The organism is Variovorax sp. GW821-FHT09B01 (assembly GCF_059418345.1).
This window is the reverse complement of the sequence record NZ_JBWKPQ010000017.1, coordinates 1-57,040: the sequence shown is the minus strand read 5'-3', so window position 1 is coordinate 57,040 and position 57,040 is coordinate 1. Positions and strand designations below refer to the sequence as shown.

Annotated in this window: 48 protein-coding genes (1 of these 48 cut by a window edge); 36 read left to right on the top strand and 12 right to left on the bottom strand. The window is 71.2% G+C overall.

Annotated elements, in window-relative coordinates; all coding sequences use genetic code 11:
* The 3 genes from ppc to AC07RV_RS32780 all read left to right on the top strand — a co-directional run.
* Positions 1-2,724: the 3' portion of a phosphoenolpyruvate carboxylase gene (ppc, locus tag AC07RV_RS32790; RefSeq protein WP_296780053.1), read on the top strand. 123 nt of this gene lie to the left of the window's left edge; the window shows 2,724 of its 2,847 coding nt (coding positions 124-2,847); its start codon lies beyond the left edge, outside the window; it ends in the stop codon at positions 2,722-2,724.
* Between the two features lie 10 nt (positions 2,725-2,734).
* Positions 2,735-3,139, top strand: coding sequence for a GFA family protein (locus AC07RV_RS32785; RefSeq protein WP_296780050.1), 405 nt, complete (start codon positions 2,735-2,737; stop codon positions 3,137-3,139).
* Positions 3,140-3,350: 211 nt separating this feature from the next.
* Positions 3,351-4,574: an MFS transporter gene (locus AC07RV_RS32780; protein ID WP_296780047.1), complete on the top strand. Its 1,224-nt coding sequence runs from the start codon at positions 3,351-3,353 to the stop codon at positions 4,572-4,574.
* A 15-nt stretch (positions 4,575-4,589) separates the two neighbouring features.
* Here the strand turns inward: AC07RV_RS32780 and AC07RV_RS32775 are convergent, their stop codons facing one another.
* On the bottom strand, positions 4,590-5,555 hold the full coding sequence (locus AC07RV_RS32775; RefSeq protein ID WP_296780044.1) for a LysR family transcriptional regulator: 966 nt from the start codon (positions 5,553-5,555) through the stop codon (positions 4,590-4,592).
* A gap of 48 nt (positions 5,556-5,603) precedes the next feature.
* On the opposite strand from AC07RV_RS32775, the gene AC07RV_RS32770 reads away from it, so the two are divergent.
* A complete protein-coding gene (locus AC07RV_RS32770; protein ID WP_296780041.1) occupies positions 5,604-6,134 on the top strand; it encodes a GNAT family N-acetyltransferase in 531 nt (176 codons plus the stop codon).
* Entirely contained in the window at positions 6,134-7,378 is a 1,245-nt protein-coding gene (locus AC07RV_RS32765; protein ID WP_296780039.1) for an MFS transporter, read from the top strand. Before AC07RV_RS32770 ends, AC07RV_RS32765 begins: the two co-directional genes overlap by 1 nt.
* A gap of 6 nt (positions 7,379-7,384) precedes the next feature.
* Here the strand turns inward: AC07RV_RS32765 and AC07RV_RS32760 are convergent, their stop codons facing one another.
* The 3 genes from AC07RV_RS32760 to AC07RV_RS32750 are packed head-to-tail and all read right to left on the bottom strand — an operon-like array spanning position 7,385 to position 10,066.
* Complete coding sequence (locus tag AC07RV_RS32760) at positions 7,385-7,777, bottom strand: tautomerase (protein ID WP_296780036.1); 393 nt, start codon at positions 7,775-7,777, stop codon at positions 7,385-7,387.
* A 1-nt stretch (position 7,778) separates the two neighbouring features.
* Complete coding sequence (locus tag AC07RV_RS32755) at positions 7,779-9,116, bottom strand: amidase (protein WP_296780033.1); 1,338 nt, start codon at positions 9,114-9,116, stop codon at positions 7,779-7,781.
* Positions 9,113-10,066: a nitrilase family protein gene (locus tag AC07RV_RS32750; RefSeq protein WP_296780031.1), complete on the bottom strand. Its 954-nt coding sequence runs from the start codon at positions 10,064-10,066 to the stop codon at positions 9,113-9,115. Before AC07RV_RS32750 ends, AC07RV_RS32755 begins: the two co-directional genes overlap by 4 nt.
* A 210-nt stretch (positions 10,067-10,276) precedes the next feature.
* Between AC07RV_RS32750 and AC07RV_RS32745 the strand changes: the two genes are divergently transcribed.
* Positions 10,277-10,768: a winged helix-turn-helix transcriptional regulator gene (locus AC07RV_RS32745; protein ID WP_296780028.1), complete on the top strand. Its 492-nt coding sequence runs from the start codon at positions 10,277-10,279 to the stop codon at positions 10,766-10,768.
* A 6-nt stretch (positions 10,769-10,774) separates the two neighbouring features.
* Here the strand turns inward: AC07RV_RS32745 and AC07RV_RS32740 are convergent, their stop codons facing one another.
* The 3 genes from AC07RV_RS32740 to AC07RV_RS32730 are packed head-to-tail and all read right to left on the bottom strand — an operon-like array spanning position 10,775 to position 13,882.
* The gene (locus AC07RV_RS32740) at positions 10,775-12,052 is read right to left on the bottom strand and encodes an AI-2E family transporter (protein ID WP_296780025.1); all 1,278 of its coding nucleotides are present in this window, start codon (positions 12,050-12,052) and stop codon (positions 10,775-10,777) included.
* Complete coding sequence (locus AC07RV_RS32735; protein ID WP_057592325.1) at positions 12,049-12,789, bottom strand: LytR/AlgR family response regulator transcription factor; 741 nt, start codon at positions 12,787-12,789, stop codon at positions 12,049-12,051. Before AC07RV_RS32735 ends, AC07RV_RS32740 begins: the two co-directional genes overlap by 4 nt.
* A gap of 28 nt (positions 12,790-12,817) precedes the next feature.
* Complete coding sequence (locus tag AC07RV_RS32730) at positions 12,818-13,882, bottom strand: sensor histidine kinase (RefSeq protein WP_296780023.1); 1,065 nt, start codon at positions 13,880-13,882, stop codon at positions 12,818-12,820.
* A 50-nt stretch (positions 13,883-13,932) separates the two neighbouring features.
* Between AC07RV_RS32730 and argH the strand changes: the two genes are divergently transcribed.
* The 5 genes from argH (at position 13,933) to AC07RV_RS32705 (ending at position 22,982) form a co-directional block, all read left to right on the top strand.
* Positions 13,933-15,330: an argininosuccinate lyase gene (argH, locus tag AC07RV_RS32725; RefSeq protein WP_296780020.1), complete on the top strand. Its 1,398-nt coding sequence runs from the start codon at positions 13,933-13,935 to the stop codon at positions 15,328-15,330.
* Positions 15,331-15,372: 42 nt separating this feature from the next.
* Positions 15,373-16,866, top strand: a complete 1,494-nt coding sequence (locus AC07RV_RS32720) for a rhomboid family protein (protein ID WP_296780017.1) — start codon at positions 15,373-15,375, stop codon at positions 16,864-16,866.
* 240 nt (positions 16,867-17,106) lie between these two features.
* On the top strand, positions 17,107-18,342 hold the full coding sequence (locus AC07RV_RS32715) for an efflux RND transporter periplasmic adaptor subunit (protein WP_296780014.1): 1,236 nt from the start codon (positions 17,107-17,109) through the stop codon (positions 18,340-18,342).
* A gap of 9 nt (positions 18,343-18,351) precedes the next feature.
* A complete protein-coding gene (locus tag AC07RV_RS32710) occupies positions 18,352-21,525 on the top strand; it encodes an efflux RND transporter permease subunit (RefSeq protein ID WP_296780011.1) in 3,174 nt (1,057 codons plus the stop codon).
* A complete protein-coding gene (locus AC07RV_RS32705; protein ID WP_296780009.1) occupies positions 21,525-22,982 on the top strand; it encodes an efflux transporter outer membrane subunit in 1,458 nt (485 codons plus the stop codon). The genes AC07RV_RS32710 and AC07RV_RS32705 overlap by 1 nt, the downstream gene beginning before the upstream one ends.
* Before the next feature lie 6 nt (positions 22,983-22,988).
* On the opposite strand, the gene AC07RV_RS32700 is transcribed toward AC07RV_RS32705, so the two are convergent.
* From AC07RV_RS32700 to AC07RV_RS32690, 3 genes are all read right to left on the bottom strand, one after another.
* Positions 22,989-24,326, bottom strand: coding sequence for a hypothetical protein (locus tag AC07RV_RS32700; RefSeq protein WP_093348581.1), 1,338 nt, complete (start codon positions 24,324-24,326; stop codon positions 22,989-22,991).
* Positions 24,327-24,336: 10 nt separating this feature from the next.
* Entirely contained in the window at positions 24,337-24,876 is a 540-nt protein-coding gene (locus AC07RV_RS32695; protein ID WP_296780004.1) for a hypothetical protein, read from the bottom strand.
* 158 nt (positions 24,877-25,034) lie between these two features.
* On the bottom strand, positions 25,035-25,592 hold the full coding sequence (locus AC07RV_RS32690) for a DUF3455 domain-containing protein (protein WP_296780001.1): 558 nt from the start codon (positions 25,590-25,592) through the stop codon (positions 25,035-25,037).
* A gap of 198 nt (positions 25,593-25,790) precedes the next feature.
* Between AC07RV_RS32690 and AC07RV_RS32685 the strand changes: the two genes are divergently transcribed.
* The 9 genes from AC07RV_RS32685 to AC07RV_RS32645 all read left to right on the top strand — a co-directional run bounded on the left by AC07RV_RS32685 (position 25,791) and on the right by AC07RV_RS32645 (position 34,842).
* A complete protein-coding gene (locus AC07RV_RS32685; protein WP_256222759.1) occupies positions 25,791-26,366 on the top strand; it encodes an RNA polymerase sigma factor in 576 nt (191 codons plus the stop codon).
* A 22-nt stretch (positions 26,367-26,388) separates the two neighbouring features.
* On the top strand, positions 26,389-27,147 hold the full coding sequence (locus AC07RV_RS32680; RefSeq protein ID WP_093348571.1) for an anti-sigma factor: 759 nt from the start codon (positions 26,389-26,391) through the stop codon (positions 27,145-27,147).
* A gap of 88 nt (positions 27,148-27,235) precedes the next feature.
* Positions 27,236-27,976 (top strand): SGNH/GDSL hydrolase family protein, encoded by a 741-nt coding sequence (locus AC07RV_RS32675; protein ID WP_492715096.1) that lies wholly within the window; start codon positions 27,236-27,238, stop codon positions 27,974-27,976.
* Between the two features lie 208 nt (positions 27,977-28,184).
* Positions 28,185-30,227, top strand: coding sequence for a type VI secretion system Vgr family protein (locus tag AC07RV_RS32670; protein WP_296779992.1), 2,043 nt, complete (start codon positions 28,185-28,187; stop codon positions 30,225-30,227).
* Between the two features lie 2 nt (positions 30,228-30,229).
* Positions 30,230-31,879: a DUF4150 domain-containing protein gene (locus AC07RV_RS32665; RefSeq protein ID WP_296779989.1), complete on the top strand. Its 1,650-nt coding sequence runs from the start codon at positions 30,230-30,232 to the stop codon at positions 31,877-31,879.
* A gap of 25 nt (positions 31,880-31,904) precedes the next feature.
* Positions 31,905-32,897 carry a beta propeller repeat protein gene (locus tag AC07RV_RS32660; protein WP_296779985.1) on the top strand — a complete coding sequence of 331 codons (993 nt, stop codon included), beginning with the start codon at positions 31,905-31,907 and terminating at the stop codon, positions 32,895-32,897.
* A gap of 6 nt (positions 32,898-32,903) precedes the next feature.
* Positions 32,904-33,437, top strand: a complete 534-nt coding sequence (locus AC07RV_RS32655; protein ID WP_493196360.1) for a hypothetical protein — start codon at positions 32,904-32,906, stop codon at positions 33,435-33,437.
* The gene (locus AC07RV_RS32650; RefSeq protein ID WP_208514203.1) at positions 33,434-33,730 is read left to right on the top strand and encodes a sulfurtransferase TusA family protein; all 297 of its coding nucleotides are present in this window, start codon (positions 33,434-33,436) and stop codon (positions 33,728-33,730) included. Before AC07RV_RS32655 ends, AC07RV_RS32650 begins: the two co-directional genes overlap by 4 nt.
* Before the next feature lie 2 nt (positions 33,731-33,732).
* Positions 33,733-34,842 (top strand): DUF2169 family type VI secretion system accessory protein, encoded by a 1,110-nt coding sequence (locus AC07RV_RS32645; protein ID WP_296779977.1) that lies wholly within the window; start codon positions 33,733-33,735, stop codon positions 34,840-34,842.
* Here AC07RV_RS32645 and opgC read toward each other — a convergent pair.
* The gene (opgC, locus tag AC07RV_RS32640; protein WP_296779974.1) at positions 34,839-35,981 is read right to left on the bottom strand and encodes an OpgC domain-containing protein; all 1,143 of its coding nucleotides are present in this window, start codon (positions 35,979-35,981) and stop codon (positions 34,839-34,841) included. The two genes, AC07RV_RS32645 and opgC, sit on opposite strands and share 4 nt — an antisense overlap.
* Before the next feature lie 184 nt (positions 35,982-36,165).
* On the opposite strand from opgC, the gene AC07RV_RS32635 reads away from it, so the two are divergent.
* The 5 genes from AC07RV_RS32635 to AC07RV_RS32615 all read left to right on the top strand — a co-directional run bounded on the left by AC07RV_RS32635 (position 36,166) and on the right by AC07RV_RS32615 (position 44,405).
* Positions 36,166-42,183: an alpha-2-macroglobulin family protein gene (locus tag AC07RV_RS32635; protein ID WP_296779972.1), complete on the top strand. Its 6,018-nt coding sequence runs from the start codon at positions 36,166-36,168 to the stop codon at positions 42,181-42,183.
* A gap of 104 nt (positions 42,184-42,287) precedes the next feature.
* Complete coding sequence (locus AC07RV_RS32630; protein WP_057596396.1) at positions 42,288-43,049, top strand: putative DNA-mimic protein; 762 nt, start codon at positions 42,288-42,290, stop codon at positions 43,047-43,049.
* Between the two features lie 70 nt (positions 43,050-43,119).
* Positions 43,120-43,467, top strand: a complete 348-nt coding sequence (locus tag AC07RV_RS32625; RefSeq protein ID WP_093348550.1) for an NIPSNAP family protein — start codon at positions 43,120-43,122, stop codon at positions 43,465-43,467.
* A gap of 130 nt (positions 43,468-43,597) precedes the next feature.
* Positions 43,598-43,969, top strand: a complete 372-nt coding sequence (locus AC07RV_RS32620; protein ID WP_444814270.1) for a nuclear transport factor 2 family protein — start codon at positions 43,598-43,600, stop codon at positions 43,967-43,969.
* A gap of 4 nt (positions 43,970-43,973) precedes the next feature.
* Positions 43,974-44,405: a GNAT family N-acetyltransferase gene (locus tag AC07RV_RS32615; RefSeq protein ID WP_296779968.1), complete on the top strand. Its 432-nt coding sequence runs from the start codon at positions 43,974-43,976 to the stop codon at positions 44,403-44,405.
* A gap of 6 nt (positions 44,406-44,411) precedes the next feature.
* On the opposite strand, the gene AC07RV_RS32610 is transcribed toward AC07RV_RS32615, so the two are convergent.
* A complete protein-coding gene (locus tag AC07RV_RS32610; protein WP_261217758.1) occupies positions 44,412-45,440 on the bottom strand; it encodes a LacI family DNA-binding transcriptional regulator in 1,029 nt (342 codons plus the stop codon).
* Between the two features lie 69 nt (positions 45,441-45,509).
* On the opposite strand from AC07RV_RS32610, the gene AC07RV_RS32605 reads away from it, so the two are divergent.
* The 11 genes from AC07RV_RS32605 to AC07RV_RS32555 all read left to right on the top strand — a co-directional run bounded on the left by AC07RV_RS32605 (position 45,510) and on the right by AC07RV_RS32555 (position 56,898).
* Positions 45,510-46,331, top strand: coding sequence for an SDR family NAD(P)-dependent oxidoreductase (locus AC07RV_RS32605; protein ID WP_296779965.1), 822 nt, complete (start codon positions 45,510-45,512; stop codon positions 46,329-46,331).
* 38 nt (positions 46,332-46,369) lie between these two features.
* Entirely contained in the window at positions 46,370-47,347 is a 978-nt protein-coding gene (locus tag AC07RV_RS32600; protein ID WP_256222758.1) for a tripartite tricarboxylate transporter substrate binding protein, read from the top strand.
* 4 nt (positions 47,348-47,351) lie between these two features.
* Positions 47,352-48,908, top strand: a complete 1,557-nt coding sequence (locus AC07RV_RS32595; protein WP_296779960.1) for a class I adenylate-forming enzyme family protein — start codon at positions 47,352-47,354, stop codon at positions 48,906-48,908.
* Positions 48,905-49,642 carry an SDR family oxidoreductase gene (locus AC07RV_RS32590; protein ID WP_296779958.1) on the top strand — a complete coding sequence of 246 codons (738 nt, stop codon included), beginning with the start codon at positions 48,905-48,907 and terminating at the stop codon, positions 49,640-49,642. Before AC07RV_RS32595 ends, AC07RV_RS32590 begins: the two co-directional genes overlap by 4 nt.
* A 10-nt stretch (positions 49,643-49,652) precedes the next feature.
* On the top strand, positions 49,653-50,438 hold the full coding sequence (locus AC07RV_RS32585; RefSeq protein ID WP_296779955.1) for a citryl-CoA lyase: 786 nt from the start codon (positions 49,653-49,655) through the stop codon (positions 50,436-50,438).
* Positions 50,439-50,530: 92 nt separating this feature from the next.
* The gene (locus AC07RV_RS32580; RefSeq protein ID WP_296779952.1) at positions 50,531-51,634 is read left to right on the top strand and encodes a serine hydrolase domain-containing protein; all 1,104 of its coding nucleotides are present in this window, start codon (positions 50,531-50,533) and stop codon (positions 51,632-51,634) included.
* 65 nt (positions 51,635-51,699) lie between these two features.
* Positions 51,700-52,617 carry a LysR family transcriptional regulator gene (locus tag AC07RV_RS32575; RefSeq protein ID WP_296779949.1) on the top strand — a complete coding sequence of 306 codons (918 nt, stop codon included), beginning with the start codon at positions 51,700-51,702 and terminating at the stop codon, positions 52,615-52,617.
* Between the two features lie 144 nt (positions 52,618-52,761).
* Entirely contained in the window at positions 52,762-53,445 is a 684-nt protein-coding gene (locus AC07RV_RS32570; RefSeq protein WP_296779946.1) for a DUF4286 family protein, read from the top strand.
* A 42-nt stretch (positions 53,446-53,487) separates the two neighbouring features.
* Positions 53,488-54,804 carry an MFS transporter gene (locus tag AC07RV_RS32565; RefSeq protein ID WP_296779944.1) on the top strand — a complete coding sequence of 439 codons (1,317 nt, stop codon included), beginning with the start codon at positions 53,488-53,490 and terminating at the stop codon, positions 54,802-54,804.
* Positions 54,805-54,808: 4 nt separating this feature from the next.
* A complete protein-coding gene (locus AC07RV_RS32560) occupies positions 54,809-55,531 on the top strand; it encodes a DUF2848 domain-containing protein (RefSeq protein ID WP_296779941.1) in 723 nt (240 codons plus the stop codon).
* A 17-nt stretch (positions 55,532-55,548) separates the two neighbouring features.
* Positions 55,549-56,898 (top strand): amidase, encoded by a 1,350-nt coding sequence (locus tag AC07RV_RS32555; protein ID WP_296779938.1) that lies wholly within the window; start codon positions 55,549-55,551, stop codon positions 56,896-56,898.
* The last annotated feature ends 142 nt before the right edge of the window (positions 56,899-57,040 follow it).

The window sequence follows — 57,040 nt, the reverse complement described above, 5'->3', positions numbered from 1 at the left end:
AAGGAGAGCTATGAACTGGTGGAGAAGATCCGCACGCTGTCGGTGGCCTTCCGCCGCGATGCCGACCAGACCGCCGACCGCGCGCTCAAGAACCTGCTCAAGAGTCTGACCGCGGCCGAGACGGTGCGCGTGATCCGCGCCTTCAGCTACTTCAGCCACCTGGCCAACCTGGCCGAAGACCGCCACCTGATCCGCCGCCGCACCGAGGCCGAGCGCGCCGGCGAGAGCGCCGACGGCGACCTGCAGACCGCGCTGGCGCGCATCCGCAAGGCCGGCGTGAAGCCCGACGAGATCGTGGCCACGCTGGCCCACAGCTACCTGTCGCCGGTGCTCACCGCGCACCCGACCGAGGTGCAGCGCAAGAGCATCCTCGACGCCGAGCGCGCCATCGCGCAGCTGCTGACCACGCGCGACGAGATCCGCCTGCGCCAGCAGGCCTATGCCGGCGGCACCGACGCGCTGTCGCCGCTCGAATTCGCCGACAACGAGGCGCAGATCCGCATCCGTGTCACGCAGCTGTGGCAGACGCGCCTGCTGCGCTTCTCCAAGCTCACGGTGGCCGACGAGATCGAGAATGCGCTGAGCTACTACGAGGCCACCTTCCTGCGCGAGATCCCGCGCGTCTATGCCGACCTCGAGAAGGCGCTGGCGCAGGGCGGCCAGACGCCCTCGGTCGCGACCTTCCTGCGCATGGGCCAGTGGATCGGCGGCGACCGCGACGGCAACCCCAACGTGACGGCCGAGACCCTCGAGTACGCGCTGCGCCGGCAGGCCGAACTGGCGCTGCGCCACTACCTCACCGAGGTGCACTACCTGGGCGGCGAGCTCTCGCTGTCGGCCACCCTGATCGACGTGTCGGTCGAGATGCAGGCGCTGGCCGAGCGTTCGCCCGACACCAGCGAGCACCGCAAGGACGAGCCCTACCGCCGCGCGCTGACCGGCGTGTACTCGCGCCTCGCGGCCACGCTGCGCGAGCTCACGGGCGGCGAGGCTGCGCGCCACGCGGTGGCGCCGCAGAACCCCTACGCCTCGGCCGAGGAGTTCCTGGCCGACCTGCGCACCATCGACGACTCGCTCGGCGAGAAGCACAGCAGCCTGCTGGCCGCGCCGCGCCTCAAGCCGCTGATCCGTGCGGTCGAGGTGTTCGGCTTCCATCTCGCCACGGTCGACCTGCGCCAGAGCTCCGACAAGCACGAGGCCGTGATCGCCGAGCTGCTGGCCACCGCGCGCATCGAACCCGCCTATGCCTCGCTGGCCGAGGAAGCCAAGCAGACGCTGCTGCTCAAGCTGCTCGACGACGCACGCCCGCTGCGCGTGCCCGATGCCGACTACTCGCCGCTCGCCCGCAGCGAGCTCGCGATCTTCGCGGCCGCGCGCGTGGCCCGCGCGCGCTACGGCAACGCGGCGATCCGCCACTACATCATCAGCCACACCGAGACCGTGAGCGACCTGCTCGAGGCGCTGCTGCTGCAGAAGGAAGTGGGCCTGCTGCGCGGCGCGATGGACAAGGACGCGACCTGCGACCTGATCGTGGTGCCGCTGTTCGAGACCATCGAGGACCTGCGCAATGCCGCGCCGATCGTGCGCGCCTTCTATGCGCTGCCGAACATCCAGGCGCTGATCGAGCGCTCGGGCGCCGAGCAGGACGTGATGCTCGGCTACAGCGACAGCAACAAGGACGGCGGCATCTTCACCAGCAACTGGGAGCTCTACCGCGCCGGCATCGCGCTGGTGGCGCTGTTCGACGAGCTCAACAAGAAGAAGCCCAACCCCATCCGCCTGCGCATGTTCCATGGCCGCGGCGGCACGGTGGGACGCGGCGGCGGCCCGAGCTACCAGGCGATCCTCGCGCAGCCGCCCGGCACGGTGCGCGGCCAGATCCGCCTGACCGAGCAGGGCGAGGTCATCGGCTCGAAGTACGCCAACCGCGAGATCGGCCGGCGCAACCTCGAGACCCTGGTGGCCGCCACGCTCGAGGCCACGCTGCTGCCGCAGGGCAAGTCGGCGCCCGCCACCTTCCTGTCGGCGGCCGGCGAGCTCTCGAGCGCGAGCATGGCCGCCTACCGCAAGCTGGTCTACGAGACCCCCGGCTTCGGCGAGTACTTCTTCAGCGCCACGCCGATCCGCGAGATCGCCGAGCTCAACATCGGCTCGCGCCCCGCCTCGCGCAACCCCAGCCACAAGATCGACGACCTGCGCGCCGTGCCCTGGAGCTTCAGCTGGGGCCAGTGCCGCCTCACCATCCCGGGCTGGTTCGGCTTCGGCGCGGGCGTGGAGCAGTTCCTCGCGGCCGCCGGCAATGCCGCGGGCCGCAAGGAACGCCAGGCGCTGCTGCAGCGCATGTACGCGCAGTGGCCCTTCTTCCGCACGCTGCTGTCGAACATGGACATGGTGCTCGCCAAGAGCGACCTCGCGCTGGCCTCGCGCTATGCCGAACTGGTGAGCGACCGCAAGCTGCGCCAGAAGGTGTTCTCGATGATCGATGCCGAATGGCACCGCACCTCCGATGCGCTCACGCTGATCACCGGCGCCAAGCAGCGGCTCGAGGGCAATGCCGAGATGCAGCGCTCGGTGCGCCACCGCTTCCCCTACATCGACCCGCTGCACCACCTGCAGGTCGAGCTGATGCGGCGCTACCGCGCGGGCGACGGCGGCGAGCGGCTGCAGCGCGGCATCCACATCTCGATCAACGGCGTGGCCGCGGGCCTGCGCAACACCGGCTGAGGCGGCGCGCATGCAAGGCTCCTGTCTCTGCGGCGCCGTGGCCTACGAGGCCGCGAAGCTCGCGGGCCCGATCGGCCACTGCCACTGCCGGACCTGCCGCAAGGCGCATGCGGCCGCCTTCGCGAGCACGGCGCGCGTGGACCGCGCCGACTTCCGCTGGCTGCGCGGCCAGGACGACGCGCTCGCGGCCTTCGAGTCGACGCCCGGCAAGCTGCGCCATTTCTGCCGCCGCTGCGGCAGCCATCTCGTGGCCGAGTGGGTGGCCCAGCCGCAGGTGATCCTGCGCGTGGGCTCGCTCGACGACGATCCCGGCGTGCGGCCCAGCCAGCACATCTGGCGCTCGCACGACGTGCCGTGGATGGCCTGCGGCGAGGACATTCCCTCGTTCGCCGAGGCCGCGCCGCCCAAGCCCTGAGCGCGCCCTTGCCGTCGATGGACGGCAAGGTGCCGCTCGCGGGCGCCTGCGTGCGGCCGAAAGCACGCAAACCCCTCGATTGTTCGCCCTGGGGAAACTGACAACTGCCGCGCGCCCCCTTTGTCGCGGGCGCCCCGGCGACCACACTGCGAAGCCCTTTGCAACAAGCATCGACCGCCGTGCCGGCCGATGCCCACCGGACTTCCTTCCCATGATGAACGCTCCCAGCGGCGCCCCCTGCATCGACGCGCTGCCGCCCGATTCCGCGAAGACCTCGCGCTCGACCTGGCTCGCGGTCGGCTCGCTCTCGGTCGGTTCCTTCGCCATGGTCTCGACCGAGTTCATGCCGATCGGCCTGCTCACCGACATCGCCAGCACCCTCAACGTCTCGAACGGCACCGCGGGCCTGATGATCACCATGCCCGGCATCCTCGCGGCCTTCGCGGGGCCGGGCCTGATCGTGGCCTCGGGCCGGCTCGACCGCCGCACCCTGCTGATCGGGCTCACCGTGGCGCTGATCGCCTCGAACCTGCTCGCGGCCTTCGCGCCCAACTTCGCCACCATGCTGATCGCGCGGCTGATCCTCGGCCTGTGCGTGGGCGGCTTCTGGACCTTCGCGCCGCCGGCCGCCACGCAACTGGTGCCGCCGGCCCAGCAGGCGCGCGCGATGTCGCTGGTGCTGGCCGGCGTGTCGGCTGCCACCGTGCTCGGCGTGCCGGCCGGTGCCTTCCTCGGCACCACCTTCGGCTGGCGCGCCTCCTTCGCCGCCACCGGCGCGCTGGCCGGGGCCGTGCTGCTGGTGCAGCTGTGGCTGCTGCCGCCGCTGCCCTCGGCACGCGCCATCGGCGCGCGCGACCTGCTGATCCCGCTGACGCGCCGCATGGCGCAGGTCGGGCTGCTCGCGGTGCTGTTCTTCATCGCCGGCCACTTCGCCGCCTACACCTACCTCAAGCCGCTGCTGCAGCAGGTCTTCGGCCTCGACCCCAACGGCGTGACCACGCTGCTGCTGGTCTACGGCGCCGTGGGCTTCTTCGGTACCTTCCTCGGCGGCAGCATGGTGGCGCGCAGCGTGCGCGGCACCACCCTGCTGGCCGCGCTGCTGCTGGCCACGGCGCTGATCCTGTCGACGCTGCTCGGCACCGGCCTCGTGGCCGGCGCGGTGGTGGTCGTGATCTGGGGCGTGGCCTTCGGCCTGATCCCGGTGGCGCTCACGGGCTGGATGCTCGAGGCCGTGCCCGATGCGCCCGAGGCCGGCCAGGCGCTGCTGGTCAGCGGCTTCCAGGTGGCGATCGCCTCGGGCGCGCTGCTCGGCGGCCGCGTGGTCGACGGCTGGGGCATCTCGAGCACCATGGTGATGAGCGGCGGGCTGGTGCTGGTCGCGGCGCTGATCGTGGTCACGCTGGGCCGCGCGCGCAGCGCCGCCGTGGCGGCCTGAGCGGCAGCTTCTCCCTCAATGGCCGGGACGCCCGCGTGGCGTGCCCGGCCTTTTGCTTTCGGCCCCGGCCCGCGCGATCGCATCGAGCACCACGCGCAACCCCTTGCCCACCGGCTTGTCGCGCCGCAGCACGATCGCGAGGGTGCGCGACATGGGCGGCACCAGCCGGCTGATCTTCAACTCGGGATGGGCACCGCGCCCGCGCATCGCCATCCCGGGCACGATGGCGTAGCCCAGCCCCGCGGCCACCATCTCCTTCATCGCCTCGACGCTGCCGAGCTCCATCACCGGCTGCGGCTGCAGCCCGTCGACCGCGAACCAGCGGTCGACCAGCCGGCGCGTGTTGGCCGCGGGCTCGAACAGCACCAGCGGCAGCGATGCCAGGTCGGCCGGCCCCACGCGCGCCTTCAGCGGCGCGAGGTCGGCGCGGCCGATTGCCACGAACTCGTCGTCGAGCACCGGCGTCACCTCGAGCGAACGCCCGGTGGCCGGCAAGGTGACGAGCGCGAGGTCGATGCTGTTCTCCTCCACCTTGCGCACGCAGTCGTCGGTGTTGCCGGTGCTCACCACCACGCTGAGCGCCGGGTACTGCTCGCGCAGCGCGCGCAGCAGCGGCGGCAGCAGGTGCAGGCAGGCGGTGGCGCCGGTGCCCAGCCGCACGCGGCCCGCGACCGCGCTCGCATGGTCGGCCAGCGCCTCGATCGCGTTCTCGACCGCCGCATCGATGTGCTGCGCATGCCGCAGCAGCTCGCTGCCGGCCGCGGTGGCACGCGCGCGCCGGCCCACGCGCTCCACCAGCCGCACCGCGAGGCGACGCTCGAGCTGGCGCACCTGCAGGCTCACCGCGGGCTGGGTCAGGCCCAGGCGCTCGGCCGCGGCCGAGAAGCTGCCGGTCTCGACCACCAGGCCGAAGGCGCGCAGCTGGTCGAGGTTGAGCGAGCGCTGCAGCGGCTTGTCCAAAGTTTTTCTCATGGCTTGCATAGGTGATCGAAGCTTCATTTATCGAAAGCCGCGCGTCAAGATCGCGCCATGCCTTCTTCCGACCCTTCTCCCTCTTCCGCCCCGCTCGAGATCGCCGACGCCGAGCCCCAGCACCTGGACCAGATCCAGGCCATCTACAGCCACTACGTGCTGCACGACCTCTGTTCCTTCGAGGAGCAGGTGCCGACCGTGGCGCAGATGCTCTCGCGCCGCCTCGAGGTGCTGCGCCTGGGCCTGCCCTACCTGGTCGCGCTGCGCGGGGGCCGCGTGGTCGGCTATGCCTATGCCGGCGCCTACCGCGCGCGCTCCGCCTACCGCCACACGGTCGAGGACTCGATCTACGTCGCGCAGGGCGAGCACGGCCGCGGCATCGGCAAGGCGCTGCTCGCGGCGCTGATCGAACGCTGCGCCGCACGGGGCCTGCGCCAGATGGTCGCTGTGGTCGGCCACAGCGGCAACGCGGGCTCGACGCGGCTGCACGAGAGCCTGGGTTTCGAACAGGTCGGCGTGCTGCGCGACGTGGGCTTCAAGTTCGGCCGCTGGGTCGACACCGTGCTGATGCAGCGCGCGCTGGCCTGATGGCGGCACAGCCATCCCTGCCCGCGCCGGGCTGGCTCGCGATGCTCTGCGCGAGCCGGCTGCTGCAGGCCATGATCGTCACGGCCTATGCCGGCGTGCTTCCCTTCACCATGGTCGACTGGCAGATGAGCGCCGCGCAGGCCGGCTCGATCCAGAGCGCCTGGCACGTGGGCTACATGAGCTCGCTGTTCGCCGTGGGCCTGCTCGCGGACCGCTTCGGCGCGCACCGCGTGTTCCTGCTCGGCAGCACGGTCAGCGCGATCGCGGCGCTGGGCTTCGCGCTGTTCGCGAGCGGCCATCGCTCGGCGCTGCTGCTGTACGGGCTCGCGGGACTGTGCGCCGGTGCCTCGTACACGCCGGGGCTGCAACTGCTCGCGCGCAATGCCGAACCCGCCGTGCGCGGCCGCGCGATGGGGCTGTTCCTCGGCGCCTCGTCGCTCGGCTATGCGCTCTCGCTCGCGGTGGTGGCCGCGCTCGCGAGCCTCGCGCACTGGCGCCACGGCCTGATCGCGGCGGCGCTGTGCACCGCGGTGGGCGCGCTGCTCACCGTGCCGGCACTGCGCCGCATGCAACTGCCCACGGCACCGCCACAGGCCGCGCGCGAAAGCACGCTGCGCGCGCTGGCCGAGACGGTGCGCGACAAGCCCGCGATGGCCGGCAACTGGGCCTATGCCTTCCATTGCTGGGAGCTGATGGCACTGTGGGCCTGGCTGCCCGCCTACCTGGTGGCCGCGTCGGGCGATGTGCCGGCGGCCTGGAAGGGCGCGGGCATCGCGCTCGCGGCGCTGGCGCACCTGGTCAGCGTGTTCGGCAGCATCGCGGGCGGCGCCGCTTCCGACCGCTGGGGCCGCGCACGCGTGATGATGGTCGCCACCCTCGCGAGCCTGTGCATGTCCTTCGCCTTCGGCTGGATGTGGAGCTGGCCGCTGTGGCTGCTGGCGGCGGCCGCCGCGCTCTACAACCTGTTCGCCATCGCCGATTCCTCGGTCTACTCGACCGCGCTGGCCGACGTGGTGGCACCGCATCGCCTGGGCGTGGCCTATTCGGTGCGTTCGGTGATGGGCTTCGGCGCGGGCGCGATCAGCCCCTGGGTGTTCGGCCTCGCGCTCGACTGGGGCCAGGCACGCTTCGGCGTGGGCAGCACCCACAGCTGGGTCGCCGCATGGACCACGGTCGGGCTCGGCGCACTGCTCGGGCCGCTGATGATCGCGCGCTTCGCGCGGCTGGCCAGGCCACCGCGCTGAGCGCCCTCAGTCGCCCTCGCCCTGCGCCCACTCCGGGCTGTAGCCGCCCAGTGTCGGGTGGTACATCTCGTCGCCCGCATGCTGGGTGAACTCGACGTTGAGCCGGTCCTCGCGCAGCCCCAGGATCTCCGCGCAGTCGCGGCACAGCGCCTTCGCGACCGCGAGCCGCAGCTCGGCCGAACGGCCGCGCCGGATGTCGCACATCAGCACCGACACTTCCACCGGCTCGCCATCGACCATGCGCCACACGCCGCCCTCGCCCGCCTCGCGCACCGCGACGCTGATGCGCCGGATGTCCACGCTCATCATCGCGGCATAGGTCTCGCAGAGGCGCTGCGCGAGCCGCCGCTTGTCCGTGGCCGCATGGCGGCCGTTCACGTCGAGTTGCAGATAGGGCATGTCAGGCGACTCCCTCGAGGGTGGCGGCGAGGCGGAACAGCGCGGCCTCCCTGCCGGCCGCGGCCACCAGTTGCAGCGCGATCGGCAGGCCGTCGACGCGGCCCACGGGCACGCTGATCGCGGGCAGCCCGACCAGGTTCCACGGGCTCGTGAGCGACAGCAGCGCGGCGCGCACCTCGACGGCCGCGCCATCGATGCGGGGCGTTCTCTCGCCGATGGTGGGCGCCAGCATCGGCACGGTCGGCAGCGCCAGCACCTCGTGCCGCCGCAGCAGGTCGGCCACGGTGCGCGCCATGGCCTCGCGCTGCGCGAGCGCGCGCACATAGCGCCAGGCCGGGATCGCCTCGCCGCGGCGCAGGCGCTGCAGCACCTCGGCATCGATGGCCTCGGCGTCGCGCGCCACGTCCTCCGCATGCACCGCGAAGGCCTCGCTGGCCTGCAGCGTGGAGAAGATCTCGAACAGTTCGTGCGCCTGCGGCAACTGCGCGGGCAGGTCCACCTCGTCGACCGGCAGGCCGGCGGCACCGAGGCGTTCGCGCACGGCGCGCGCGATGCGTGGATCGGTGCGCGCGAGCAGCGAAGGAACGATCCAGCCGATGCGCGCCGCGGGCGCCACGGCCGCATCGAGCGGCGCCAGGCAGCCATAGGCCAACGCCACGTCCTCGGCGTTGCGCGCGAACAGCCCCACGTGGTCGAGCGACGCGGCCAGCGGCCGCACGCCCTCGCACGAGACTGCGCCCCAGGCCGGCTTGAAGCCCGCCACGCCGCACAGCGCCGCCGGCACGCGCACCGACCCCGCGGTGTCGGTGCCGAGCGCCAGCGGCACCATGCCCGCGGCCACCGCGACCGCGCTGCCGCCGCTGCTGCCGCCCGACATGCGCGCGGGCGCATGCGGATTGCGCGCCGCGCCATGCACCGAGCGGTCGCCGGTGGCGCCGTAGGCGAACTCGTGCAGCGTGGTCTTGCCGACCGGCACCGCGCCGGCCGCGCGCAACTGCCGCACGCAGGCCGCGTCGTCGCGTGCCACGTGCTCGAGGTACAGCGCCGAGCCCTGCGTGGTGGGCTGGCCCGCGATGTCGATCAGGTCCTTGATCGCCACCGGCATGCCGTGCAGCGGACCGCGGTCGATGCCTTGCCGCAACTCGTCGTCGGCACGCAGCGCGGCGGCGCGCGCGCCCTGCGCATCCACGCGCAAGAAGGCATTGAGCCGCGGGTTCCGAGACTCGATCGCGGCCAGCGAGGCCTCGATCAACTGCGCCGAGGTGCGGCGGCCCGCGCGCAGGTCGTTCGCGAGCGCGGCGATCGTCTGCCGTGCGAAGAAGCCGAAGGTCTCGCTCATCGCGGCAGCGCCCGTGCACCGACGTAGCCGAGCAGCGGATCGTAGAGGTCGGTGCGACGGTCGCGGTGCAGGTCGTTGAGCGGCGTCCAGATCGGTGCCGAGCGCGCCGCGCCGATGTCGACGTCGGCATGGAGGATGGTGTCCTCGTCGGGCCCCGCGATGCGGCCGATCGGCCAGCCGTTGGTGCCCGCGATCAGCGAGTTGCCCATGAAGCCCGCGCCGCGCTCGGTGCCGATGCGGTCGGCCGTCGCGATGAAGATCCCGTTGGCATGGGCCGCCGTCATCGTGAGGTAGGCCGCCATGCAGGTGCCGCTGGCGTCGTACAGCGGCGGCGGCGTCCAGACCCAGTTGGTGGGCGCGCAGACGATGTCGGCGCCCAGCTGCGCGAGGATGCGCGGCACCTCGGGGAACCAGATGTCCCAGCACACCAGCAGGCCGATGCGGCCGATCTTCGTCTCGAACACCGGATAGCCCTCGTCGCCGGGCGTGAACCACAGCTTCTCGTTGTTCCACAGGTGGGTCTTGCGGTAGCGACCGATGTAGCCCTCGGGCCCGACCAGCACCGCGGTGTCGAACAGCTGCAGCCCGTCCTGCTCGACCAGGCAGCCGACGATGTAGATGCCGTGCTTGGCCGCATACGACACCCAGCCCTGCACCGCGGCCCCGCCGGGCACGGGCTCGGCATGGGCATAGGCCTCGGCGCGGCCGCTGAAGCAGTAGCCGGTGGTCGCGAGCTCGGGCAGCACCACGAGCTGCGCGCCGTTGGCGACCGCGGCATCGAGCCGCTGGTAGATCGCCGCGCTGTTGCGCGCGAGGTTCTCCACGCCCACCTGCGGATCGAACTGGACCACGGCCACGCGCACGGGGCTGGCGCGCAGGCCGGGAACGGCATCGGCGCCGCGGACGATCTCGGCGGCGGGGAACGGGTGCGTATCGGATGAAGCGGTCATGGAGGGCTTTCTGCGCGATGGCAAAGGGAGGGATCGAATCGGCTATCTGGTTTTTATTTGAAACCTTATTGATCGTAGGCAGATCGGTTTTTATTTGCAACCTGATGGACCAAACAGCCCCGCCGCGCCGCAAGGTCTTGCGGCAGCGCCCATACGAGCAGCGCCGAAATGGTTTAATCCTGCAACCACATCCACCCGCAACGCATCGCCATGGCCCGCCGCAAAAGCCTCAAGGAAGACGCCTGTCCCATGGCGCGCACGCTCGACATCCTCGGCGACCGCTGGTCGCTGCTGATCGTGCGCGACGCCTTCGACGGCATGAAGCGCTTCGGCGAGTTCCAGCAGAGCCTGGGCGTGGCGAAGAACATCCTCGCGGACCGCCTGAAGAACCTGGTGAACGAGGGCGTGCTGAGCCAGGCGCCGGCCTCCGACGGCTCGCTCTACCAGGAGTACCTGCTGACGCCCAGGGGCGAGGGGCTTTTCCCGGTCGTGGTGGGGCTGCGCCACTGGGGCGAGCAGCACCTCTATGCCAAGGGCGAGCTGCACTCGGTGCTGGTCGAGCGCGAGAGCGGCAAGCCGGTGAAGCGCATCGATCTGCGCACGCACGACGGCAAGCCGCTGGCGCCGGCGGCGACCTTCGTGAAGAAGCTGCCCGAGAAGCCGGCGCCGGGCGGCCGGCCGGCCTTCAAGTCGGCGGGCTGAGCCGCCCTACTCGCCCAGCAATTCGCCGATCGGCTGCAGGTCCTCGACCCGGTCGCAGATGGCCTTGATCACCATGGTGATGGGGATGCCGAGCAGCAGCCCCCAGACGCCCCAGAGCCAGCCCCAGAAGATCACGCCGACGAACACCGCGACCGGGTTCATGCGGCTGGTGCGGCTGGTGAGCCAGGGCATCAGCAGGTTGCCGACCAGGGTGTGGATCAGCAGCGAGGTGCCGGCCACCAGGATGCCCATCTCGAGGGTATTGAACTGCAGGAAGGCCACCAGGCCCGCGGCCGAGAGCACGATCACCGAGCCGATGTAGGGAATGAGGTTGGTGACCCCGGCCACGATGCCCCAGACGGCCGCGTTCTGCAGCCCGAGGGCCCAGAAGGCCAGGCCGGTGGCCACGCCCACGAGCACGCTGGTGAAGATCTGCACCAGCAGGTAGCGCTCGATGTTGCGCGTGATGTCGTCGAGCACGTGCACGGTGATCTTCTTCTTCTCGAGGCTGGAGCCCGAGATCTTGATCAGCTTGCGCCGGAAGGTGGAGCCCGAACACAGCGCGAAATAGGTGAGGAAGGCCACCAGCGTGAGCTGCCCGGCCGCGCCGAGCAGGCCGACGGTGCCGGTCCACAGGTAGTCGCGCACGTTGAACGGCGGCCGCTCGATCACCACGCGCGCGACGCCGCGGCGTGCCAGTGCGCGCGAGTTCTCCTCGGCCGCGCGTTCGAGCTGCGAGGCGGCCTGCTGCACGCTGTCGAGCGTGCCGCCGGTGCTCTTGTCGGTGCGCGTGGCCTGGCGCAGCTTCTGCGCCGCGGCCGGCAGCGAATCGAGCAGGGACGAGGCGCTGCCCGAGAGCGAATAGCCGGTCCAGCCGATGGCGCCGCACAGGCCGAGCAGGATGACGGCGGCACCGATCCAGCGCGGCAGCCACCAGCGCTCGAGCCGGTCGACCAGCGGCGACAGCGCATAGCTCAGCAGCAGGCTCAGCATCAGCGGGATGAACACCGACTGGGCCCACTGCAGCGCAAACACGCTGGCCAGCACCGCGAGCACCACCAGCGAGAAGCTGCGCACGTCGACCGGCACGCGCAGCACCGGCAGGTCGCGCTCGGCGTCGGCCTCGGACTTCGGCGCGGGCGGCGGCTCCGGGCGCAGCGCGGGCGCGGGCACGGCGGCGGCCGTCACCGGTTCCTCGGGCACCGGGGCCAGCTCGGGCGCGGGCACCTCCTCCTGCGCGGGCGGCGGCCGCGGTGCGTCGTCCTCGCGCGCCTTGTCGTTCATCGTGCGTCCTTGATGACCTCGCGCACCGCCGCCAGCTGCCGGCGCGACACCGCGACCAGCTCGGGCACGGTCGACAGGCGCAGCGCCCAGCCCTCGGCGTCCTCGCCGTCGTCGTAGCGCTCGAGCGCGCGGATCGCGCTGCGCGCCACCAGCGCATTGCGGTGCACGCGCAGGAAGCGCTGGGGATAGCGCTCCTCGAAATCGTTGAGCGAGCCGTCGAGGATGTGGCTGCGCGCGGCCGTGCGCACCGTGAGGTACTTGTACTCGGACTTCAGGTAGACGATCTCCGCCAGCGGCACGCGCTCGGCGCGGCCGCGGTCCTGGATCAGCACGCTCTCCTGCGCCACCTTGTCGCTGGCGCGCTCCTTGAGGTAGCGCTCGGCCTTCTGCAGCGCCTGCTGCAGCCGCTCGGCGCGCACGGGCTTGGTGAGGTAGTCGACCGCGTCGAGCTCGAAGGCGGTGACCGCATGCGCCGCATGGGCGGTCACGAACACCACGGCCGGCGCGTCGGCACGCTCGCGCAGCGCGCGCGCCACCTCGATGCCGTCGATGCCGGGCATGTGCACGTCGAGCAGCACCACGTCGAGCTTCATCGAGGCCAGCTGCGCCTGCGCCTCGGCGCCCTGCGCGGCCTCGGCCACCACTTCGGCCGCGGGCGCGCTGCAGTCGCGCAGCAGGGTGCGCAGCCGCGAGCGGGCCAGCGCTTCATCGTCGACGATCAATGTCCTCAGGCTCATTCATGTCCCCCCACGCAATGGCATGCGTTCATGATTCGGCGGGTATCGCGATGCGCACCCGGTAGCTCTTCTGATCCATGCCGGCGCTGAACTGCATGCGCATGTCGTGCAGCAGCCGCAGCCGGTCCCTCACGTTCGCCAGCGCGATGCCGTGGCCGCGCGGCAGCGGTTCGTCGGCCCAGCGCAGCGGCGGCAGGCTGTTGACGACCTCGATCACCACCATCGAGCCGCGCCGCTCGGTGCGGATGCGCAGCTTGGCACCGTCCGGGCTCGGCTCCACGCCGTGCTTGATCGCATTCTCGACCAAGGGCTGCAGCAAGAGCGGCGGCAGCCGCGCATCGCTGGCCGCGGCATCGAGGTCCCAGCGGATGCGCAGCCGCTCGCCGAAGCGCACCTGCTCGATCGCGAGGTAGCGCTCGGCCAGCGCGATCTCGTCGGCCAGGGTGCCCGATTCGCCGGGATCGGCCAGCGCCTGGCGGAACAGCTCGCTCAGGTCCTCCAGCATGGTCTCGGCCTTGGCGGGCTCCTCGCGCACCAGCGCGATGGCGCTGTTGAGCGTGTTGAACAGGAAGTGCGGCCGGATCCGCGACTGCAGCTCCTCGAGCCGCGCGGTGGTGGCGGCCGGCGTCTGGCCGCGTGCGCGCAGCACCATCGCCGCCATCACCATGCCGGCGAAGAAGGCACCGGCCAGGGCACTCGCGAACCAGGGCGCGCTGACCAGCACGCCCGTGAGCCGCAGCAGCCCGCAGCCATAGAGCGCCGAGATGGCGCCCAGCAGCGCGCCCACCGCGTACTGCCACGGCACCGGCAGCCGCTGCAGCGGCTTCTTGAGCCCGCAGGCCGCGACCAGCCACAGCAGGGTGGCCGGCAAGGCGCCGCCCGTGACGGTGGCGGCCTGCACCAGCCACTCGCCGGGCGAGCCCGAGACGAACATCGCGGCCACGCCCACCACCGCCTCGACGAAGACCACGGTGCGCAGCACCACGCCGATCTGGCAGGCGTCGAACAGCACGGCCTGCGCGCGCGCGGGCGGGCGGGCGCGGTCGGAGGACGCGGCGGGTAGGGTGGCCGATAAAATCGCCGGCTTGCGCATTCGCAGATACATTGGGTAACCAGCCCATTATTGCCTCCCGAACGGCTCCCATGACCCAAAACCAACTCGACAAGAAATCCGAAGCCTGGTCCGCCCTGTTCTCGGAACCCATGAGCGACCTCGTGAAGCGCTACACCGCCAGCGTCTTCTTCGACAAGCGCCTGTGGCAGGCCGACATCGAAGGCTCGCTCGCCCATGCCGGCATGCTGGCCGCGCAGGGGATCATCAGCATGCAGGACCACGCCGAGATCGAGCGTGGGATGGCGCAGATCCGCGCCGAGATCGAATCCGGCGCCTTCGAGTGGAAGCTCGACCTCGAAGACGTGCACCTGAACATCGAGGCCCGCCTGACCCAGCTCGTGGGCGACGCCGGCAAGCGGCTGCACACCGGCCGCAGCCGCAACGACCAGGTCGCGACCGACGTGCGCCTGTGGCTGCGCGGCGAGATCGACCTGATCGCCGAGCTGCTGGTCACCTTGCAGAAGTCGCTGGTCGACATCGCCGAGAAGAACGTCGAGGTGATCCTGCCGGGCTTCACCCACCTGCAGGTGGCGCAGCCCGTGAGCTTCGGCCACCACATGCTGGCCTACGTCGAGATGTTCAGCCGCGACGCCGAGCGCCTGGCCGACGTGCGCCGCCGCGTCAACCGCCTGCCGCTGGGCGCCGCCGCGCTGGCCGGCACCAGCTACCCGCTCGACCGCGAGCTGGTCGCCAAGACGCTGAACATGGAAGGCGTGTGCCAGAACAGCCTGGACGCCGTGAGCGACCGCGACTTCGCGATCGAGTTCAGCGCCGCCGCCAGCCTGTGCATGGTGCACATCAGCCGCATGAGCGAGGAGCTGATCCTCTGGATGAGCCAGAACTTCGCCTTCATCCAGATCGCCGACCGCTTCACCACGGGCTCGTCGATCATGCCGCAGAAGAAGAACCCCGACGTGCCCGAGCTGGCGCGCGGCAAGACCGGCCGCGTGGTCGGCCACCTGATGGCGCTGATCACGCTGATGAAGGGCCAGCCGCTGGCCTACAACAAGGACAACCAGGAAGACAAGGAGCCGCTGTTCGACACCGTCGACACGCTCAAGGACACGCTGCGCATCTTCGCCGAGATGATCGGCGGCATCACGGTCAAGCCCGAGGCGATGGAACTGGCCGCGCTGCGCGGCTACGCCACCGCCACCGACCTGGCCGACTACCTGGTGAAGAAGGGCCTGCCGTTCCGCGACGCGCACGAGATCGTGGCCCACGCGGTCAAGGCCGCGACCTCGCACAAGGTCGATCTGGCCGAACTGCCGCTGGCGGTGCTGCAGCAGTTCAACCCGAAGATCGAGAAGGACGTGTACGACGTGCTGAGCCTGCGCGGCTCGCTCAACGCACGCAACATCCTCGGCGGCACGGCGCCCGCGCAGGTCAAGGCGCAGATCGCGCGCCACCGCGCCCGCCTCGGCTGATCGCGCCGGCCCTCGGCAGCGCAGCGACCCGCAGGGCCCGCCATGTTCTACGCCATCCCGCTCGAGAACCGCCCGAGCTGGCGCAACCCGCCGTGGATGACGGTGCTGCTGATCCTCGTGAACATGCTGGTGTTCTGGGGCCCGCAGCGCAGCGAGGAGAACGCGCAGGAACGCGCCGCGCGCTACTACGCGAAGAGCGCGCTGCCGGCGCTCGAGCTGCCGGCCTTCGTCGACTGGCTGGAGCGCACGCAGTCGCCGCGCGCCGAGGCCGCGCGGCAGTTGCTCAAGCTCAAGCGCACCGACGAGCTGCTCGAGGGCCTGCAGCACGAGCGCGTGTTCCTGCGCCAGCTGCGCGCCGACGAGGTGATCACGCCCGCGCATCCGCGCTTCGACGAATGGAAGCGCGAGCGCCAGCAGTTCGATGCCCAGTGGCCCGCGCCCTTCACCGAGCGCTGGGCGCAGGACTACGCGAAGGACGCCGAGTTCAAGCCCTGGACCTGGATCACGGCCGCCTTCCTGCACGGCAGCACCGGCCACCTGCTGGGCAACATGCTGTTCCTGTTCCTGTTCGGCTTCTCGGTCGAACTGGCACTCGGGCGCACCACCTTCCTGAGCTTCTACCTCCTGGGCGCCGTCGGCGCCTCGGCGCTGGCCGACTGGGCCTATGCGGGCAAGGGCAGCTACGGCCTCGGCGCCTCGGGCGCGGTGTCGGCGCTGATGGGCATGTATGCCGTGATGTACCGGCTGCGGCGCATCCGCTTCTTCTACCAGCTGTTCTTCTACTTCAACTACGTCACGGCACCGGCCCTGCTGCTGCTGCCGGCCTGGATCGCCAACGAGCTGCTGCAGCACCTGGTGGGCGGCCAGGGCATCGCCTACATGGCGCACCTGGGCGGGCTGTTGAGCGGTGCGGTGCTGATGACGCTCGCGCTGGCACTCGGGCGCGTGAAGACGCCCGAGACGCTGGCGGCCGAGCGCGCGAGCGCGCGCGACCACGATGGCGGCGATGGCGAATTCCAGCGCCGCGTCGCCAACGCGCGGCGGCTGGGCGCGGCGATGAAGTTCGAGTCGGCCAGCAGCGAGTGGCGCGCCGCCGCGGCGCTGCGCCCGAACGACGCCGACACCCTGCGCGCCTGGTTCAACACCGCGCGGCTGCAACCGGCCGGCGACGACTTCCATGCCGCGGCGCGGCGCATCTTCCGCCTGAGCGCCACCGACCCCGACACGCTGGCGCTGCAGCACGCGAGCTTCACCACCTACCTCGACCAGGCGAAGCCCGGCGTGCGCCTCAAGCCCGACGACATGGCACGGCTGGCGCGCCGCTTCGTGCGCATCCGCCAGTTCGAGGACGCGCGCCGGCTCTGCACCATCCTCTTGAAGACCGCGCCCGACCATCCCGAGCTGGCCGACACGCTGTCGGTGTGCGCCAACGGGCTGCTGCACGCGGGCGAGCGCGACAAGGCGGTGGGCCTGCTGCCGCACCTGCTGCGGCTCGCGCCCGACGATATGGTCACGCGCGCGCTGCAGCGCGCCTGAGCCGTTCCGCGGTTTCCGGCCGCCGGTCGGAGACCCACACAGTTCGCAAGGACTTGCTCGGCAAACGCTAGCGATACTTAACTTTGCATTCCAGCCAAGCGGCTGTCACACGACTTTGTCATGGTTGGCATCGCACTTGCAGGGCTTTCTCTCTGTAAAGCTCGCTCCGGGTCTCCTCCTGCATTGAACTCGGGAGCGCCCGTTCGCTCCATTTGGGGCCCTCGTCACTTCCCCCTGCCCATGCCCGCTCACACACGCCGTCCCTTCCCGCTGCTCATGACCGCCCTCGCGCTGGCCGCCGCCATCACGCTCGCCGGCTGCTCGCGCAACGAGGCCGCCACGCCCAAGGCAGGGGCCGCCGCGCCGGAACGGGAAGTCGGCACCGTCACGCTCAAGCACGAGACGCTGGCGCTGAGCACCGAACTGCCGGGCCGCACCGCGGCCCCGGTCATCGCCGAGATCCGGCCGCAGGTCGGCGGCATCCTCAAGGAACGGCTGTTCACCGAAGGCTCGCAGGTCAAGGCCGGCCAGGTGCTCTACCAGCTCGACCCGGCCTCGCTGCAGGCGGCCCATGCCAGCGCGCAGGCCAGCGTGCGCAAGGCCGAGTCGGCGCTCGCCACCTCGCGCACCGTGGCGCGCCGCAATGCCGAGCTGGTGAAGATCGATGCCATCAGCCGCCAGGTCTTTGACGAGACGCAGGCCGCCGAGCAGCAGGCCGAGGCCGACCTCGGCGTGGCGCGCGCGGCCGAGCAGACCGCGCGCATCCAGCTCGGCTACACCCGCATCACCTCGCCGATCAGCGGCTGGGCCGAGCTCTCGAGCGTCACGCCGGGCGCGCTGGTCACGGCCAACCAGGCCACCGCGATGACCACGGTGCAGCAGCTCGACCCGATCCACGTGCACGTCACGCAGTCGAGCAGCGAGCTGCTGCGGCTCAAGCGCGAGCTCGCCAGCGGCCGGCTGCAGCGCGCCAGCGATGCCGAGGCGCGCATCCAGCTGGTGCTCGAGGACGGCAGCAAGTACCCGCACCCCGGGCGCCTCACCTTCAGCGGCGTCACCGTCGATGCCGGCACCGGCAGCGTGACCCTGCGCGCGGTGGTGCCCAACCCCGACCGGCTGCTGATGCCGGGCATGTACGTGCGCGCCGTGCTGCAGGAGGGCGTGAACGCCGCCGCGCTGCTGGTGCCGCAGCAGGCCGTGACGCGCGCGCCCGACGGCAGCGCCTCGGCGCTGGTGATCGATGCCGAGAACAAGGTCGCGAAGCGCCCGATCCAGGTCGGCCGCGCGATCGGCACGCGCTGGCAGGTGCTCGACGGCCTCGCCCCGGGCGACCGCGTGATGACCGAGGGCTCGCAGCGCGTGAAGGTCGGCGACAAGGTCAAGGTGGTCGACCTCGGCGCGCGCGCCGCGGCCGGCCCGGTGGCCGCCGTCGCGCCCGACGCGGCCGATGCCGCCACCGATCCCGTGGCGCGCTGAGGTCGGGCCATGGCGCAGTTCTTCATCGACCGACCCATCTTCGCGTGGGTGCTCTCCATCGTCGTCATGCTCGCGGGCCTGATGGCGATCCGCACGCTGCCGCTCGAGCAGTACCCCGACATCGCGCCGCCGCGCGTGTCGATCAACGCCACCTACACCGGCGCCTCGGCCAAGACGGTCGAGGACTCGGTCACGCAGGTGATCGAGCAGCAGCTCAAGGGGCTGGACAACCTGCTCTACATGCAGTCGACCAGCAACTCCTCGGGCGTGGCCCGGCTGTCGCTGACCTTCAACCCCGGCACCAGCATCGACGTGGCGCAGATGCAGGTGCAGAACAAGCTGCAGCAGGCCATGTCGCGGCTGCCGCAGCAGGTGCAGAGCCGCGGCGTCACCGTCACCAAGGGCGGCAACGACTTCCTGATGATCGTCTCGATGTTCTCGGCCGACGGCAGCGCCTCGGCCGTGGACGTGGGCGACTACATCAGCAGCAACCTGGTCGACGTGATCAGCCGCATCGACGGCGTGGGCGAGGTCCAGACCCTGGGCACCGGCTACGCCATGCGGCTGTGGCTCGATCCCGACAAGCTGCGCAAGTACGCGCTGATGCCCTCGGACGTGAACGCCGCCATCACGGCGCAGAACGCGCAGGTGTCGGCCGGCCAGCTCGGCGCGCTGCCGGCGGCCGCGCAGCAGCAGCTCAACGCCACCATCACCGCGCGCAGCAAGCTGCAGACCGCGGAGCAGTTCGAGAACGTGGTGCTGCGCGTGACACCCGACGGCGCGGTGGTGCGGCTGAAGGACGTGGCGCGCGTCGAGCTCGGCGCCGAGAACCTCACGGTGCGCTCGCAGCTCGACGGCCGGCCCGGTGCCGGCCTGGGCGTGGTGCTGGCCGACGGCGCCAACGCGGTGCAGGTGGCCGAGGCGGTGAATGCCAAGGTCGAGGAGCTCAAGCCGCTGTTCCCGAACCAGCTGCAGACCTTCGTGAGCTACGACACCACGCCCTTCGTCAGCGCCTCGATCGACGAGGTGGTGAAGGCGCTGCTCGAGGCCATGCTGCTGGTGGTGCTGGTGATGTATGTGTTCCTGCAGAACTTCCGCGCCACGCTGATCCCCGCGATCGCGGTGCCGGTGGTGCTGCTGGGCACCTTCGGCGTGCTGTCGATGGCCGGCTACTCGATCAACACGCTCACCATGTTCGGCATGGTGCTGGCGATCGGCCTCTTGGTGGACGACGCCATCGTGGTGGTCGAGAACGTCGAGCGCGTGATGCACGAGGAAGGCCTCTCGCCCAAGGAGGCCACGCGCAAGTCGATGGCCGAGATCACGCCCGCGTTGGTGGGCATCGCGCTGGTGCTGTCGGCGGTGTTCGTGCCGATGGCCTTCTTCGGCGGCTCCACCGGCGTGATCTACCGCCAGTTCTCGATCACCATCGTCTCGGCGATGGCGCTGTCGGTGTTCGTGGCGCTCACGCTGACGCCCGCGCTGTGCGCCACGCTGCTCAAGCCGGTCGCCAAGGGCGGCCATGCGGCGCCGCGCGCCGGCCTGCTGGGCCGGGTCGACCGCTTCTTCGCGGCCTTCAACCGCGGCTTCGACCGCAATGCCGCGCGCTACGAGGGCGTGGTCGGCGGCATCGTGCGGCGCGGCAAGCGCAGCATCGTGGTCTACCTGCTGATCGCGGGCGTGATGGCGCTGCTCTTCATGCGGCTGCCGACCTCCTTCCTGCCCGACGAGGACCAGGCCTTCCTGCAGGTGCAGGTGACCCTGCCACCGGGCGCCTCGAACGCGCGGCTGCAGCCCGTGACCGAGCAGGTGCAGCAGTACTTCGCCAAGCAGCCCGAGGTGCTGAGCGTGAACATCCTCACCGGCCAGAACGGCGACCAGAGCTCGGCGCGCGCCTTCGTCAAGCTCAAGGACTGGGCCGAGCGCACCGGCAAGGGCCAGTCGGCCGCCGAGCTCGCGCGGCGCGCCAACAAGGACCTGTCGACGGTGCGCGACGCGCGCGTCTTCGTGCTGCTGCCGCCGGCCGTGCGCGGCCTGGGCGCCAACGCCGGCTTCAACTTCCACCTGAAGGACATCAACGGCCTGGGCCACGACGCGTTGGTGAAGGCCCGCGACCAGGCCATCGACCTGCTGAGCCGCCGGCCCGAGGTGATGAACGTGCGCAGCAACAACCTCGACGACACGCCCGAGTTCGCGGTCGACATCGACGACGCACGCGCCGGCGCGCTGAGCCTGGCCACCGCCGACATCGACAGCACGCTGTCGAGCGCCATGGGCGGCACCTACATCAACGACTTCCTCGACAAGGGCCGCGTGAAGCGCGTCTACATGCAGGGCGACACCGACTTCCGCATGCTGCCCTCGGACATCGACCGCTGGAGCGTGCGCAACGGCCTGGGCCAGATGGTCTCGTTCCCGGCCTTCTCGAGCTCGCGCTGGAGCTACGGCTCGCCGCAGCTGCAGCGCTACAACGGCAGCCCGAGCTACGAGTTCGTGGGCGATGCCGCGCCGGGCGTGAGCTCGGGCGATGCGATGGCCGCGGTCGAGGAGGTGATGAAGCAGATGCCGCCGGGCATCGGCTACGAATGGACCGGCGCCTCGTTCCAGGAACGGCTGTCGGGCGCGCAGGCGCCGCTGCTCTACGCGATCTCGATCCTGTTCGTGTTCCTGTGCCTCGCCGCGCTCTACGAGAGCTGGTCGGTGCCGTTCTCGGTGATCCTGGTGGTGCCGCTGGGCATCGTGGGCGCGCTGCTGTTCACCAGCCTGCGCGGCCTGAGCAACGACGTGTACTTCCAGGTCGGCCTGCTGACCACCGTGGGGCTGTCGTCGAAGAACGCGATCCTGATCGTGGAGTTCGCGAAGCAGCTGCAGGAACAGGGCAAGAGCGTGCTCGACGCCACGCTGCAGGCGGTGCGCCTGCGGCTGCGCCCGATCCTGATGACCTCGCTGGCCTTCGGCTTCGGCGTGCTGCCGCTGGCCATCGGCACCGGCGCCGGCGCGGGTGGCCGCCAGTCGATCGGCACCGCGGTACTCGGCGGCATGGTGGTCGGCACCGCGCTCGGCATCTTCTTCGTGCCGCTGTTCTTCGCGCTGATCCGCGGCTGGCTCGCGGGGCGGCGCAAGGCCGCGCCGAAGGACGAGCCCCTCGCACCCGCGCAGACCGCCGAGCAAGGAGGCCACTGATGCAACGCGCCCTCCCCTTGCGTTCGCTGACGCTCGTCGCCGCCGCCGTGCTCGCGGGCTGCGTCAACCTCGCGCCCGACTACCAGGCGCCCGCGCTGCCGGTGCCGCAGACCCTGCCCTCGGCCAATGTCGAAGCCGCCACGCCGCTCGACGCGGGCTGGCGCGACTTCTTCGTCGAGCCGAAGCTGCGCGCCGTCATCGAGCTCGCGCTCGCCAACAACCGCGACCTGCGCGTGGCCGCGCTCAACATCGAGCGCGCGCGTGCCCAATACGGCATCGCGCGCGCCGGGCTCTTTCCCACCATCGACGCCGGCGCCGGCGGCAGCCGCTCGCGCACGCCGGGCAGCCTCTCGACCGGCGGCGAGCCGCGCTACGCCACGCAGTACAGCGCCGACCTCGGCCTCACGAGCTACGAGATCGACCTGTTCGGCCGCGTGCGCAACCTCAGCGAGGCGGCGCTGCAGAGCTTCTTCCAGACCGAGGCCACGCAGCGCGGCACCCAGATCAGCCTGGTGGCCTCGGTCGCCACCGCCTGGCTGCAGCTCGCGGCCGACGAGCAGCGGCTGCAGCTCGCGCGCCACACGCTCGAGAGCCAGCGCCGTTCCTTCGACCTGATCCAGCGCGGCCATGGCCTGGGCGCGCAGTCGGGCCTCGCGCTCGCGCAGGCCCAGAGCACGGTCGATGCGGCGCGCGCCGACGCGGCCGCCTTCGACAGCCAGGTCGAGCAGGACCGCAACGCGCTCGCGCTGCTGGTCGGCGCCACGCCGCCGGCCGAGCTGCTGCCCACGCCGGCCGCGACCGATCCGGGCACCGCCACTGCCACGGCGAGCGCCGCCACCGCCGAACCCGCGCCCGCCGCGCGACTGCTGGTGCCGCCGGCCGGCCTGCCCTCGAGCGTGCTGCAGCAGCGGCCCGACGTGCTCGCGGCCGAGCATGCGCTGCGCGCGAGCAACGCCGACATCGGCGCCGCGCGCGCCGCCTTCTTCCCGCGCATCGCGCTCACCGCCTCGGCGGGCACGGCCAGCAGCACGCTGTCGGGCCTGTTCGCCAGCGGCAGCAGCGCCTGGAGCTTCGCGCCCTCGATCAGCGTGCCGATCTTCGACGGCGGCGCCAACCGCGCCAACCTGCGCGTGGCCGAGGCGCAGCAGAAGATCCAGCTCGCGAGCTACGAGAAGACGGTGCAGACCGCGTTCCGCGAAGTGGCCGATGCGCTGGCCGAGCGCCGCACGCTGGCCGAGCGGCTGGACGCGCAGCGCTCGCTGCTCGACGCCACCTCGCGCAGCTTCTCGCTGTCGCAGTCGCTGTTCCGCAGCGGCGCCAGCAGCTACCTCGACGTGCTCGATGCGCAGCGCGCCTACTACGCCGCGCAGCAGACGCTGATCGGCCTGCAGCTCACCGAGCAGACCAACCGGCTCACGATCTACAAGGTGCTCGGCGGGGGCTGGAAGGAGAGCTGAGGCGGCTCAGGCCGAAGCCGCCACGCCCGGCGCCGGCCGCAGCAGCCAGCGCACTTCCTTCGTCTGCTCGCTGTCCGGGTAGCGGTTCTCGAGCGTGGTCAGGATCGGCTGCGCCATGTCCGAGCGGCCCAGCCCCTGCACCAGCACGCGCGCGGCCAGCTCGTAGGCCTGCGGGATCGCGGCATGGCCGCGGAAGCGCCGGTCGAAGCCCGACAGCAGCGCCAGGGTGCCGTGGGCATCGCCGCCGCGCCACTCGGCGCGCGCCATCGCGATCACCATCGCGGCGTCCTCGAGCGCGAAGGCCTTGTCCTTCTCGCGGCAGGTCTTGAACACCTTGAGCGCCTCGGACGCGAGGTCGCGCCGCATCAGCAGCGGGATGAAGCGGCGCGCCTGGTCGAGCATCGTGTCCTTCTTGTCGGGCACGAGCGCCAGCACGCGGTGGTAGCGCCGCTGCGCCGCGAGGTCGTCCGAAGGCGCGGTGCGCTGCGCCTCGTAGGCGAGGCCGAGCGCGGCCGCGAGGTCGCCGTCGGTGATGCACTGCGCGACCTCGGCGTCGAGGCGCTGCGCCGCGATCTGCTCGGGCGTGCGGCGGTCCACCGGTGCACCGTCGTCCACGCCGCCGCCGGGCAGCAGGTCGATGCCCAGCGCCGCATGATGCTGGTACATCACGTAGCCCAGCAGGCTGGCCATCACCCAGCCGAAATAGATGAAGGCGAAGTTGATGATCGGCAGCGCGATGCGTCCGTTCATCACCGGCAGCAGCATGGCGATCGCGATCTGCGCGCCGGTGCTCAGCAGGAACAGGAAGAAGCACAGCAGCGCATAGGGCCAGCCGATGATGCGCATCGTCTCCCATACGTAGCCGGGGTTCATCGCCTGGAAGAAGCTGCACGACTGCACCAGCACGATCACCGCGGCCGGGAAGGTGAAGGACATGACGAACACGCCGACCGTCGCGAGCATCGGGTCGAGCTTGGCCAGCGCGCCGATCGCGATGCCCTGCACCAGCGAGATCGCGAACAGCTTCCACGGCAGGTTGACCCACTCGTCGTCGAGCGTGCGCGGGAAGTCGGCCGAGCGCCAGATGCCGCGCGAGCCCAGCGCCACCACCTTGAAGCCGTAGCGGCTCGCGGCCAGCACGATGCCCAGCTCGATCAGCAGGATCGCCAGCACGTCGGGCAGGAAGAACACCGCCTCGAACAGCAGGCTGCACAGCGCGAGCGCCAGCCCGTACATCAGCGGGCGCATCTGGAACGGAAAGGCGAAGAAGCTGTTGAGGCGGTGCCAGAACGGCGGCGGCGCGGGCCGGTCGTCGTCCTCGCGGATGCGGTCACGGGTGCTCATGGCACGGCCCTCACTTCTTGAAGAAATCGCTCTGCCGCATCGCGCCGGCGCCCTGCAGGCGCACCAGCGTGCTCTGGTCGGAACGCACCAGCCGCACCTGGCCGAGCTCGCGCTCGATGCGCTGCTCGAAGCTGGAGGCGAACTGCATCGCCTGCTCGCCCATCTTGAGCCGGCTGGTGCCCTTGACGATGGCGCTCTTGCGGTCGGAGGCGAGCTCGACCGAATCGAGGTGGTAGTCGTACTCGATGGTCAGGATGCCGCCCATGGCCTCGCCGATCACCTCGAAGGTCTTGAAGCTCTCGCGCGCGGCATCGCAGGCCTGGGCGCGGTTCAGGGTGCTGTCCTGCGACTGGCCGAGCACGGTGGTGCGGTCCTGCACCACGGCCCGGCTGCTGAGCTGCTTGCACAGCCGCTCGGGATCGCGCGAGAGGATGGCGTGCGCCTCCTGCTCGTAGTACTGGCGGACCAGCGGTTCATCGAGCTTGCGACCGCCGATGAAGTAATACCACGCGCCCACGCAGAGCGCGATCACGATCGCGATGTTCCTCATGCTCCGCCCCGCGCGCCGCAGCGCCCCGCTCCTGTTATGTGCGGGGCAGTATACGTTCACAAATGTTTCAAACGACCCACCCAAAAGGGGGGCCGCGCGGGGGCATGAGGCAACGGAAAACCGGGGTCGCGGCCCCGGTCTTCAAGGTGCGCGAGGGCTCAGCCCGCGCGGTAGAAGATGTAGTCGGCCTGGTACTTCACGACCTGCTTCTGGCCCATGTTCGAGGCACCGCAGGCCGCGCCCGGCGCCACGCCGCCCTGGGTCGCCACGCGCTGGATGTAGCTCACGTTCTGCATGGCACCGGCGCCCGTGGCGGGGTTGGCCTTCACGAGCTGGTGCGGGATGTTGCCGGTGCCGTTCGGAGCGACCGCGACCTGCGTGGCCGTGACCTTCGAGCCGTCGGCGCTTTCCCAGGTGGCGGGCGGGCCGTAGTACTTGCCGACCTGCTTGCCGGCGCGGTCCCAGAGCTTCGCATCGGGGCCGACGAAGAACCACTCGTACTGGCCGGCGGCGTTGGCCTTGACGCGGCATTCGTAGGTGATGTCGCCGGTGCCCACGGTTTCCATGGCCACCGTGTGGCCGGCCGGCACCTTCACCGCGTCGGGCAGGGAGGCCTGCGAGAACATCGCGGCGGGCTTGGCGCCCATGCCGGAGCAGGCGGCGAGCCCAACCACGGCCAGCGCGGCGGCCAGGGCGTTCAGGGTGCGGATGTGCATGATCGTTTCCTTTTTCAGATCGGCTTCGGGAGAGGTGAAAGAAGAAGCGGTCCGTTGTTGTCGTGAGTTTCGACGGCCTCTTGCGCCTGTACGCGCGCGATGCGCCGATGGATTCAGCCGGCGTCAAAAACCGGTTGAATCCGGCGCCGCGGCGCGGGCGTATTCCAGGGATGGAAAGCGATGCCCCACAATCCGCGCATGACCGCACCCAGCCCCGACGCCGAGCTGATGGCGCTGATCGACCGGATCGGCCATCGCGACGAAGCCGCCCTGCGCATCCTGTACGACCGGACCGCCCCGAAGCTCATGGGCCTCGCGATGCGCGTGGTACGCCAGCGCGAATGGGCCGAGGACGTGCTGCAGGAGAGCTTTCTCACCGTCTGGCGCGTGGCCGGCGACTACCGCGCCAGCCTGAGCCCGCCGCTGGCCTGGCTCGGGCTGATCGTGCGCAGCCGCGCGCTCGACCTGCTGCGCCGCCGCACCGCCGACCGGGCCCAGCTCACGCAGGAATTCGACGAGCTGCTGGCCGACACCCTCGAATCCGATGCACCGAACCCGGCCGACACGGCCGATGCCAGCGAGCAGGCCTGGGCGCTGCACCAGTGCCTGAGCCAGCTCGAGGGCCGGCAGCGCGAGGTGGTCAGCCTGGCCTACCTGCGCGAGCTCAGCCATGGCGAACTGGCCGACCAGCTCAAGCTGCCGCTGGGCACGGTCAAGACCTGGATCCGGCGCGGCCTGGAGAAACTGCGCGTCTGCATGGGACGCTTCGCGTAGGCGCAGAGAAAGTAGCCCCGCCATGAAACTCACCGCCCATCCCGAACTGCTGGAGCTGCTGGCCGCGAGCCACGCGCTCGGCACCCTGCGCGGCGGCGCGCGCCGCCGCTTCGAGACCCTCGCGCGCGAACAGGCGCCGGTGCGCGCCGCCGCGCTGGTCTGGCAGGGCCGCCTGGCCAGCATGACCGAGCTGCAGAGCCCGGTCGTGCCCGATCCGGCCGTGTGGACCCGCATCCGCAACATGATCGACGCCGAGCAGGCCCAGCTCGCGCTGGCCCGCCAGCGCGAAGCTGCCACTGCCGCCCAGCAGCGCAAGCCAGCGGGCGGCTGGCTCGGCAGCCTCGCGCTGTGGCGCGGCGCGACCGCGGCCGGCGCGCTGGCCACGGTGCTCGCGGTCACGGTCGGCCTGAACCTGCGCGACCAGCTGCTGAATGCACCCGCGGTGCAGTACGTGGCGGTGCTGTCCGACGACAAGGACGCGGCCTCGATGCTCGTGACCTTCGATCCGAAGAAGCGCCAGCTGGTGCTGCAGCGCGTGGGCGGCTTCAGCGAAGGCGCCGACAAGTCGCTGCAGCTGTGGGCCCTGCCGCCGGGCGGCGCGCCGCGCTCGCTGGGCGTGCTCGACCGCGCGCCGGGCCTGCGGCTGCCGGCCAGCGAAGCCGACGTGCGCGCCGTGCCCACGCTCGCGATCAGCCTCGAGCCCAAGGGCGGCGTGCCGAGCGAAGGCGGGCCGACCGGCCCGGTGCTCTTCAAGGGCGCGCTGATCGAGAAGACAATCTGAGGCCTGGCGGGCGCCGCGCGCGGCGCCCGTTCCCTGCCCAGCTTCGGCTTTTCCGATGGTCCGCCTGCCCGCTTTTCCTTCCCGCTCCATGTTTTCGATGAAGACCGCGCTCGCCGCGCTGGCCCTGCTGGCGGCCTCGTTCGCCGCCCAGGCCCAGGTACCCGTCACCGCCCCGGCACCCGCCGCCAGCTTCGACCCGGTCGTCTCCTCGGCCGACTACCTCGCCGCGCGCGTGCGCTGGCACCGCGAGCTCGAGGCCTTCGCGCGCGCCGACCAGGACGGCCTGCCGCCGCCCGGCGGCGTGGTGTTCGTGGGCAGCTCCACGGTGCGCATGTGGACCCGCCTCTCGCAGGACTTCGCCGGCGTGCCCGGCATCGTCAACCGCGGCTTCGGCGGCTCCACCCTGGCCGACTGCAGCCTGTTCGCGCACGACCTGGTGGTGCGCTACCGGCCGCGCCAGGTGATCGTCTACGCGGGCGACAACGACCTCGCCGAGGGCCGCACGCCGCTGCAGGTGCTCGATGCCTTCGTGCGCTTCGCCAACGTGGTGCGCAACGAGCTGCCCGATGCGCGCATCAGCTTCGTCTCGGTCAAGCCCAGCCCCTCGCGCGAGCACCTGATGCCGCTGATCCGCGAGACCAACCACATGGTCTCGGCCTACCTCAACCGGCTGCCCAACAGCGAGTACATCGACATCTTCACGCCGATGCTCGGGGCCGACGGCAAGCCGCGGCCCGAGCTGTTCCGCGGCGACCGGCTGCACATGACCGACGAAGGCTACCGGCTGTGGCAGTCGGTGATCGCCTCGCACCTCGTGCCGGCGCACTGAAGCCGCCGAAGCCCGGCCGGGCCATTTCGAATTCTTTCGACTCCATTTCTCGCCTTTCCCTGCCTCGGCACGGCCTTGTCCTACAGCGCGACTGAGGGAAACGGTCTTCGAAGTTTCATGACGGCTCGGTAGAAAGGGGGCCTGTTCCACGCCTGCCGCGCCGGTGCGCGGCCGTGGCGGCGGCGACGACTTCAGGGAGATCGAATCCATGCCGAGCGCATCGCGAGCCACGCGCGTCCTGCGAGTCACCTCGAGCGCCATGCCGCAATGGGGCAACGCGCCGGCGCTCGAGCCGGTGGCCATCGAGGGCAGCGAGGGACTGAGCCAGCTCTACGCCTACACGGTCACGCTGACCACACCCGAGCAGCCGGGCTTCAACGAGCGCCAGGCCGCCAACGTCGCGATCAAGCAGCTCGTGGGCGAGCCGCTCGCGGTGCACATCCTGCTCGACGGCCGGCCCGGCGCGGGCGGTGGCGAGCGCCACATCGCGGGCCTGGTCACGCGCGTGCGCTTCCTGCGGCTGGAGAACCGCCGCGCGCTCTACGAGGCGGTGATCGAGCCCTGGCTCACGCTCGCCACGCGCAGCAGCGACTACCGCATCTTCCAGCACAAGACCGTGCTCGACATCGTGCGCGAGGTGCTCTCGCCCTACGGCCTGCCGCTCGACATCCGCAGCTCGCAGAGCTATCCGCCGCGCGACTTCCAGGTGCAGTACGGCGAGACCGACTTCGACTTCGTCGCGCGGCTGCTGCACGAGTGGGGCCTGTACTTCTGGTTCGAGCATGCGCAGGACAAGCACACGCTGGTGATCGTCGACGAGATGGGCGCGCACCAGCCGTTCGCGAACGCGGCCTACGAGAAGATCCCGTTCCACGCCGCCGAGGACACGGTGCGCGAGGAGCACTGCGACAGCTTCTGCGCCTTCGAGGCGCTGCAGAGCGGGCGCTGGGTGACCGACGACTTCGACTTCGAGCGGCCCAAGGCGCGGCTGCAGCAGGTCAGCGCGATGCCGCGCAAGACCGCGCAGAACGAGCGCGAGCGCTACGCCTGGCCCGGCGACTACACGGCCGAGTCCGAGGGCGAGCAGCTGGTGCGCCGGCGCATGGAAGAAACCGGCAGCCGCGGCGAACGCGCGAGCGGCTCGGGCAATCTGCGCGCCGTGGTGCCGGGCTGCACCTTCACGCTCGAGCGCCATCCGCAGAACGAGGCCAACCGCGCCTACCTGGTCACCGCCGCGCGGCTGCGCCTGCAGGAGCCGGGCGAGGCCTCGGGGCAGGAGCAGTTCGAGTGCCGCGTCGACTTCGAGGTGATCCCCACCAGCAAGGTCTACCGCGCCGACGCGCCCACCGTGCCGCGCCCGCGCACCACGGGCCCGCAGACCGCCATCGTCACCGGCCCGGCCGGGCGCGAGCTCTGGACCGACCAGTACGGCCGCGTGAAGCTGAGCTTCCACTGGAACCGCTACTGCCCGAAGGACGAGAACAGCTCGTGCTGGGTCCGCGTCTCCTCGCCCTGGGCCGGCACCAACTTCGGCGGCATCCAGATCCCGCGCATCGGCCAGGAGGTGATCGTCGACTTCGAGAACGGCGACCCCGACCGGCCGATCGTCACCGGCCGCGTCTACAACGCCGACAACATGCCGCCGTGGGACCTGCCGGCCAACGCCACGCAGAGCGGCCTGCTGTCGCGCAGCTCCGAGGGCGCGACCGACGCCAATGCCAACGCCTTCCGCTTCGAGGACAAGAAGGGCGCCGAGCAGGTGTGGCTGCATGCCGAGCGCAACCAGGACATCGAGGTCGAGAACGACGAGACGCACTGGGTCGGCCACGACCGCGCCAAGACCATCGACCACGACGAGACGGTGCAGGTGGGCCACGACCGCACCGAGAACGTCGGCCACGACGAGACCATCACCATCGGCAACAACCGCGTCGAGACGATCAAGGCCAACGAGCTGCTGACGGTGCTGCAGAACATGAACCGCTTCGTCGCACTGACCTCCTCCGAGGAGGTCGGCATCGCCAAGACCTCGCTGGTCGGCCTGACGCAGACGGTGGCGGTCGGCAAGAGCAAGACCGAGACCATCGGCGAGGACTTCTCGCTCGACGTGGGCGAGACGCTGGTGATCACCGTCGGCAAGAGCCGCCTCGAGATGACCAAGGACGGCCAGGTGACCCTGACCGGCACGCGCTTCGACTTCCGCGCCGCGGGGCCGGTGCGCATCAACGGCCACGTCATCGACCTCTGCTGAGCATGGCGCTCGACCCCAAGGCCGGTGCCTCGCTTGCCAAGCCCGCCGGCCTCGATGGCCTCGGCACGGCGCTGCCCTCGGGCGCGACGGGACGCATCGCCCGCGTCGCGGTGATCGTGGGCAAGCCCCGGCCGCAGACGCCGGCCAGCGATCCACCGCCCGAGGCGGGCCGCGACGTCGGCCAGGCGCTGGTGGTGTGCACCTCGCCCGACGTCTGCAAGACGCCGATCGGCTCGTCCACCCCGCCCATCCCCTACCAGATCACCGGCCGGCTCGGCGACGATGCCAACGCTTCGCGCAACGTCTTCCTGACCTCGCTCAAGGCCTTCAAGTTCGACAGTCAGGTCACGCACGTCACGGGCGACGAGCCGGGCGCGGCCAAGGGCATCAGTTCGGGCACGGTGGGCGACATCGCCGAGCCCAAGACCGCCTCGACGGTGGTGCGGGTCAACGGCCAGTGGCTGGTGCGCGACGGCGACAGCTTCTGGATGAACAAGCGCAACACCGGCGGCGAGCTGATCTACAAGAAGGACCGCGGCAAGCGCTGGCCGCCCGAGGACCGGCCGGCGATCGACGACAGCCAGGCCGAGGCCCTGCTGGCCAAGGCGCAGGCCGATGGCGCCGAGATCGCCTACTACGGCAGCGACGACGAGAAGACCGGCAAGGCGAAGGTCGCCAGCGCCGCCAACCTGTCGGGCTACAGCTCGCTGCTGCGCGCCTCGCTGGGCGAGCAGCCGGTGCAGCTGGCCTTCCTCGACACCGGCAAGACGCCGACCGTCACCGACATGCCCAAGTGGCGCCCGCCGGCGACCATGCCGCGCACCCAGCTGCCCAAGCCCGCGGGCGGCGGCAAGGGCAACCTGATCGCGGTCATCGTGCTGGTGGTGATGCCGATCGGCGACCACTACGCGGCCATTTACGAGGCGAAAAAGGCGCTGACCGGCATCACGCCGCAGACCCCGCGCGAACAGTCGCTCTACGACCAGGCGGTGGACCAGCTCGCCGCCTACAAGCAGGACTACGCCAGCAGCAACTTCCTCGAGTCGCTGCTGCCCTGGGAATCGAAGGGCTTCCATGCCTACGACGCCAAGGTGCGCGATTCGCTCGAGCAGCAGATCGCCGAGGAGCGCGCCCGCGCCAAGGAGACCACCACCGCCCCCGCGCCGGCCACCGACACCAGCGGCGGCGGCGGCAAGGACGGCACCCGCATCACCGGCGACAAGGACGACTGCGAGCCCGAGCCCTACGACGAGAACAAGTGCGGCGACGGCGAGGCCGCGCACCACGTCGTGCCCGACTTCATCCTGCGCGTGGGCACCCGCCTCGACCCGGGCGTGCGCATGCCCGGCGCGCCCTCGCTCGACAAGGGGCCGTCGATCTGCCTGAACAAGGACGACCATGCCGAAGTCCATCGGAAGATCTCCGAAGGCATGCGCGCGAAAATAGGCAGCAACGGCACGGTCACGCTGAAGGATGTCCTGGACATCTCGATCGACGCGCTGGACGAGGTCAAGCCCGATTGCAAGCGGCAGTTCGAGCAGCCGATCCGGGACGCCTTCAAGACCATCCCCGACGAAATGCTCGGACGGGGCCTGACGAAGACCTCCGCCGAACTGCGCGAACTGCTGCAGAACGCGTGGCGCGTGGAATGACGACGAGAAAGCACCGAGCACGACGATGACGCCCCTGACCCAACCCGACCGGATACGGCTGCAGATCGAGGCCGCGGCGCCGCACGGACGCGACGATCTCTTCCTGGCCTGCTCCAACGCCGACGCGCGCTTCGAGGGCTTCGCGCGCCTGTGCCAGTACCGCGCGGGCCACGATCCGCTCTGGCGCTTCACCGACCTGCCGGCCACGGTCGCCGACGGCCTCTTCTTCTCGCCTCCGCCCGGCGACCCCGGCGCGGCCGCGGCCTTCGTCTTCCTCACCGAGGAAGGCGACGTGATGCACCTGCCGCCCGGCGGCGAGGCCATGACCGAGCGCATCGAAGGCGCCGGCCTGTGGAGCGACGACTCCGAAGGCTGGGGCAGCATGATCGCGCTGGCCCAGATCGGCGGGCGGCTCCATGCCTGCGGCGGCGGCGGCCAGATCTATCGCCGGACGAAGCCGGGGGCCTGGGAACACATGGACACCGGGCTGCTGCGCGAGAAGGGCGAGAAGAAGAGCATCAGCTTCAAGACGATCGCCGGCGCGAACGAGCAGGAGGTCTACGCGGGCGGCTGGTTCCAGAACGTGAACGACGGCGTGCTGTACTGCGGCGACGGCCGGCGCCCGTGGAAAGCCGTCGCCAGCGGCATGCCGGCCATCTCGCGCATCCATGTCGAGCGCGAGGACTCGGTCTGGGCCTGCGGCCGCGGCGGCACGCTGCTGCACGGCAACCACGTCGACGGCTTCCAGGACGTCTCGGCGCTCGACGACACGCGCGCCTATGTCGACGTGACGAGCTACGACGGCCAGATCTTCCTGGCCACCGAGACCGGCCTCTACCTGCATGCCAACGGCGCGACGCACCGCATCCGCACCCGGCTCGACCCCGAGTACGAGGACGGCCACCTGCTGCGCGTGGTCGACGGCGTGCTCTGGTCGATCGGCTACGCCGACATCGCGCGCTTCGACGGCACGGCCTGGGAGCGCATCCCCTTCCCCGGCAATCCGCCGATCCGCTGAGGCGCCATGGCCATGGCCTTGTGGAAGCGCGAGATCGACTGGATGAGCGAGGCCGCGCAGCGCATCGGCTGCTGCGGCATCGCCGAGTGGCTGGCCGACTTCGCGGCCTGGGCGCAGCTCGCGCCCACCGGATGCCCGCCGGCCGAGCTCGCGGCCCGGGCCGACTACGCGAACGCGTCGAACGGCCTGCGGGTGGCGCTGGTCCATCCCTTCGCCGATCGCGTCGCCCAGGCCGACCCGCAGGCCTGGGTGCTCTACGACCTGCAGCTCGATGCCGCCGCGCTGCCGCTGCCCTTCGGCCTCGACGCGCGCGGCGAAACGCCGCAGGGCGCGCGCCGCAAGCTCTCGGCCGACACCGCCTTCGGCCGCCCGATCGACCTGCGCGACGGCAACCATCGCATCGTCCACTACCTGCCCGACGGCCGCGTGGTGGGCGTGATCTTCAAGCCGGCGATGGTCGGCATCGAGGGGCTGCACCTGCAGCGCCTCGGGGCCATGCCGGACTTCCGCACGCTGGCGGCGCAGGGCGCCACGCCATGAGCGATCCGCACGCCGCCTTCCTGCCGGCCCGGCCCGCGCCCACCGCGGACGGCATCGACGACAGCCACGGCCCGGCCCTGCGCATCGACACCCGCGGCACGCATTGCCCCCAGCCCATGCTGCGGCTGCGCAAGGCGATCGCGCGCAGCGCGCCGGGCCAGTTGCTGGTGCTCGCGGTCGACGATCCCGTGGCCTTCGAGAGCCTGGCCGACGCGCTGCCCGCGCTGCCGGTCCAGTTGCTGGGCAGCCAGCGCGACGGCGCCTGCCGCATCTACACGCTGCTGCGACGCTGAGCATGGCGCCCGACCTCGACAACCACACGCCCTTTTCCGCGCTCGCCTTCTCCCAGTTCCACCGCGACGGCACCGACATGGCCGTGCTCGCGGTACGCGGCAGCTTCCACCTGGTGCCGGGCCAGCCGCTCGCGCTGGCGCCGCGACAGGCCGCGCTGGAACTGGCCGACCGCTACGACGGCGACCCGGCCGACGGCCTGCTGGTGCGCTGCTGCGACCTCGTGCCGCACAAGCCGGCGGCCGATCTCACGATCCTCGGCTCGGGCTGGGCACCGCGCGGCGAGGCGGCCGCGTCGTGGCTCGTGGGCGCACGGCTGGGACGGCTCGAGAAGCTGGTGCGCGTGCATGGGCCGAGGCGCTGGTGTCCCGTTCGGCGCGATCCGCCCGAGGACGGCGAGAAGCGCGAAGCCGACTGGACGCTGTCGGCACCGCAGCCCGCGCGCGCCGTGCCGCTGGCCTGGCACGAGGCCTTCGGCGGCCCGATCCCGGGCAGCACGCCCCCGGACGTGCACCGCGCCAATCCGCTGGGCCGCGGCATCGTCGATGCCGCGCATTGCGACGCCGCGGCCGAGTGGCCCGCGCCCGCGATCGAGGATCCCGCCGACCCGATCGCCGACTGGCGCCGCCACGACCACGTGCCGCAGGGCTTCGCGCCGCTGCCGCCGGCGTGGCGGCCGCGCCAGCGGCATGCGGGCAGCTACGACGACGACTGGCTCGCGCGCAAGCATCCGCTGCTGCCCGACGACTTCGACTACCGCTTCTACCAGTACGCCGCGCCGGGCCTGGTGCACGAGGCGCCGCTCGCGGGCGACGAGGAGCTGCAACTGCTGCACATGCATCCCGACCATGCGCACGTGCAGGTCTGGCTGCCCGGCGTGCGGCTGAGCACGACCGTGCAGCGCGAGGACCGGACCGCCGAGCGCGTGCCGCTGATGCTCGACGGCGTGCATGTCGACCTGCGCGGCGGCCTCGCGCAGGTGTTCCTGACCTGGCGCTGCTGGGTGCCCAAGCGCGAGGGCATCGCCCACATGGCGCTGCACGCGGTGGACCCCGACGCCCTGCTCGCCGCGGCGAGCCGGTCGGCCAGGCATGAACCGTTGACGGGGTACTAGGCTCGGGCAGGTTCCGTCGGCACCTCGTCCGCCGGCGGCGGCACGTCGGCGCCGCGCGAGACGCGCGCCACCAGGTACATGCCCGTGAACACCGCCGCCAGCAGCAGCGCGTCGCCCCACCAGGGCCGCGCGGTCTGGCTGTCGCCATAGAAGGCCAGCACCAGCAGCACGGCCACCAGGTGGGCGCAGAACACCGGCAGCGAGGCCGAGCCCATGGCCTCGAGCCAGCCCAGGCGCGGCAGCTTGCGCATCAGCCAGGGACCGAAGCGCACCGCGAGGATGCCCAGCGCCACCAGGTTCACGAGCCGCAGCGGCCCGAGCAGCCACTTGTCGAACAGCAGGTTGCGCTCCACGTCGCCACCGAACGGCGCCTGGCCATTGATGCCGGTGTGGCGCCAGTAGAAGCAGTAGAGCGCCACGCCCGCGGCCAGCACCAGCAGCCAGGCCGGAAAGCGCAGCGGCCGCATGCCCGGCGCATTGCGGCTGGCGCCGATGGCCAGCCCCGAGAACCAGAGGAACTGCCAGGCGTAGGTATTGAAGGCGCCCATCTCGTGGTACGGCACCGGCAGGCCCAGGTGGCGCACCGCCAGCCCGTAGACCCATTCGCTGAAGCCGAACTGCGCCGCCGCCCACAGCGCCGCGCTCACCACCATCACCGGCAGCCAGCCGTGGCGCATCGCGAAGGCCAGCACCCAGGGGCTCATGAGCATGAAAAAGATGTACATCGGCAGGATGTCGAGCAGCGCCGGCTCGTACACCAGCAGCAGCCCGTAGAGGAAGCCGTCGCGCGGCGCCGCCAGGTAGTAGGAGACCAGGTTCTTCACCGCCGGCTGGTCGATGTGCAGCCCCACGCCGGTGATCACGGTGAACAGGAACAGCAGGGTGGCCGCATGGCAGAGGTAGACCTTGAGCACGCGGCGCCAGAACGCGCTGCGCATCGACTCGACGCCGCGCACGTGGCCGATGCGGCTGTAGACCAGTCCCGCGACGAAGGCCGACAGCAGCACGAAGCCCTCGGCCGCCGAGACGAAGCCGAAGGGCTGGCCCAGCGGGTCCGTCAGCCGTGTCGGCAGGTGGGTGACGGTCATCAGCACGAGCATCAGCCCGCGCAAGGCGTCGATTTCCCAGTAGCGTTTCATCGGTTGGCGGCGGTTTCCTGACTTCGTCCGCGCGACGCTCGCCCGGGGTGAGCGATTGTAAGAAGAAGGGGCGACTTCGCAGGGCCAGCACCACCGGCCTATGACGGACGGCACTGCCGTGGCGCCATGCAAATCGGCTACCCTCGTGCGCTGTCCTCAGGAGGAGTTAGTTGTGAACAGTTCGATGAGTGCGCGATCCCTCTGGCTGGCCATCGGCGCGGCGGCACTGGCTGCTCCCGCGTTCGCGCTGCAGATCACCAGCCTCACGCCCCAGGGCGAGGTCTCGCGCGTGCGGCAGGTGGTCGCCAAGTTCGACCAGGCCGCGGTCAACTTCGGCGATCCCAAGGCACCGGCCCCGCTGTCCGTGAGCTGCACCGACGCGCAGGCCGGCAAGGGCCAGGGCCGCTGGACCGACGCCAAGCAGTGGGTCTACGACTTCGAGAACGACCTGCCGCCCGGCGTGCGCTGCACGATCAGCCGCATCGCCTCGTTCAAGCCCGCCAGCGGCGAGCTGACCGGCCCCGAGCGCTACCAGTTCTCCACCGGCGGTCCCTTCATCCGCGACTTCGAGCCTGGCAGCTACGCCAAGATCGACGAGCAGCAGATGTTCATGCTCGAGCTCAACGGCCCGGCCACGCTCGACAGCGTGCGCGAGAACGTCTGGTGCGCGGCCGACGGCGTCGGCGAGCGCGTGCCCGTGAAGCTGATCGAAGGCGCCCAGCGCACCGAGCTGCTCAAGGCCCATGGCCGCGACAAGGCCGCCGCCAAGACGCCGCTGCGCTTCGTCACCCTGCAGTGCAACCGCACGCTGACGCCCGGCAGCAAGCTGCAGATCGTCTACGGCAAGGGCGTGGCCACGCCCTCGGGCATCGCCAACAGCGTCGAGCGCCGGCTGAGCTTCACGGTGCGCGAACCCTTCGCCGTCTCCTTCACCTGCGAGCGCGAGAACGCGCAGGCCGCCTGCCTGCCGCTGCGCCCGATGACGCTGCAGTTCAACGCGCCGGTCACGCGCAAGGTGGCAGCGGCGATCCAGCTCAAGGGCGGCGGCAAGACGCTTTCGCCCAAGTTCGACGACGAGGGCTCGGTCCAGAACGCCGACGACGTGGTGAGCTCGATCGAGTTCGCGCCGCCGCTGGCCGAGAGCACCTCCTTCAGCATCGAGCTGCCCTCGAAGTTCGAGGACGCCTCGGGCCGGCCGCTGGCCTCGCCCGACAGCTTTCCGCTGAAAGTAGCGACCGGCGCGATGCCGCCGCTGGCCAAGTTCGCGGCCTCGCCCTTCGGCGTGATCGAGCGCCTGGCCGAGCCCGACACCCCGGCCATGATGCCGGTGACGGTGCGCCGCGTGGAGCCGCAGCTGATGGTGCAGGCGCTCACGCCCGGCAAGGTCAGCGACATCAACCCGAAGACCGACGCCGAGATCATCGAGTGGCTGCGCAAGGTGCGCCGCTACGACAGCTACACCATCGCGCGCACCGAGGCGCGCAAGGACCTGCGCACGCCGCTGCCGCCGGTGCTCGACAGCAGCGACAAGAGCTACGTGCAGACCCGCACGCTGTCGCTGCTCTCGGGCCAGCCGGGCGTGAAGTCGCTCGACATGCCCAAGGCCGAGAGCGGCGACCCGCGCCCCTTCGAGGTCATCGGCATCCCGCTGACGCCGGGCTTCCACGTGCTGGAGATCGCCTCGCAGAAGCTCGGCGACGCGCTGCTCGACGAGCGCCTGGGCGCCAACCGCACGATGTACGTGCGCACCAGCGCGCTGGCCACCAACCTCGCGGTGCACTTCAAGCTGGGCCGCGAGAACTCGATGGCCTGGGTCACCACGCTCGACAAGGGCAAGGTGGTGGCGGGCGCGCAGGTGCGCGTGTCCGACTGCCGCGGCAAGGCCGTGGCCTCGGGCACCACCGGCGCCGACGGCACCGTGATGCTCGAGGGCGTGCCCTCGAAGGCGCCCAACTGCAACGGCGAGGACGAGTACGGCGAGGGCTTCTGGTTCGTCAGCGCGCGCGCCAAGGACGAGAAGGGCGTGGAAGACCTCGCCTTCACGCAGAGCGACTGGCAGCGCGGCATCGAGCCCTGGCGCTTCAACGTGCCCACCAGCCTGCAGCCCGAGCCCGACCGCATCGCCCACACCATCTTCGACCGCACGCTGCTGCGCGCCGGCGAGACGGTGTCGATGAAGAGCCTGATCCGCACCCAGACCCGCAAGGGCTTCGGCCTGCCCGACGGCACGCCCGACACGCTGGTCATCACGCACCAGGGCAGCGGCCAGCAGTTCACCCAGCCGCTGGCCTGGCGCAAGACCGCCACCGGCGGCCTGAGCGCCGAGAACAGCTTCGCCATTCCGGCCGCGGCCAAGCTCGGCGTGTACGAGGTGCAGCTGCGCAGCGGCGGCGCGAAGAAGAACAACGACGAGAGCGACGACGAGGAGGACGGCGGCGGCCGCAGCTTCGCGACCGGCATCTTCCGCGTCGAGGAATTCCGCCTGCCGGTGCTCGAGGGCCGCATCGCGCCCAGCGACAAGAAGCCGCTGGTGGCGGCCACGGCCGTGCCCACCGACGTGCAGATCAACTACGTGGCCGGCGGCGGCGCGGCCAACCTGCCGGTGCGCGTGTCGGCCATGGTGCGCGGCAAGAGCCTGAGCTTCTCCGACTACGACGCCTTCAGCTTCAGCCCGCCGCGGCCGGTGGAGGCCGCGGGCCTGCAGGCGGCGACCGCGGCCGGCCCCGAGGCCACGGGCGGCGAGGAGGACCTCAACAGCGTCAGCGACACCCGCGTGATCGCCGACAAGCTGCCGCTCACGCTCAACAAGGACGGCGCCGGCAAGCTCACGATCGACAAGGTGCCCAAGGTCAAGGCCGCGCGCGAGCTGCTGCTGGAAGCCACCTACGCCGACCCGAACGGCGAGGTGCAGACCATCCGCAGCACGCAGACGCTGTGGCCCGCGGGCGTGATCGCCGGCATCAAGACCGAGGGCTGGGTCTCGACCGCGCAGAAGGTCAAGTTCCAGGCGCTCGCGCTCGACCTCGCGGGCAAGCCCCAGGCCGGCGTGACGCTCAACGTGCGCGCCGTGGCGCGCATCACCACCACCAGCCGCAAGCGCATGGTGGGCGGCTTCTACACCTACGACAACAAGACCGAGACCAAGGACATCGGCACCGTCTGCAGCGGCAAGAGCGATGCGCGCGGCCTGCTGCTGTGCGAGACCGAGCTCAAGGACGCCGGCGAGGTGGAACTGGTCGCCAGCGCCACCGACAGCGAGGGCCGGGATGCCCGCGCGGCCAGCTCGGTCTACGTGACCAGGCAGGGCGAGCTGTGGTTCGGCGGCGAGGACAACGACCGCATCGACGTGCTGCCCGAGAAGAAGAGCTACCAGCCCGGCGAGATCGCCAAGTTCCAGGTGCGCAGCCCGTTCCGCTTCGCGACCGCGCTGGTGTCGGTCGAGCGCGAGGGCGTGATCGAGACCCACGTGGTGCAGCTCAACGGCCAGGACCCGACGGTCACGCTGCAGGTCAAGCCCGAGTGGGGCCCGAACGCCTACGTGAGCGTGCTCGCGCTGCGCGGGCGGCTGCGCGAGGTGCCGTGGTACAGCTTCTTCAGCTGGGGCTGGAAGGCGCCGCGCGAATGGTGGACCGCCTTCTGGTACGAGGGCAAGGAGTACGTGGCGCCGACCGCCATGGTCGACCTCAGCAAGCCCGCCTACCGCCTCGGCATGGCCGAGATCCGCGTCGGCACGCGTGCCCACCAGCTCGACGTGACGGTGGCCAGCGACAAGCCCAGCTACCCGGTGCGCGGCAAGGCGCAGGTCACGATCACCGCCAAGCTGCCCGACGGCAAGCCGGCCGCCGGCGCCGAGGTGGCGCTGGCCGCGGTCGACCAGGCGCTGCTCGAGCTGATGCCCAACGACAGCTGGGACCTGCTCAACGCAATGCTGCAGCGGCGCAGCTGGGGTGTCAGCACCTCGACCGCGCAGATGGAGATCGTCGGCCGGCGCCACTACGGGCGCAAGGCCGTGCCCGCGGGCGGCGGCGGCGGCAAGGGCCAGACGCGCGAGCTGCTCGAGACCCTGCTGATCTGGAACCCGCGCGTGGTGCTCGACGCCAACGGCCAGGCCGTGGTGACGGTGCCGCTCAACGACGCGCTGACCACCTTCAAGATCGTGGCGGTGGCCGACTCGGGCACCGACCTGTTCGGCACCGGCCAGGCCAGCATCCAGGCCACGCAGGACCTGCAGATCATCAGCGGCCTGCCGCCGCTGGTGCGCGAGGACGACCAGTTCCGCGCCCAGATCACGCTGCGCAACACCACGCAGAAGGCGATGAAGGTGGAAGCCACGCCGCGCGCCACGCTGCTCACGCTGCAGCCGCAGACGGTGGACATCCCCGCCGGCGAGGCGCGCGAGGTGGCCTGGAACGTGACCGCGCCGGCGCAGCTCGCGCAGACGCGCGCCGAGGCGATCCTGTGGGAGATCGAGGCCAAGGACACGCTGGGCGGCGCACGCGACGCGCTCAAGGTGCGCCAGCGCATCGTGCCCTCGGTGCCGCTCACGGTGCAGCAGGCCACGCTGGTGCAGGTCGACGGCCCGTTCACCATCGACGTGGCGCCGCCGGCCGACGCCCTGCCCGGCCGCGGCGGCCTGAAGCTGTCGCTGCAGCCCAGGCTGGCCGAAGGCCTGCCGGGCGTGCGCGACTGGTTCGCCAACTACCCCTTCGTCTGCCTCGAGCAGAAGACCAGCAAGTCGGTCGGCCTGCGCGACGCGAAGATGTGGCAGGGCGTGCTCGCGCAGCTGCCCACCTACCTCGACAGCGACGGCCTGGCGAGCTACTTCCCGCCGCGCGACGGCGAGGCCAACGGCGGCAGCGACATCCTGACCTCGTACCTGCTGGCGGCCACCAACGAAGCGGCCTCGCTCGACCCCGCCTTCGCGCTCGCCGACGACGTGCGCGCACCGATGGAGGCCGGCCTGATCGCCTTCGTCGAGGGCCGCCTCACGCGCGACTTCTGGAGCCCGCGCAAGGACCTGGACGTGCGCAAGCTGGCCGCGCTCGAGGCGCTGTCGCGATACGGCAAGGCCTCGGGCGCCATGCTCGGCAGCATCACCATCGCGCCGAACCAGTGGCCCACCAGCGCGGTGATCGACTGGCTCAACATCCTGAAGCGCGTGCAGGACGTGCCGCAGCGCCAGCAGCGCATGGACGAGGCCAACAACGTGCTCAAGGCGCGGCTGTCCTACCAGGGCACCAAGCTGATCTTCAGCACCGAGCGCGACGACTACTGGTGGTGGCTGATGACCAACGGCGACGTGAACACCGCGCGCCTGCTGCTGACGGTGATGGACGACCCGAGCTGGAAGGACGACATCGGCAAGCTCGCCAACGGCTTCATCGGCCGGCAGCAGAACGGCGCCTGGCACACCACCACCGCCAACCTCTGGGGCGGGCTGGCGCTCGAGAAGTTCAGCAAGGTGTTCGAGAGCACGCCGGTGGCCGGCATCACCGCCGCCACCCTGGGCGCGGCCAAGGCGCAGGTCGACTGGAGCAAGGTCGAGCGCGTGAAGGCCAGCGATCCGGGCGGCGCGCCGAACCAGACCACCTTCTTCGGCGCCCCAGCCTCGCCGGGCAACCTGCGCAACAACAGCATGTTCCTGCCGTGGGCCGCGTCGCCGGGCGGCGCGCCGGTGCGCGACACCCTGCTCGTGACCCAGCAGGGCACGGGCAAGCCCTGGCTCACGATGCAGTCGATCGCGGCGGTGCAGCTCAAGGCGCCGTTCGCGGCCGGCTATGCGATCAAGAAGACCGTGACGCCGGTGGAGCAGGCGGTGGCCGGCAAGTACACGCGCGGCGACGTGCTGCGCGTGAGCCTGGAGGTCAACGCCAGCGCCGACATGACCTGGGTCGTCATCAGCGACCCGGTGCCCGGCGGCGCCACCATCCTCGGCAGCGGCCTGGGCCGCGACTCGCAGATCGCCACCCAGGGCGAGAAGAAGTCGGGCGCCGGCTGGCCGGCCTTCGAGGAACGCAGCTTCGAGGCCTTCCGCAGTTACTACCAGTACCTGCCCAAGGGCGTGGTGAAGATGGAGTACACGGTGCGCCTGAACAACGTCGGCGACTTCGCGCTGCCGCCGAGCCGCGTCGAGGCGATGTACGCGCCCGAGATGTTCGGCGAGGTGCCGAACGAGCGCATCAAGGTCGAAGCGGCGCGCTGAAGCCGCCCGCGCGGATGACGGTTCGGCGCAACGCGCGGCCGGCCGTCATCCCGCCTTCATCTGGGTTCGTCACCATCGCCGCCACGAACCACGAGGAGTGATCCATGGGCCTGGCCATCTGCGTCGGCATGCTTGCCGAGCTGCTCGAAGACGATCCCGAGGGCGCCGAGGCGTTCGAGGAAGATCTGGCGGAAGTCAACCGCGTGCTGGCGGCCGCCGGCCTGCCGCCGCACACCGAGCCGCGCGAGGCGATCGAGTTCGACTCGCGCGCCTCGATCGAGAGCTTCCCCTACTCCTTCATCCACTACCTGCGCCGCGCCTACGCGCACCGCGTGCTCGCGCCCGACTGGGTGGCCACGCCGCTAGCCGACGACGTCGATCCCACGGCCGACCCGAAGATCCAGACCCTGCTCGACAGCGAGGACAGCCACCTGCTGTGCCACTCGGATGCCGAGGGCTTCTACGTGCCGGTGGACTTCAAGGAAGTGCTGTTCGACGAGCGCGACGAGGACGATGAAGCCGAGGAAGAGGACGAGGAAGAGGACGACGAGGACGTCGACCTCTCGCGCGGCCCCGAGGAAGACGACATCGAGGACGAGGAAGAGGACGAGGAGGACGACGAAGCCCTGGGCCTGCCCGGCGGCATGCTCGGCTCCTCGTACCGCCTGCTCGAGGAACTGGTCTACGTGGCGCCCGCGCTGGGCATCCACCTGAACAACGGCAAGCTCGGCGACGAGGAGGCCGAGCGCATCGACGCGCTGATCGAGGACGACAACGGCCTCTACCGCGAGTACGCGGCCTGGCTGCTGCTGTACGAGGCGGCGCGGCTGAGCATCGCGCACCGCACGGCGATCGTGTTCTGCTGAAGCACGCCGCGCTGGCTCGCCGGCGCGGCACGCGGTACAACGGTGGCCGGTATCCAGGAAGGACCTCTTCATGACCCGGCGACTGCTCGAAATCCGCACCTACCGCCTCAAGCCCGGCACCCTCGAGGCCTTCCACGAGGCCATGCACGCGCGCGCCGTGCCCATGCTGCGCGCGAGGGGCATGGACGTGGTGAGCTACGGCCGCGGCGACCACGAGGAAGAGAGCTATCACCTCGTGCGCGCCTATGCGAGCCGCGAGGCGCTCGAGGCCGAGCAGTCGGCCTTCTACGGCTCGACCGAATGGCGCGAGGGCCCGCGCGCCGCGCTGGTGGACCGCATCGAGACCTACCTCAACACGCTGCTCTGGGCCTCGGAGGAGGCGGTGGACAGCATGCGCGCGCTCAACGCGCCGGACTGAGTCCGGCCCGGCGCGCTTGTCATTCCCGGTCTTTCCCGATGGGCGCCGCGCGGCCGGCGGCCTACACTGACTCCAGCCGTTCCCATTCCCCCCAACCCCGTTGCTGCGATCCGCAGAAAGGCCGCTACCCATGACCACGATGGACACGATGGAAATCGCCAACACGCTCGTCGAGCTGTGCCGCCAGGGCGCCTACGAGGAGGCGCTGACGCTCTATGCGAGCGACGCGGTGAGCGTCGAGGCCGGCGGCCCGCCCGACATGGCGCGCGAGGTGCGCGGCATCGAGGCGATCCGCGGCAAGGGCGAATGGTGGACCTCGAACCACGAGGTGCACGGCATGATCGTCGCGGGCCCGTGGCCGCACGACGACCGCTTCATCGTCGGCTTCAAGATCGACGCCACCTTCAAGACCAGCGGCGAGCGCTTCACCATGGAGGAGATGGCGCTCTACACGGTGGAAGACGGCAAGATCGTGCGCGAGGAATTCTTCTACGCCGCCTGAGCCCATGGCCCTCGAGTGGCGCCACGCGATCGACGCGGTCGACTGGGACGAGCTGTCGCGGCTCTACGAGATCGCGCCGCTGGGCCACAAGCCGCCCGAGAGCCTCCAGCAGGTGTATGCCGCCAGCCTCTTCAAGTGCCTGGTCTATGAGGACGGCCGGCTGGTCGGCGCGGGCCGCGCGCTGGCCGACGGCCTCGACTGCTCCTACATCTGCGACGTGGCGGTGCACCCCGAGCGCCAGGGCACCGGCCTGGGCCGCGAGATCGTCGCCCAACTGGTCGAGCGCTCGCGCGGCCACAAGAAGATCATCCTGTACGCGGTGGCCGGCAAGGAGCCGTTCTATCGCAAGCTCGGTTTCCGGCGCATGAAGACCGCGATGGCGATCTTCCGCGACGAGCCGCTCGCCATCGCGCGCGGCCTGGTCGAAGAGGACTGAGGCCGCTCAGCGCGCGGGCGCCGCGCACGAGGCGCCGATGGTGAGCGCCAGCGGCACGTGCACGCTGCGCCGCGCCTCGGGCGCGCGCCCTTCCACCCGCTCGAGCATCAGTTCGGCCGCGGCATGCGCGGCGCCCTCGATGTCGAAGCGCAAGGTGGTCAGCGGCGGGTCCATCAGCGCGAAGGCGTCGTCGGTGCCGATGCCCACCACCGACAGCTGCGCCGGGATGCGCAGGCCGCGCTCACGCGCGCTGCGCAGCGCGCCCGACAGCAGCCGCGTGCCGAGCGCGATCAGCGCGGTGGGCGGCGCCGCGAGCGCGAGCATCGCGTCCATCTGGGCGGCCGACGACTCGATGGCCGAGCTCAGCATGCACACCAGCGCCTCGTCGTAGCCGAGGCCCGCGCGCCGCAGGCCGTCGCGGTAGCCGAGCAGCTTCTCGCGCCCGGGCCGGATCGCGGGATTGGGGCCGAACAGCGCGATGCGCCGGTGGCCCAGCGACACCAGGTAGTCGACCGCCGTGGCCACGCCCTGGCGGTGGTCCTGGCAGACCGCGTCGGCCTCGAAGCCGGTCTCGCGGTCGAGCACCACCAGCGGCAGCTTGCAGCGCGCGAAGGCGTCCTGCGCCGCGGGCAGGTCCTCGCGGCTCGGCGAGACGAACACGCCCTCGAGCCGGCGGTTCTCGAACAGGTGCAGCAGCTGCGCCTCGCGCTGCGGCTGGTCGAAGGTGCTGCCGACCAGCACCGAAAAACCCTCGGACTGCAGCCGCGCCTCGACCGCCGCGAAGAAGGCCGAGAGAAAGGGATTGGCCATGTTCGAGACCATGAAGCCGATCGCCTTGCTGCGCCCGGTCTTCAGGTGCCGCGCGCTGAAGTTGGGCACGTAGCCGATGCCCTGCGCGGCCTTCTCGACGCGCTTGCGCACCTCGGCGCTGACGTAGCCGCTGTGGTTGAGCACGCGCGAGACGGTGGCTACCGAGGTCTCGGCGGCGCGCGCCACGTCGCGCAGCGAGACCGCCTGGCTGGGCGTTCGGCTCATAGTTTTCCCTTATGCAAACGTTCCATGGATTGCGGCCTCCCGGGCGCTCACTTTAACCTTGGAATCGATATGGAAACGTTCTCAGAAACAAGGCGCGATTTCGCCGGCCGCACGGTGCTGGTGGTGGGTGGCGGCCAGGCCGCCGGCGGCGATCCCCAACTCGTGGGCAACGGCCGCGCGATCTGCCTGCGGCTCGCGCAGCGCGGCGCGCGCGTGGCCTGCGCCGACCGCGACCTCGAGGCCGCGCAACACACGGTGGCCGCGCTCGAGGCGCAGGCACCGGGTGCGCGGCACCTGGCCCTGGCCGCCGACATCGGCGACCCGGCCCAGGTGCGCGCGCTGTTCGCCACGCTGGCCGAGGGCGGCATCGTGCTCGATGCGCTGGTGCTCAACGCCGGCATCAGCGACCGCCGGCCGCTGGCCGAGGTCACGCCCGAGAGCTGGGACGCGATCCTCGGCGTGAACCTGCGCGGCCACCTGCTGTGCGCGCAGGCGGCGCTGCCCGCCATGCAGCACGGCGGCGCGATCGTGTTCGTCTCCTCGCTGGCCGCGCTGATGCCCGCGGGCCGCAACCCGGCCTACGAGAGCTCGAAGGCCGCGCTGTCGGCGCTGTGCCGCGCCGTCGCGCTCGAGGGCCATGCACGCGACATCCGCGCCAACATCGTGCGCGCGGGCCTGATCGACACGCCCATGGGCCGCGCCGCCAGCGCCGCGCGCCCGGGCCGCGCGAGCGGGCCGCTGCCCTTCGGCCGCCAGGGCAGCGCCTGGGACATCGCCAACGCCGTCTGCTTCCTGCTCTCGGACGAAGCCGCCTACATCAATGCCGCCGAGCTGCCGGTGGACGGCGGCCTGCGCCACGGCATCGCGCGCGCACCCGGCGCTGCGGCCTGAGCCTTCTCTTTCTTTTTCCCCGCTTCCGGAGACAAGCCTTGAAACGACGTTCCCTCCTGGGCGCCGGCGCCCTCGCGCTGGCCGCCCTCGCCACCGGTGCCATGGCGCAGACACCGGCCTGGCCCGCCAAGCCGCTGCGCCTGGTCGTGCCCTTCCCGCCCGGCGGCGCGGCCGACCTGTTCGCGCGCCTCGTGGGCACCGAGCTCGCGCAAGCGCTGGGCCAGCCGGTGATCGTGGACAACCGTCCCGGCGCCGGCGGCAACATCGGCGCGCGCGAGGTCGCCAACGCGCCGGCCGACGGCTACACGCTGATGCTCGGCACCGTCGGCACGCACGCCATCAATCCCACGCTCTACGGCAACCTGCCCTACGACACGCGCAAGGCCTTCGTGCCGGTGGCGATGGTGGGCTCGGTGCCCAACGTGCTGGTGGTGAACCCGGCGCTGCCCGCCAAGACCGTGGCCGAGCTCACGGCGCTCGCGAAGCGCTCGCCGGGCAAGCTCACGATGGGCTCCTCGGGCAACGGCAGCAGCATCCACCTGTCGGGCGAGCTCTACAAGCACCTCGCGCACGTGAGCATCCTGCACGTGCCCTACCGCGGCGGCGCGGCCGCGCTGACCGACCTGATCGGCGGCCAGATCGACCTGATGTTCGACAACCTGCCGACCTCGCTGCCGCACATCGCCAAGGGCTCGCTGCGCGCGCTGGCCGTGACCGGCGCGCAGCGCTCGCCGCTCTTGCCCGAGGTGCCGACCATGGCCGAGGCCGGCCTCGCGGGCTACGAGTCCACCGCCTGGTCGGGCCTGTTCGTTCCGGCCGGCGTGCCCGCGCCGGTGGTGGCGCGGCTGCACGACGAGGTCGACAAGGCGCTGCGCAGCGAGCGCGTGAAGGCGCGCTACCGCGACCTCGGCGCCGACATCCTGCCGATGCCGCAGCCGGCCTTCGACCAGTTCGTGCGCAAGGAGTACGACAAGTGGGCCGAGATCGTGCGCGTCTCGGGCGCGAAGGCGGAGTGAGCGGATGCGGCCGATCGATTTCCTGCTGCGCGCCGCGCGCCGCCATCCCGACAAGATCGCGCTCTCGGGCCCCGAGGGCACGCTGAGTTACGCCGAGTTGCTGGCCCACACCGAGGCGCTGGCCGCCGCGTTCCAGGCGCTGGTGCCCGATCCGCGCGGGCGCATCGCGATCTGCGCGGGCAACCACCTCGCGCACGTGGTGTCGCTGTTCGCGACCCTGCTCGCGGGCCGCATCTGGGTGCCGCTCAATCCGCGCGCCGGCGCCGACGAGCTGTGCCGCATCGTCGACTTCACCGAGGCCGCGCTGGTGATCGCCGAGCACGAGCAGGCGCCCAAGCTCGAGGCCACCGGCGCGCCGCGCGTGGTCTACCGGCCGGGCGCGCTCGGCACGGCGCCCACCGGTTGCGAACTCTCGGCGCTGCTGGCCGCGCACGCGGGCAGCCGGCCCGCGCCGGTGCGCCACGACCTCGCCGAGATCCAGGCGATCAAGTTCACCGGCGGCACCACCGGCGCGCCCAAGGGCGTGATGCAGAGCTACCGCGCGTGGAACACCACCATCGTCTCGATCATGCAGGCGATGCGGCTCGACGCCGACGAGCGCTACCTCGCGGTGGCCTCGATCACGCACGGCACCTCGACCTTCCTGCTGCCGGTGCTCGGCAGCGGCGGCACGGTGCTGCTGCCGCGCTCGACCAGGCCGCGCGAGGTGCTCGACCAGCTCGAGCACGACCGCGTGACCGCGGTCTTCATGCCGCCCACGCTGATCTACAGCCTGCTCGAGGACCCGACCGCGCGCGGGCGCGACTGGCGCGCGCTGCGCCACTTCGTCTATGCCGCGGCGCCGATGCGCAGCGCGAAGATCGTGGAGGCGCAGCAGGTGTTCGGCCATGTCGAGACCGGCTACGGCCAGACCGAGGCGCCGGCCATCATCTCCTACATGCCGGTGGAGGACGCGCTCGATCCGCGCAACCTCGAGTCGGTGGGCCGCGCCGCGCTGATGACCGAGGTCGCGATCATGGACCCGGCCGGCGCGCTGCTGCCGCCGGGCCAGGGCGGCGAGGTGGTGGTACGCGGCGACCTCGTGATGTCGGGCTACTGGAAGCAGCCCGAGAAGACCGCCGAGGCCTTCCACGACGGCTGGCTGCGCACCGGCGACGGCGGCTACCTCGACGAGCGCGGCTTCCTGTTCCTCAAGGACCGCATCCGCGACCTGATCATCACCGGCGGCTTCAACGTCTACCCGACCGACGTGGAGAACGTGCTGGGCCGCCATCCGGCCGTCTACGACTGCGTGGTGATCGGCATCGACGACGACAAGTGGGGCAAGGCCGTGCATGCCGCGGTGCAGCTGCGCGAGGGCGCGGCCTGCGAGGCCGCCGAGCTCGTCGCCTGGGTGCGCGAGCGGCTCGATCCCGTCAAGACGCCGAAGGCGGTGCACTTCTTCGACGCGCTGCCGCGCACCGCGAACGGCAAGGCCTCGAAGAAGGACGCACGCATCGAAGTGCTGCGGCGCATGGGCGCCGGCAGCGAGACCTCCCCACCGCATCACGCCACGCCATGAACCCGACCCCGCCAAGCACCGACCGCCACGTCCTCGTCACCGGGGGCTCCTCGGGCATCGGCCTCGCGATCTGCCGCCGCCTCATCGAGAGCGGCTGGCAGGTCACCAGCCTCGACCTCCAGCCGCCGCCCGACGCGCGCAGCGGCGCGCACCTGCGCGTGGACATGGGCGACCGCGAGGCGCTCGCCGCCGCGCTCGCCGAAGCCTGCGGCCGCCACCGCTTCACCGGCCTGGTGAACAACGTGGCCGCGATCCGCCCGGCACCGCTGGAGACCACCTCGCTCGACGACTTCGACCTGCAGATCGGCGTGACCGCGCGCGCCGCGCTGCAGTGCGTGCAGGCCGTGCTGCCCGCGATGCGCGCGGCCGGCGGCGGGCGCATCGTCAACATCACGAGCCGCGCCGCGCTCGGCAAGGAGCTGCGCAGCGGCTACTCGGCCGCCAAGGGCGCGCTCAACGCGCTCACGCGCACCTGGGCGCTCGAGCTCGCGGCGCAGGGCATCACGGTCAACGCGGTGGCGCCGGGCCCGATCGCCACCGAGGCCTTCAAGGCCGCGAATCCCGCCGACAGCCCGCGCACGCGGCGCATCGCCGAGGGCATTCCGGTGCAGCGCTTCGGCGAGCCCGCCGAGGTGGCGCACGCGGTCGATGCCTTCATGCACCCGATGGCCTCGTTCATGACGGGCCAGGTGCTCTACGTCTGCGGCGGAATCACCGTGGGCCTGGCGGGCTGAGGAGCAGGCGATGACGATCACCACCGAGATCGGCTACACGACCCCCGACGCGATCCACGTGCGCGGCCTGAACCTCGCCACCGAGATCATCGGCAAGCTCGACTTCGTCGAGATGCTGTGGCTGCTCGCGATGGCGCGGCTGCCCGAGCCGCGCGAGAAGGCCATGGTCAACATGCTGCTGGTGACCGCGGCCGACCACGGCCTCACGCCGAGCGCGATCGCCGCGCGCATGACCTGGCTCGGCGCGCCCGAGTCGCTGCAGGGCGCGGTGGCCGCGGGCCTGCTGGGCGCGGGCTCGAACTTCCTCGGCACGGTGCAGAACGTCAGCGAGATGCTGCTCGCGGCCGCCGCGGGTCTCACCGACGACGCGAGCGATGCCGAGGTGCGCGAACGCGCGGCCACGCTGGTGCGCGAGCGCCGGCAGGCCAGGCGCAGCATCCCGGGCATCGGGCATCCGATCCACGTCGACGGCGATCCGCGCGTGCCCACGCTCATGGCCGTGTCGAAGGCCAACGGCTACTTCGGGCGCCACTGGCGGCTCGCGCTCGCGCTGGTCGAGGTGCTGCGCGAGGACCATGGCCGCGACCTGCCGCTCAACGCGGCCGGCGCCAACGGCGCGGTGCTCGCCGACATGGGCCTCGACCCGCTGCTGGGCCGCGGCCTCGCGCTGGTCGGGCGCGCCGCCGGGCTGGTCGCGCATGTCTGCGAGGAATCGCGCGCGCCGACCGGTCAGCAGCTCTGGGACCTGGTGCTGCGGCAGGACCCGCGCAACGTGCTGCCCGCCGACAAGCGCTGAGCCACGGACCGTCGTTACGCGCGTTACGGCGGTGACGCGGCGGGCGCCGCCGCGCGTTGCCGCGGCGCCCGCGCGCTTCGAAGATGCGCGCCATGCGACATCTTCCCGCCACCCTCCTCGCGCTGTCGGCGCTGCTGCTGCCGCTGGTCGGCCATGCCGAACCCACCGGCTTCGACAGTCCGCCCGCATCGCTCGCCGCCCGGGTCCTCGGCGACCGTCCCGGCACCATCGTCGCGGGCACCTGGCGCGACGGCACGGCGCGCTACGCGATCCAGCGCAATAGGCCTGGGCACGTCGGCAAGGCGAAGGCGATGGCGCCCGGCGAGGCGCAACCGGTGTTCGAGATCGGCTCGATCAGCAAGGTCTTCACCGGCCTGCTGCTCGCGCAGGCCGTGGAGCGCGGCGACTTCTCGCTCGACGACACGCTGGGCCGGCTGCTCGCCGACAAGGCCACGCTGCCGCCGCCCGTGGCCACGATCACGCTGCGCCAGCTCATCACCCACACGGCCTGCCTGCCGAACCTGCCCGCGCTGCCGGCGCGTCCGCCCGGGCCCGACTCCAATCCCTTCGCCAGGCCCACGCGTGCGCACCTGATGGTGGCGCTCTCCTCGCTCGAGCTCGCGCAGTCGCCGCCCTGCGCGCCGCGCTACGGCAGCCTGGGCATCGCGCTGGTCGGGCAGCTGCTGTCGGACCGCTATGGCCAGCCCTGGGACCAGCTGGTGCGCGAGCGCATCGCCGTGCCGCTGGGCATGAAGGACACGGTGCAGCACCTCGACGCGGCACGCGCGAAACGGCTGCCCCAGGGCTACGCCGGCCACGCGGCGCGCTCGCCCTGGGAATTCGGCGCGCTGGCCGCGGCCGGCGCATTGCGCAGCACCGCGCCTGACCTGCTCCTGTTCGCACGCGCCTTGATGGCCGGCCGCGCGGGACCGCTGGGCGCCGCGGCCGAGCGGCTGCGCGAGCCGCTGTCGGCGCAGGGCGAGTACGACGTCGGCTATGCGCTGCGCATGCGCGATCCGGCCGCGGGCGGCGCGCAGCGGCGCATCTATTTCCACACCGGCCAGACCGGTGGCTACCGCGCGCTGCTCGCGTTCTCGCCAGCCACCAGCGAGGCGCTGGTGCTGCTCGCGAGCAACGACGCGGCCGCGGTGGTGCCGGTGCTGGACGCGCTCACCCTCCCCCTCGCCGCGAAGTAGCCATGCGGGCCGTCCCGGGGTGGCCGCCGCGCGATTGCCGGCACAATCCCCGCGGACACACCTGCATGAACACACGATTCGTCGAAGCCTTTCTCTGGGCCGCGCGGCTGGGCAGCTTCCGGGCCGCGAGCGACCGGCTGCACATCACGCAGGCGGCCGTGTCGAACCGCGTCGCCTCGCTCGAGGAAGACATCGGCGCGCGCCTGTTCGAACGCGACGCGCGCGAGCTGCGGCTCACGCCGGTCGGCGTGCGCCTCATGGACTACGGCGAGCGGCTGCTCGAGCTGCGCCGCGAGATCGTCTCGCTGGGCCGCCCGCGCGAGGACCTGCTGGGCCTGGTGCGCATCGGCGCGATCGAGACCGTGGTCCACACCTGGCTGCTGGGCTTCCTCACCAACCTGCGCTCCACCTATCCGGGCATCGAGGTGCAGCTCACCTCCGAGACCACGCTGGCGCTGCACCGCGGCCTGCGCGAGGGCGCGCTCGACATCGCGCTGCAGACCGACCACATCGCGGGCGCGGGCATCGTGAGCACGCCCTGCCTGCCGATGCCCATGGGCTGGGTCGGACAGATGAGCGCCGAGGGCACGCAGACGGTGGAGCAGCTGCTGCGCCAGCCGGTGCTGACCATGAGCCCGGGCTCGCAGCCGCACGAGGCGCTCAAGAACCTCTACCGCGCGGTGGGCATCCCGCTGGGCAAGGTGCATTGCGTGAGCTCGATCTCGGCGCTCGCGCGGCTGGTGAAGGCCGGCTTCGGCAATGCGCTGGTGCCGTTGCCGCCGGTCTACGAGTACGTGGCGGCCGGCGACGTGCGCATCATCGACTGCGATGCGCTGATCTCGCCGCAGCGGCTGGTGGTGAGCCATCTCGAGGCCGCCGACTCCGATGCCATCCGGCTCGTGGCCGAGCTGGCCTGCCGGGCCTCCGACCAGTTCACGGCCGCGGCGATCGCACCAATCTGGAGCGGAACCATAGAGGGTTAACCCTCGAAACAGCGCATTTGCGCCCCATCGAGGGGCCAGTAATTCTTGTGGCTGTCGCCCAGAAAAACTCGTTTGTGACAGCCTGACCCCGCGACGGAAGATCGCGCCTTCTTTTTTCGAAGGCCCGCTCCCGCTTCCGCCGCCATGACCTCCACCGCTTCCGTCACCGAACCTTCCGCCGCCGAGAACGGCCTGCTCTTCGTCGCCTGCGACGTCGATCCCGCGGCCGACGAGGCCGACTTCAACCGCTGGTACGACCGCGAGCACGTCGAGGAACGCGTGCGCATCCCGGGCTTCCTTTCCGGCGCGCGCTATGTCTCACTCGAAGGCGGCCGCCGCTACCTCGGCCTGTACCGCACCGCCTCGCTCGAGGTGTTCCGCTCGGCCGGCTACCGCGCCGCCTTCGAGCGCCAGACGCCCTGGTCGATCGCCAACCTCGACCGCATGCGCGATCCGATCCGCCGCGTCTGCGCGGTGCGCGCCGTGACCGGCTTCGGCAGCGGCAGCCACATCGCGGTGCTGCCGCTGGCCGTGGCCAGCGATGCCGCCGCGCTCCCCGAACGCGCCGCCGAGGCCGGCCGCCGCCTCGCCGAACAGCCGGGCTTCGTCCAGTCCTTCCTGCTGCAGCCCGATGCCGCGCTGAGCACGCCGCTGCCGCGCGAGCGCAGCGAAGGCCGCGTGCTGCAGCCGATGCTGGTGGTCGAGGCCAGCGGCGCCGACGCGGCCCGCGCCGCGCGCGCCACGGCCGCCGCCGCGCTCGATGCCGATCCCGCGAGCGGCTGGCTGCTCGCGCTCGGCTGGAAGCTGCACGCCGGCGAGCTGGCCTGACCCACCGCCCCCCTTCACCTTCTTCCTCATTCCAGGATCCTCATGACCGAACACGCTCTCCCGGCCACGTCCGCCGCGCACGGCGCCAAGCCCGCCAAGATGGGCCGCCTCGCGATGGCCAGCTCCATCGGCACCACGCTCGAGTGGTACGACTTCACCGTCTACAACATCATGGCGGCGCTGGTCTTCAACGCGATCTTCTTCCCCTCCTTCGATCCGCTGACCGGCACCATCCTCGCCTTCTCGACCTACGCGGTCGGCTACATCTCGCGCCCGCTCGGCGGCGTCGTCTTCGGCCACCTCGGCGACCGGCTCGGCCGGCGCTTCGTGCTGGTCGCCACGCTGGTGATCATGGGCGTGTCGACCGGCCTCATGGGCCTGCTGCCCACCTACGCGACATGGGGCATCTGGGCACCGGTGGCGCTGGTCGCGCTGCGCTTCGTGCAGGGCGTGGCGCTCGGCGGCGAATGGGCCGGCGCGGTGCTGCTGTCGATGGAGCACGGCAAGCCGAACGAGCGCGGCCGCAACGCCTCGTTCACGCAGGTCGGTCCCTCGGCCGGCACGCTGATCGGCACCGGCTTCATCGCCGCCGTGTCGGCCTGGCTCAGCCCCGAGGACTTCCAGTCCTGGGGCTGGCGCATCCCCTTCGTCTCGAGCGTGGCGCTGGTGCTGTTCGGCCTGTGGCTGCGCCGCGGCGTCGAGGAAACGCCGGTGTTCCGCGAGATGGAGCAGAAGCAGGAGACCGCCAAGACCCCGATCAAGGAAGTGCTGGGCCAGCACTGGCGCCGCCTGCTGGTGGCCGGCGGCTCGCGCATCGGCTCCGACGTGCTCTATGCGCTGGTGGTGGTGTTCACCCTTACCTACGTGACCACCGTGCTGCACCTGTCGCGGCCGCTGGCGCTGACCGCGACCATGATCGGCGCGGCCTGCAACGCGATCTCGGTGCCGTGGTTCGGCAGCCTGTCGGACCGCATCGGCCGCCGTCCCGTCTACATCATCGGCGCGCTCTGCGGCATCGTCTGGGCCTTCGTGTTCTTCGTGCTGATGGACAGCGCCAAGCCGCTCGCGATCTGCGCCGCCGTGGTGGTCGGCCTCGTGATCCACGCCATGATGTACGGCCCGCAGGCCGCCTTCGTGACCGAGCAGTTCCCGAACCGCGTGCGCTATGCGGGCTCGTCGCTGGCCTACACGCTGGCCGGCATCCTCGGCGGCGGCTTCGCGCCGCTGATCATCGCCAGCCTGTTCAAGTCCTACGGCAGCACGCTCGCGGTCTCGCTCTACGTGGCCGGCGCGCTGTGCCTCACGCTGGTCGCGCTGCTGGTGGCGCGCGAGACCGCGCACGAACCGCTGGAGGCCTGAAGCGATGACGCGCAACACCCTGCACATCGCCTGCGAGAGCATCGCCGAGGATGGCACCCGCAGCAGCGCGCTGCATGCCGTCGCGCCCAGTGCGCTGGTGGTGGCCGGCTGGACCGGCCGCGACAGCGCCGCCATCGAGCACCACATCGAGGAGCTGGCCGCGCTCGGCGTGCCGCGCCCCTCGAGCGTGCCGCTGTACTACCGCATGGCCTCGCTGCTGCTCACGCAGTCTTCCGAGATCGAGGCGCTGGGCGACCAGAGTTCGGGCGAGGCCGAACCGCTGCTGTTCTTCTCGCAGGGCGAGTGGTGGCTCGGCGTGGCCTCGGACCACACCGACCGCCAGGTCGAGAGCTATTCGGTCGCCGTCTCCAAGCAGATGTGCGCCAAGCCGCTGGCCGCCTCGGCCTGGCGCTGGCGCGACGTGGCGGGACACCAGGACGCCATCGAGCTGAGCTCGCGCATCCTCGAGGACGGCCGCTGGGTCGACTACCAGCGCGGCACCCTGGCCGCGATCCGGCCGCTGGCTTCGCTGCGCGACGGCATGCCGGGTCTTGGCAAGGAGCCCGAGGGACTTTTCATGACCTGCGGCACACTGGCGGCGCTGCCCAACGCGCGCGGCGAGGCCATTCGCCCCGCCGCGCAGATGGAAATCGAGTTGCATGACGCGCGCCTGCAGCGGCGCATCGTCCACCGCTATGCGGTGCGCGTCCTGCCCGTGATCGCCTGAACGCCTTGTCCTCCTTCATGACAACACAGAACGACTCCACCATCGGCGCGCTGCGCGCTCGCATCGCCCGCGGCGAACTCACGCACGAAGCGCTGATCGAGCAGGTGCTAGCCGCCGCCGCGCAGCCCGCGGCCGCGAACGTCTTCACCCGTCTCTACGCCGACGCCGCCCTGGCCGCCGCGCGCCATGCCGATGCCGCGCACAAGGCCGGCGTGCAGACCGCGCCGCTCGCCGGCCTGCCGGTTTCGATCAAGGACCTCTACGACGTGGCCGGCGAGACCACCCTGGCCGGCTCCATCGCCTGCCGCGGCGAGCCTCCGGCCGCGCGCGACGCGGCCGTGGTGACGCGGCTGCGCACGCAGGGCGCGGCCATCGTGGGCCGCACCAACATGACCGAGTTCGCGTTCTCGGGCGTCGGCATCAACCCGCACTACGGCACGCCGCGCAACCCGGCCGACGCCGAGGTCGCGCGCATTCCGGGCGGCTCCTCGTCGGGTGCCGCGGTGTCGGTGGCGCTGGGCCTCGCGGTCGCGGGCCTGGGCTCGGACACCGGCGGCTCGATCCGCATCCCGGCCGCGCTGTGCGGCATCGTCGGCTTCAAGAGCACGCAGTCGCGCGTGCCGCGCACCGGCGCCTTCGAACTCGCGCGTTCGCTCGACACGGTGTGCGCGATGGCGCGCAGCGTCGAGGACTGCCTGGTCGCCGACGCCGCGATCGCCGACGCGCCGCTCGTGGTGCGGCGCCGGCCGGCGCAAGGGTTGCGGCTTGCGGTGCCGAAGACGCTGATGTTCGATGCGATCGAACCCGGTGTTGCGCGGGCTTTCGAGCGGGCGGTGCAGGCGCTGTCCAAAGCGGGGGCGCAGATCGTGGAGATTGCGTTGAGCGAGCTGGCGGAGATCGGGACGGTCAATGCGCCGGGCGGGTTGTCGCCTATCGAGGCTTCGGCTGTGCATCGGGAACGGTTTGCTTCTAAGCGCGAGGCTTTCGATTCTCGGGTTGCGGCGCGGATTGCCTTGGGGACTGAGGTGCGGGCTGCCGATTACATCGCGTTGCTGGATCGGCGGCGGGAGTGGATCTCGCGGGTCGAGGGGCGGCTTGAGGGGTTCGATGCGTTGCTTTGTCCTACGGTGCCTATCGTGGCGCCTGCCATTGATTCGCTGGCTGAGGATTCGGCGTTCTTCCAGGCGAACGGACTGCTGTTGCGGAATACGTTTGCGATCAATTTGATGGATGGGTGTTCGTTCAGCTTGCCTTGTCATTCGGCTGGGGAGTTGCCTGTTGGGTTGATGTTGTCTTCGGTGAATGGGGATGACTCGCGGTTGGCTGGGGTTGCTTTGGCTGTGGAGGACGTGCTTCGGGTGGGGTGAGGTTTTTCTTGGCTTTGCTCTCCTTGCTTAGGCCGTAGGCCGGGTCCCGCCCCGGCGGGCGGCTCACTTTCTTTGTCTCGCCAAAGAAAGTAAGCAAAGAAAGGCGACCCCACTGTCTGTGTCCCTCCGCTTCGCTACGGGC

Coding starts and splice junctions, on each gene's coding strand:
- AC07RV_RS32590 (WP_296779958.1), top strand. CDS start 48,905: ATGAACCCGACCCCGCCAAGCACCGACCGCCACGTCCTCGTCACCGGG.
- AC07RV_RS32635 (WP_296779972.1), top strand. CDS start 36,166: ATGAGTGCGCGATCCCTCTGGCTGGCCATCGGCGCGGCGGCACTGGCT.
- AC07RV_RS32570 (WP_296779946.1), top strand. CDS start 52,762: ATGACCTCCACCGCTTCCGTCACCGAACCTTCCGCCGCCGAGAACGGC.
- AC07RV_RS32560 (WP_296779941.1), top strand. CDS start 54,809: ATGACGCGCAACACCCTGCACATCGCCTGCGAGAGCATCGCCGAGGAT.
- AC07RV_RS32750 (WP_296780031.1), bottom strand. CDS start 10,066: ATGACCGCTTCATCCGATACGCACCCGTTCCCCGCCGCCGAGATCGTC.
- AC07RV_RS32615 (WP_296779968.1), top strand. CDS start 43,974: ATGGCCCTCGAGTGGCGCCACGCGATCGACGCGGTCGACTGGGACGAG.
- AC07RV_RS32740 (WP_296780025.1), bottom strand. CDS start 12,052: ATGAACGACAAGGCGCGCGAGGACGACGCACCGCGGCCGCCGCCCGCG.
- AC07RV_RS32765 (WP_296780039.1), top strand. CDS start 6,134: ATGGCGGCACAGCCATCCCTGCCCGCGCCGGGCTGGCTCGCGATGCTC.
- AC07RV_RS32735 (WP_057592325.1), bottom strand. CDS start 12,789: ATGAGCCTGAGGACATTGATCGTCGACGATGAAGCGCTGGCCCGCTCG.
- AC07RV_RS32665 (WP_296779989.1), top strand. CDS start 30,230: ATGGCGCTCGACCCCAAGGCCGGTGCCTCGCTTGCCAAGCCCGCCGGC.
- AC07RV_RS32620 (WP_444814270.1), top strand. CDS start 43,598: ATGACCACGATGGACACGATGGAAATCGCCAACACGCTCGTCGAGCTG.
- AC07RV_RS32675 (WP_492715096.1), top strand. CDS start 27,236: ATGTTTTCGATGAAGACCGCGCTCGCCGCGCTGGCCCTGCTGGCGGCC.
- AC07RV_RS32595 (WP_296779960.1), top strand. CDS start 47,352: ATGCGGCCGATCGATTTCCTGCTGCGCGCCGCGCGCCGCCATCCCGAC.
- AC07RV_RS32730 (WP_296780023.1), bottom strand. CDS start 13,882: ATGCGCAAGCCGGCGATTTTATCGGCCACCCTACCCGCCGCGTCCTCC.
- AC07RV_RS32630 (WP_057596396.1), top strand. CDS start 42,288: ATGGGCCTGGCCATCTGCGTCGGCATGCTTGCCGAGCTGCTCGAAGAC.
- AC07RV_RS32650 (WP_208514203.1), top strand. CDS start 33,434: ATGAGCGATCCGCACGCCGCCTTCCTGCCGGCCCGGCCCGCGCCCACC.
- AC07RV_RS32710 (WP_296780011.1), top strand. CDS start 18,352: ATGGCGCAGTTCTTCATCGACCGACCCATCTTCGCGTGGGTGCTCTCC.
- AC07RV_RS32625 (WP_093348550.1), top strand. CDS start 43,120: ATGACCCGGCGACTGCTCGAAATCCGCACCTACCGCCTCAAGCCCGGC.
- AC07RV_RS32575 (WP_296779949.1), top strand. CDS start 51,700: ATGAACACACGATTCGTCGAAGCCTTTCTCTGGGCCGCGCGGCTGGGC.
- AC07RV_RS32720 (WP_296780017.1), top strand. CDS start 15,373: ATGTTCTACGCCATCCCGCTCGAGAACCGCCCGAGCTGGCGCAACCCG.
- AC07RV_RS32660 (WP_296779985.1), top strand. CDS start 31,905: ATGACGCCCCTGACCCAACCCGACCGGATACGGCTGCAGATCGAGGCC.
- AC07RV_RS32585 (WP_296779955.1), top strand. CDS start 49,653: ATGACGATCACCACCGAGATCGGCTACACGACCCCCGACGCGATCCAC.
- AC07RV_RS32695 (WP_296780004.1), bottom strand. CDS start 24,876: ATGAGGAACATCGCGATCGTGATCGCGCTCTGCGTGGGCGCGTGGTAT.
- AC07RV_RS32605 (WP_296779965.1), top strand. CDS start 45,510: ATGGAAACGTTCTCAGAAACAAGGCGCGATTTCGCCGGCCGCACGGTG.
- AC07RV_RS32670 (WP_296779992.1), top strand. CDS start 28,185: ATGCCGAGCGCATCGCGAGCCACGCGCGTCCTGCGAGTCACCTCGAGC.
- AC07RV_RS32655 (WP_493196360.1), top strand. CDS start 32,904: ATGGCCATGGCCTTGTGGAAGCGCGAGATCGACTGGATGAGCGAGGCC.
- AC07RV_RS32715 (WP_296780014.1), top strand. CDS start 17,107: ATGCCCGCTCACACACGCCGTCCCTTCCCGCTGCTCATGACCGCCCTC.
- AC07RV_RS32760 (WP_296780036.1), bottom strand. CDS start 7,777: ATGCCCTATCTGCAACTCGACGTGAACGGCCGCCATGCGGCCACGGAC.
- AC07RV_RS32755 (WP_296780033.1), bottom strand. CDS start 9,116: ATGAGCGAGACCTTCGGCTTCTTCGCACGGCAGACGATCGCCGCGCTC.
- AC07RV_RS32685 (WP_256222759.1), top strand. CDS start 25,791: ATGACCGCACCCAGCCCCGACGCCGAGCTGATGGCGCTGATCGACCGG.
- AC07RV_RS32610 (WP_261217758.1), bottom strand. CDS start 45,440: ATGAGCCGAACGCCCAGCCAGGCGGTCTCGCTGCGCGACGTGGCGCGC.
- AC07RV_RS32580 (WP_296779952.1), top strand. CDS start 50,531: ATGCGACATCTTCCCGCCACCCTCCTCGCGCTGTCGGCGCTGCTGCTG.
- AC07RV_RS32565 (WP_296779944.1), top strand. CDS start 53,488: ATGACCGAACACGCTCTCCCGGCCACGTCCGCCGCGCACGGCGCCAAG.
- AC07RV_RS32785 (WP_296780050.1), top strand. CDS start 2,735: ATGCAAGGCTCCTGTCTCTGCGGCGCCGTGGCCTACGAGGCCGCGAAG.
- AC07RV_RS32770 (WP_296780041.1), top strand. CDS start 5,604: ATGCCTTCTTCCGACCCTTCTCCCTCTTCCGCCCCGCTCGAGATCGCC.
- argH (WP_296780020.1), top strand. CDS start 13,933: ATGACCCAAAACCAACTCGACAAGAAATCCGAAGCCTGGTCCGCCCTG.
- AC07RV_RS32680 (WP_093348571.1), top strand. CDS start 26,389: ATGAAACTCACCGCCCATCCCGAACTGCTGGAGCTGCTGGCCGCGAGC.
- AC07RV_RS32780 (WP_296780047.1), top strand. CDS start 3,351: ATGATGAACGCTCCCAGCGGCGCCCCCTGCATCGACGCGCTGCCGCCC.
- AC07RV_RS32645 (WP_296779977.1), top strand. CDS start 33,733: ATGGCGCCCGACCTCGACAACCACACGCCCTTTTCCGCGCTCGCCTTC.
- opgC (WP_296779974.1), bottom strand. CDS start 35,981: ATGAAACGCTACTGGGAAATCGACGCCTTGCGCGGGCTGATGCTCGTG.
- AC07RV_RS32705 (WP_296780009.1), top strand. CDS start 21,525: ATGCAACGCGCCCTCCCCTTGCGTTCGCTGACGCTCGTCGCCGCCGCC.
- AC07RV_RS32690 (WP_296780001.1), bottom strand. CDS start 25,592: ATGCACATCCGCACCCTGAACGCCCTGGCCGCCGCGCTGGCCGTGGTT.
- AC07RV_RS32745 (WP_296780028.1), top strand. CDS start 10,277: ATGGCCCGCCGCAAAAGCCTCAAGGAAGACGCCTGTCCCATGGCGCGC.
- AC07RV_RS32700 (WP_093348581.1), bottom strand. CDS start 24,326: ATGAGCACCCGTGACCGCATCCGCGAGGACGACGACCGGCCCGCGCCG.
- AC07RV_RS32555 (WP_296779938.1), top strand. CDS start 55,549: ATGACAACACAGAACGACTCCACCATCGGCGCGCTGCGCGCTCGCATC.
- AC07RV_RS32775 (WP_296780044.1), bottom strand. CDS start 5,555: ATGCAAGCCATGAGAAAAACTTTGGACAAGCCGCTGCAGCGCTCGCTC.